Raw genomic sequence first — 56,264 nt, 5'->3', positions numbered from 1 at the left:
GCGTGAAGAGGTGGCGGGTGATGGAGTCGTGGAGCTGGCCCGCGTCTCCGTTCTGGAAGTCGGTGCGGCCGGTGCCTCGGATGAGCAGCGCGTCACCGGTGAAGAGCCGGCCCTCGCACAGGTAGCTGAGGCTGTCGTCGGTGTGGCCCGGCGTCTCCAATACGTGGAGCTCCAGGCCGCCCAGGCGCACGACGTCGCCATGGCCCACCTTCCGGCTCACGCATGGCGCGCCCCGCGCGGAAGCCACCACCGTGGCGCCCGTCCGCTCGCGCAGCACGCCCGCGCCGGTGACGTGGTCGGCGTGGACGTGCGTCTCCAGCACCCGCGTCAGCTTCAGGCCCAGCTCCTCCACGAGCCGCAGGTCGCGCTCCACCTGCTCCAGCACCGGGTCGATGAGCGCCGCCTCACGTGTGGCCTCGTCCGCGAGGAGATACGTATAGGTCGAGGTCTCGGCGTCGAAGAGCTGTCGGAACAGCATGGTCCACCTCATGCGAAGGGCGTTGCGTGCTCACGCACTGCCATCGCCGTGCCAGTCGTCGAGGCAGGCGCCGGTTTCGGTCGCGAGGGCCCCCTTCCATCCTGGGCCGCACACCCGCTCCGCCCAGAGGGAGGGGCGGCCGGCCGCGGACGCCGGGCCACGAGGACGGAAGGGCTGCTCCGGCGGGTTGCCTCCGTGCCGGGGCATGTCACGACGCGCAACAGGTGAAACGCCGGGGTGAAACAGTGAGGCCGTTCCGCGGCAACCGGTGTGGCCGGAGTTGCCCTGCGGCGGAGACACCTGTGGCGGAGGCTCCACAGGGGCCGTGGCCGCGGGAACATGCTCGCTGTGTTGCGAGCCCGCGAACCCGCACGCCCGCGTGCCCGGCCCGGAATGGCGGCGCGGCTCCACCCCTCCCGCCCTGGCTCACCGAGCGCCGTTCGGGTCCAGCTCACGCAGCCGGCGCCACAGCGTCACGCGGCTGATGCCGAGCAGGCGCGCGGCCTCGGAGCGATTGCCTCCCGTCCGGGCGAGCGCCGCGCGCACCCGCTCCGGGTCCAGCGAGGCGTCCGGACCGCCAGGCACGTCCGGGCTGCCACCGCCGCGCTTCTGCTCGGAGAACTCGGGCGGCAGGTCCGCCTCTCGCACCACCGGGCCCTCGCCGATGACGTAGGCGTACTCCATGACGTTGCGCAGCTCGCGCACGTTGCCCGGCCACGGGTGGCCCTCCAGCAGGCGGCGGGCTCCGGGGGAGAAGCGCTCCACGCGGCGCGAGCCCCGCTGGTGCAGCTCGTCCAGGAAGCGCCTCGCCAGCGGGAGGATGTCTCCCGGCCGCTCGCGCAGCGTGGGCAGGAAGAGGGGCACCACGCGCAGGCGGTACATCAGGTCCGCGCGGAAGCGGCCGGCCTCCACCTCCCGGCGCAGGGCGCGGTGCGTGGCGGCGATGATGCGCACGTCCACTGGCACGGGCTCGCGGCCTCCCACGGGGATGACGGTGCGCGTCTCCAGCACGCGCAGCATCTTCGCCTGGAGGTCCAGCGGCATCTCCGCCACCTCGTCCAGGAAGAGCGAGCCCCGGTCCGCCAGCCGGAAGTGCCCCGGGCTGTCGCGCACCGCGCCGGTGAAGGCGCCACGCACGTGGCCGAACAGCTCGCTCTCCAGCAGGTTGGGCGGCAGCGCCGCGCAGTTGATGGCCCGGAAGGGGCCCTTGCTGCGAGGCGACAGCGTGTGCAGCGCGCGGGCGATGAGCTCCTTGCCGGTGCCGGACTCGCCGCGCACCAGGACGCTCGACTCGGTGCGGGCCACCTTCTCGACGATGCGGAAGATGCGCTTGAGCTCGGCATCCTGTGTCCACACGCCGTGGAACAGCTCGGCCTGTCCGGCCGCGTCGCGCGCGGAGTCCACGCTCACGAGGAGGGCATGGCCGAGCACGCGCCCTCCCTCCGTCAGCGCCACCGCGCGCACCCGCACCGCGTGCCCCCGCCCTCCCACGTGCAGCCGGGCGGGCGACTCGCGGTCCCCGGTCAGCAGGGCGTCGAGGCGCTCGGCGCCGCCGTGGGGCACGAGCACCTCCGCCAGGGGTGTGCCCGCGCGCAGGGTGCCGCCGAGCTTCGCCTCCAGCGCGGGGGTGAGGGTGGCCACCTGCCCCGCGCCGTCGACGAGGAGCACGGGGCCCGCGAGGGCATCCAGGGCGGGCAGCACGAGTCGGGACGGGGCGGCAGGGCGGGAGTGGGGCATCGGCGGGGCCGGGGCGGGACACCTGCATAGCCCGGCCTCGCGGTGCGTGGCACGGCCTCTCAGGCCCGGCCGCGCATCATCAGCGACCAGTAGAGGTGGGGCAGGCCGTACTTCTTCATCAGCCACATGTCGCGCCGCTCCTGGAGCGTGTCGATGAGCGGGAAGCTGGGCGCGGGCTTGCCGTCGTAGTCGAACTCGGCGAGCAGCAGCTTCCCGTACCCCGTGGTGAGCGGGCAGGACGCGTAGCCGTCGTAGCGGGCGGAGGGCGCCCGGCCGGCCATGACGGACAGGAGGTTGTCCACCAGCACCGGCGCCTGCTTTCGCACGGCGGCCCCGGTGCGGCTGGTGGGCAGGTCCGACGCGTCACCCAGGGCGAAGACGTTGGGGAAGTCCGGGTGCTGGAGCGTGTGCTTGTCCGCCTTCACCCAGCCGGCGCATGCGCCCTCACGCCAGGCGAGCGCACTGCGCTTGATGAAGTCCGGCGCGCTCTGCGGCGGGGTGACGTGGAGCAAATCGTACGGGACGGTGACGCGCTCCTGCTTTCCGTCGCGAGGAACCTGGAAGGTGGCCTCGCGCTTCCCTCCATCCACGGCGACGAGGTCATGCTCGAAGCGCGCGTCGATGCCGTAGCGCTTCACCACGCCCTCCAGCACGGCGGCGAAGGGCTTCACGCCGAAGAGGGCCTTCGCGCCCGAGCCGAAGATGACCTTCGAGCGCTCGGCGACGCCGGTGCGGCGGAAGTGGTCCGCGGCGAGGTACATGATTTTCTGCGGCGCACCGGCGCACTTCACCGGAGTCGCCGGGTGGGTGAAGAGGGCCGTGCCGCCCTGGAACCGCTGGAGCAGCTGCCACGTCTTCGGCGCGAGCCGCACGTCGTAGTTGCTGCTGACGTGCTCCGTCTCCAGTGCGTCGCGCAGTCCCGCCACCTCGTCCCAGTCGAGCTGGATGCCCGGTGCGACGACGAGGAAGTCGTAGCCGACGCGCAGGCCGCCTCGCGTGCGCACCTCGCTCCGCGCGGGGTCCACCTCCTCGGCGGCATCCTGGAGCCACCTCACGCCGCGCGGGATGAGGCGGGCTTCGTCGCGCACGGTGTCCTCGACGCGGGCCTCGCCGGCGCCGACCAGCGTCCACAGCGGCTGGTAGTAGTGGTGCCGCGAGGGCTCCAGCACGGCGACGTCCTTCTGCCCCGCACGCGCCAGCCGGGCGGCCACGGAGATTCCCGCCGTCCCTCCGCCGATGATGAGGACGCGGTAGCGCTCATGGCCGGGCCGGGCCGAAGTCACCGGGGCTTCCCGGCGGCACTCCTCGCTCGTGTGCATCAGGCGCTCCCTCGGGAAACGTGAGTCCGTGAGAAAGCCATAGCAGGGCGCGTGCCACACCCGTCCCCGGGTGCAGGCGCGGAGGCGCTGGTGGACTGTATGTTTCTCGCGTGTTTCAGCGCGTTTCAGGTTGTTTCACGGTCCAGCTCAGTCGCACGCGGGTGCCACGGGGCTCCAGTACTTCGATGGACAGCGCCCACGCGAAGCGCCGGGCCAGCCGCTCCACCAGCGACAGGCCGATGCCCAGGCTCTCGCTCCCGGGCTCGGCGCGACCGAAGCCGACGCCGGTGTCGGAGATGCTCCAGGCCGTGGGCTCGATGGAGATGACGATGCGCCCCGCGTCCGTATAGGCGAGCGCGTTCTTGAGGAGGTTGCCCAGCATCACCCGGGCGACGGAGGCGGGAATGGGGGCGTGCACCTCGCTGCCGGCCTCGATGGCGAGCTCGAGGTCGGCACTGCGGCGCAGGTGCCCGTACAGGGCGAGCAGCTCTCGCGAGACGCGGTGCAGCTCACAGCGCTCCTCGGTGCGGTGCTCCCGCGCCAGCCAGAGCAGGCCCTCCGTCAGCAGGACCATCTCGCTCACGGCCCGGCGCAGCCGGTCGAACGTCTCCGTGTCCCGTGGCGGGTCGAGCTCCAGGATTTCCACCGCGCCCCGCGCCACGGCCAGCGGCGTGCGCAGCTCGTGGCTGGCGTCGCGGTTGAATTGCCGCTCACGCTCCAGCAGCTCCTGGATGCGCGCGTTGCGGGCGTGCAGCGCGTCCTGCAGCGCGCGGACCTCCGCCACTCCGCCGTCACCCTCGGGGGCCGGTGCGCCCTCCACCCGTATCCACTCCACCAGCCGCTCCAGCGGCCGGCCGAGCCTGCGGGCCACGAGCTGCGCGAGCACCGTGGCGGCCAGCAGCGCCAGCAGGGCACTGGTGAGCAGCAGGCCGGCGGTCCGCTTCAGGTGGCTCGTGGTGCTCGTCAGGAGCGTCACGTCGAACACGACGTACCGCCGCTCTCCGCCGACGCCAGGGCGGACCGCGACGTGGAAGTGCCCGTGGCCCTCGGTGGACACCTCGCGTGCGCCCGGGCGCTCGTCCGGGGCGAGCCGCGCTCCCAGCCAGGGCGGCAGCGCCGAGTGCCCGTCATACACGGTGATTCCGGGGGCGTGTCCCGGCCCGGGCCGGTCTGCCTCCGCGGCGACCATCCGGTTGAAGATGACGTCCTCGAGGTCGTAGCTGAAGAGCGTGAAGAACCCGCCCATCAGCACCAGCGCGAACGCGGCGGACAGCCCCATGGAGCGCCGGACGATGGAGCGCACCGACCTGGTCCTAGCGCGCATCCAGGCTGTACCCCTCGTTGCGCCGGGTGGTGATGGCTTCTTCGAGTCCCAGCCCGGCGAGCGCCTTGCGCAGGGCATAGACGTGCGTGCGCAGCGCGCTGGACTCGGGCGCATCGTCACCCCAGAGCCGCTGCGCAAGCGTCGCCGCGGAGACGGCCTCGGGGGCGGCCTCCATCAGCAGTCGCAGGATGAAGGCCTCGGTGCGGTTGAGGCGGACGCTGCGCCCGCCCCAGTGCGTCTGCCCGCTCTCCGGCTCCAGGGTGAGCCCGCCCAGCGTCAGCTTCCTTCCGCTCGGAGGCACCGGCCGGCGTGCCAGGGCCTCCAGGCGCCAGCGCAGCTCGCGCAGGGAGAAGGGCTTGACGAGGTAGTCGTCCGCGCCCGCCCCGAAGCCCTCCTGCTTGTCCTCGAGCGTGTCCCTGGCGGTCAGCATCAGGATGGGAACCAGCCGGGGCGCGAGCTGCCGGTAGCGCTCACAGACCTGGAGGCCGCTCATGCCGGGCAGCATCACGTCCAGCACGATGACGTCGTACGGATGGGCCAGCGCGAGCGCGAGGCCCTCGGGGCCGGTGCTCGCGAAGTCGAGCTGGAAGTCCGGCTCCAGGAACCGGGCGATGTTGGCCTGGAGGTCACGGTGGTCCTCGACGACGAGCACGCGCATGGGAGTGGCTCGGATGCTACCCGCAGTCACGTCAAACGAAGGTCAACCCGGGGGTGACGCCCGGCTGACTGTCGCTCCAGCAGGCTCCAGGGCTCTCTCAGTGAAGGAGGAGTCCCATGATGAACCGCTCGCTGTTGCTGGGCCTGATGCTCCTGGCCACCTCCGTGGCCCAGGCCGCGAACCCCGGCGTTCCCCTGGAGGTCCAGGCCGAGGATGGAACGCCCATTCCCGTGCTGGTGCTGGAGCCGGAAGGCGGCGCGGCGAACCCGCCCGTGGCCCTCCTGCTGCACGGCCTCACGCGCAACAAGGAGGACTGGCTGGCCGACAAGGAGCCCACCTTCGGAGGCGCCCTGACCGAGCACCTGCGCACCGCCGGCTACCGCATCTACCTCATGGACGCGAGGCGGCACGGCGCGCGGCTGACTCCCGACGAGAAGCCCGGCGCCATCCTGAAGCGCTCGCGTGCCGGGGACTCCGCTCCCTATCAGGCGATGATTGTCGACACCGTGCGCGATGCCCGGACGCTCCTCGCGAAGGTGCTCGCCACGAACAAGAAGCCGCCGAGGGTGCTCGTCGCCGGCTACAGCATGGGCGCCCAGGTCGCCCTCCTGATGGCCTCGCGCGAGCCCCGCGTCACGCATCTGGTGACGATGGTGCCACCGTACGTCGACCCCGTGCTGGGTGACGCCGCCCCTGTGACGCGGATGAGTGGGATTCAGCAGCGCTGGCTGCTGCTGACCGCGAACCAGGACCCGTTCTCCACCGAGGAGAACAACAAGCAGCTGTTCGAGGCCGCGCCCTCCAAGCACAAGACGCGAAAGACCTTCGACAGCGGTCACGCCCTGCCGCGCGACTACCTGGAAGAGGTCCGCCGCTGGCTGGGCGAGGCTCGGTAGCCCGGTAGGCACCGGGGACTGCGGCCGCCCGGGAGCGGACGCGAAGGTCCCTGTTCGGAAATGTCGGGGGTTTTGCGCCGCCAAATGTCCCGACATTTCCGAACAGCAAGCTCCCGGCACGCGCCGGAGCGGCCCCGTCCTTCGGGCACGCTCCGGCTCCGGTGGAAGCCCGCGCGCTACCTTCCGAAGATGCCGCGCAGCTTCTTCTTGGCCTCTTCCTCGGCGCGCCGCTTCGCCTCGGCCTCCAGGCGCGCCTTCTCCTCGGCGGCCTTGGCCTCCAGCTCCTTGCGCTTGGCCTCGGCCTCGGCGCGGGCCTTCTCCTCACCGCCCTCGATGACGGCCTGCACCTGCTTGCCGCGCTCGCCGCCAACCAGGTTGCCCACCAGCGCTGAGCCCGCCAGCTTGGCAATCGTCGTCGCGGCCGGCTTGACGTCGATGCCCGTCACCTCGGGCTTCCACGCCTTGCCGGTCAGCTTCATGCCCACGGGAATGGGCTCCGGCGGCGTCACCTTGCCGAGCGTCAGCGTCTTGATGGTGGCCGGCGTCAGCGTCACCCCGCCCGTCAAGTCCAGCGTGCCATCCAGCCGGATGCCACCGCTGAAGCTCATCGCCGCCTCGGGCCGCGTCCAGGACAGGGGGCGCTCGAGCTGCGCCACGCCGTTCTTGATTTCCACGCCGAAGGGCAGGTTCTCACCCAGCGACGTCACCTTGTCGCTCTTGAGGCTCTTGGCCGCGAAGGGCAGCGCCTTGGCGAGCGGCTCGGACACCGAGGCAACCAGGTCCGTGCTCAGCAGCGTGCCGCCCAGGATGTTGCCGTTGATGGCGCCCAGCAACGTCTGCTGGAGCTGGTCCGGCGTGTAGCCGACGCCCTTCACGTCCACGTTCCCATTGAACTTGCCCGTCATCACCTTCTGCGGCGTGGCCATGGCAATGGCCTGGGCCATCTCCACGTTCTCCACCTTCACCTTCGCCTCGAAGGGGCGCTTCTCCGGCAGCGGGCCCAGGCGCACCGTCGTCCCGTCCGCCGACACCCGGCCGCCGTAGATGCCGCTGGAGAACTTCTCCACCGTGATGAGGTCGTCCGTCATCTTCACCACGCCGGTGACGTTGCTCAGGTCCATCTTCGTGTAGCGCAGGGCGGCAATCGCGAAGCGGATGTCGCCGCGGTAGCCGTTGAAGCGCGTCGGGTCATCCGGCGGCGGAGGCACCGGGGCGCCACCCGTGCGGGCCGTGACCTCCTCCTCGCTCATCAGCAGCGCGTCCGCGTCCAGCTTCTGGCTCTTGAGGTCCATGGCGAACGTCGTCGTCTGCTTCTTGCCCGCTCCCGCCAGCGCGAAGGAGGCGCTGCCCGTCACCGTGTCCTCGAGCAGGTTCGCGGTGAGCTTGGGAATCTCCACCTTCATGCCGGAGCCGCTCTTGCTGGGCGCATACGTGCCCGCGGCGTTCACCTGCATCCGCTGGCCGGGGCCCTTGGCCACCAGCAGGCCGGGCCGCAGGTCCACGCCGTCCAGGTTGGCGTCGGCGGTGAAGCGCAGCGCGCCGCCGCTGGCCGCCGCGCCGGTGATGCGCGAGGAGAGCTTCATGGGCGCGCCCGCGTCCTTGGCGAGCTGGTCCGGCACGCGCAGCCGCACCGGCGTCAGGTCCACGTCCACGTCGATGGCCTGCGCGTCGGCCGAGCCGCTGCCGCGAATCGCCAGTCCGATGGGGCCGGCAATCATGCCCTTGAGCTGCTTGCGCAGCGGCGGGTAGTACTCGGCGATGGCGGCCGGGTCGAGGTTGCGGCCCACCAGCTCGAAGCCCTCCACGGACGGCTTCTCCGTGAGCAGGCCCTTCACCTTGCCCTGGCCGGTGAGGCTCGCCGGGCCCACGTCCAGCTTCAGCTTGTCGAGCGCCAGGTCCCCGACGGCCACGTCGCCCGTGACGTCGGTGTCCAGCACCACGTCGAGCGCCTTGCCACCCTCCGCGCCCGCGAAGCGCAGGCCGAGGGCCTTGATGACACCCGCCACGCGCGTGGGGCCGGTGCCGCCGGGCACCGCGCCGCCGAGGTCCGCCTGCCAGTCCGCGTCCACCGTGCCGGCCTGCAGTCCGACGTCAGGGGGGAGGAAAGGGCCCAGGGGGGCGAGGTCGATGCGCTCGGCCTTGAGCGTCACGCGCTCCGGCGTGGGCACCAGCGTGGCGGGCAGCGGCGCGGCGTTCAGCGCAATCTTGAGGTTCTGCTTGTCGGCGAGCACCGCGGCGGCGAGGTCTACGACGAGGGGCTTGCCCACGCGCAGGTCCTTCACCTCGATGTCCAGGTCCTTCACCGCCAGCTCACGGGCCTGCTGTCCGCCCGAGCGGTCCACGAAGCGGATGGTGCCGTCGGTGAGGGCGGCGCGCTCCACGTGGACGCCGGAGAGGTCGGTGGGCTGCTGCTGCTCCTCGGGCTGCTCCTCCTCCTTGGGCTGTTGCTCCTCCAGGCGCTTCATGAGGCGCTGCACGTTGGTGGTGCCGTCGGGGAAGCGGACCACGTTGACGGTGAGGCCGGAGACCTCGGCGTTCTTCACCTGGATGTCCTTGCCGCGCGAGGACAGCAGCGGGCCGGCGGCGACGCGCACGTCGATGGAGGCGAGCTGCGCGAGGGGCAGCTCCTCGCCCTCGGCGGGGCCGACGGTGACGTTCTCCACTTCCGCGCCGATGGTGGGGAAGAGCTTGGTGGAGATGTCGCCAATCTCGATGGGCCGGCCGAGCTTCTGCGAGTACGTGGCAGCCTGGTCCCTGGCCGTCTTCAGCAGGATGGCGTCGAGACGCCAGAGGACGACGGCCACGATGATGACGAGGAGGGCGAAGATTCCTCCCAGCACATAGGGCCAGCGGCGCTTCTTCTTCACGACGGTGTCGGACATCGCCTGGTACCTCCTCCAGCGAGCAGGCCACGCATTGGCTCGGTGCGGGCCCGGGGAGCGAGCAGACGCTTAGCTCAGCCCCGGGGTTCTCGCACGTCCCAGACGCAGGGTCCTGTCACGGGACAGCAGAGTCATTCTCACGGGGTGGGACGGCGCCGGCCCGGCGAAATGCACGGCGGCGTACATTTCGGAGGACGCACGGCTGCCCCGGAAGCGGGAAAAACGGGGGCGCCAGCCGGCCCTCATGGCGCCCCCTGCCACCCGACGGTCCGGATTTGTACACGGTGGGGCGGGAAGGGAAGGGGGGCGGTGGCTCTCCTGGCTGGTGTCCGTGGCCTGAGAGCACTGACAGGGCTTTCAGGGGGCAGCTCCGGCATCAACCTCTTGCGGAGGTCCGCTTGGGGCGTTTCCTGGAGCCGTCATTCCGGTCCGGCTTCCGCCATCTGTCGACCCGCTGAGCGGCTCCCCCGGGGGGGGCCATGCGTCCGGGATGACCTTGAGGACTCCGCTGTCCGGTGCGTCCAGGGATGTCAGGTCGGGAATGACGCCGGGCTCGGCGATGACAGTCACGCCTCCACCATCCGGTGTCTTCAGGCGCCAGACGCCGTCATCCTCGTCAATGCCATCCACCACACGCCGGAGGATGCGGCCATCTCCGCTGATGGCGTACTTCGCACCCGAGTCCATGGCCGGGAACCTGTGACCGCAGTACTCGAGGTCTTCGTCGATGTAGACGAAGATGATGCCTTCCTGTCGGATGACGCGGAACGTGTGTGCCTCCCGCAGGTTCCTGCACTCGGATGCGGAAGCCCCTGGGGGAAAGAGGTCATTGGCCGCAATCGTCAGGGCTCGCAGGAGCTCGCCATCCAGCTCGTAGGCCTGCCCGGGAGCGGCCACCTTGACGGCGTCGCGTGCGGCGGTCAGCGGGAAGGTGACGGACTTGTCGTTCACCACCGGAGACGCGAGCGGCTCCGGACGTCGCGCGCAACCGGAGAGGAGCAGGAAGAGCGTCAGCGCGGACGTTCTCAGCACCATGACGTGACCTCGGGACGGATTGCTGGGGCAGCGCGTCTAGGGGCTCTCAATCCGGTAGGTCCTCTCGTTGACCCAGGTGACGACGCCATGCATATCCCGGCGCCACTGCTCCTGCGACCTCGTCCACAGCATCATTTCGCGGGTGGCGGGAATGTACTGATAGAAGCCGTCACAGGTGGGGGCCTGCGGGTCCCTCGACTTCGAGAAGAACGCGATGATGGAGAGCCGGACGTTGCCGTTCCTCGTCATGACCTCCCACTCGTGAACGTTGGCCATCGCCTCGATGAAACGAAGGTCGGTCGCGGAGAGGCGTGTGCCGAATGGATGGTTGTGGAGAGCGAAGATGTGCTTGAGGCTGCCGGGGGGATACCGCGAGTCGTCCACGAACGCTGGGAGGACGCAGCTTCTCAAGCCGGTCACGAGGTCGTCGGGTCTCGACCGGTCCGCCAGCATGCTCATCTCGTACGTGTGCTCAGGCGTGTAATACAGCCAGGCGCAGTACTCCGTCGCGGTGCGCCGAGCGAGTTGGGGAGATGAGTCCTGAAGGTGGCTCACCGTTGCGTGAGGCTTGGAGAGGATGAGCGGGCAGGCGGCCTTCAGCGCGTCCGCGTAGGCGGTGTACGGCCCAAAGTTCTTCAGCGGCCCCGGGATGTGGTCGGGCGCCTCTCCAGGCCCTGGCCGCCAGACGCCTTCGACAGGCCTGGGAGATGAGCACCCGAGCGAGAGGAGCAGCGATGCCACTGGCAGCCAGGTGCGTCTCCGAACATCCATCGTGCCTTCGCTCCGGGCGTCACCGTCGTCCACCGTGTCACCGGGTGCTTCCGGGGCCGAGTGCGGGTAGCGCCCGCTGAAGCGAGCAGCAACGCCGGCAGCAAGGCGTGCGAGATGCGCATGCACTCGTCGAGGCAGTGTCGAGTCCGGACTTGTGCCTGTCAACGGAAGGTGAAGCGGCATCGACTCGATGTCGTTGCGCGTGGATGTGCCCTGCCCTCTCCCATGTGGTGCCCTTCGCGGACCTGGATGCCGGGAGCGCGGTGTCGGCCCCCCGCTACGGAGTCCCCGGCGCGGGCGCCGGAGCGGGTGCCTTCACCGCGGGCTCCCACCGCACCGGGCCGAGCGGCGCCATGCCTCCGCGAGCCCCGGGGATACCGCGCTCCGGGAACTGCCGCGCGTGCAGGACGCGGCCCCGGGAGTCGATGGCCAGCGGCTCACCCTCGACGGCGCCCAGCACACGGCCCCTGCGAAGGTCCACCAGCCAGCCCAGGTAGAGGACCTTGTCGCCAGCCCGCTCCTGGATGTAGTCGCCCGGCTCGCCCACCGAGACCTTCTCACCCGTCTCCGCGTTCCACAGCCATATCCGGCGCTGCCATCTGTCCTCGCCCTCGGGCCGGTACGACTCCTTCAGCAGGGCACGAGGGCCGTGGGCGGCCACCAGCTCCACCTCCGCGGAGGCCACGGGCAGCGGCTGCACGGTGCGCCGCGCCAGGTCGATGGCGACGGGCACATCCTTGGGTTGGTTGCTGGAGAAGGCCTTCACCGCCACCAGCCTCACGTTGCGTCCCCAGGGCCTCGAGCGCTCCCTCTCGGCGGGCACCCGCCAGCCGAGTGACTGATGGACTCCGGCACCGTGCAGCTCCAGGGGCCAGCTGGGCTCCAGCACCGCGCACGCCACCAGGAGCTGCTGGCGCTGCGCGTCCGCGTAGAGCACCTCTCCGTTGCAGTCCGCGGGAACCCACGACTCCCGCCGACCGTCCGCGTGCTCGAAGAGGATGGCCCTGTCCGGAGCGCGGCGCAGCAGGCCCCCGCCGAAAGGCTGGAGGATGTCATCGCCCTCGCGGAGCAGACCTCCTTCGACCCGGCGGAAGCGGCGCACGGGCATGTCGCCCTGCCAGCCGTAGTGTGAGCTGGAGCTGACAGGGCCCCGGCACAGCGCGGAGGCGAGCGTCGTGCGCTCCTGGGGCCAGGTCAGCTTCCCGTCCCCATCCGTGTCCTTCGCCACCACGTCGAACACCGCCCACTGTCCCGAGGAATCCAGCAGCGCCTGGCCGAGGAGCCCTCCTCCCGCGTCGAGCACGCGCTCGGTGCCCGCCGCCAGCTCGCGCACGACGGCTACGCGCTTCGCGCCCTCCGGACGGAGGAAGAGCAGCCGCGTGCCGTCTCCGGAGAAGGCCGCGCGCGCGGGAGGCTGGGGACTCTCCGTGTCGAGGGGGACGCCCGAGGCCAGCACCTGCTCCTCACGGGTGTTCGTGTCGAAGAGGCGGAGCGTGCCGTCTCGCACCAGGGCGAGGTAGCGCCCCGTCGGGTCCTCTGCGAGGACTTCATCGATGGGGATGCCCGGTCCAGGCTCCAGGAAGAGGTACGGGCGCAGCGCGTCGCCGATGAGGCTGCCGTGGTGGCCGAAGCCGACATCGATGCTCCCATCACCCGTGGTGTCCTCTCGCGCCTGGCACCCGATGAGCCAGCGCCCGTCTTCCGCCGCGCCCTGGAGCACGAATGGATGCTCGGTGCCGTAGTCGCCCGAGGGGGAGGCATCCAGCACGGGGGCTTCGGCGTCCTGCTCGGCCTCGGGCGGCTCCGGGAGCGTCACGGGGCCACGCGAGGCACACGCTGACAGCAGCACGGTGAACAGCAGTGAGCGGAGGTTCATAGCCCCCGAATTTCGGTCATGCACGGGCGGGACGCCAGGGAAGTGAAGGGTGCTGGCAGCGGCACCGGTCCACGGCGCGAGGCGAAGCGCCGTCCCGGCGGGGACCCCTCGTTGGACTCCGGGGAGTGACTGAATCGGACAGCGGCTGGCTTCGCGCTTTCCCAGCCGCGCCCGAGCGCCGACACTGGAGGCCCTCTCCTGCCCCGAGTCTTCGTGCGCTTCCGTTCCGCCCTCGTCCTGCTGGCCTGCGTCTCCGCCTGCGCTTCGCGCTCGCGGCCCGGGCCGGAGTCTTCCGCCGCCATGCCGACGGCCTCGTCCTCCGCGGCCGATGCCGCGTACACCCGCCTCGCCCGCGAGTACCTCGACTGGCACGCGGCGGTGAATCCCATCCGCGCCACCCGGCTCGGCTTCCACCAGCACGACACCCTGCTCCCGGACGTCTCCGCCGAGGCCCTGACTCGCAAGGCCTCCGCGCTGCGCGACTGGCTCGCGCGGCTGGAGCAGGTGGACCGCGAGGCCCTCACCGGTGACGCCGCCGTCGATGTCCGCGTCCTGGAGAACGCCATGCGCGCGGAGCTCGCCGAGCTGGAGGAGGAGCGCGTCTGGGAGCGAGACCCCGGCTTCTACGTGGGCCTCATCTCCGGCGGGCTGTCCAGCCTGTCCTCCCGCGAGTTCGCCCCCGTCGCCGAGCGGATGCGCTCCTTGCGCATCCGCATGGCGCGCATCCCCACCGTGCTCGCCGCCGCGAAGGCGAACCTCAAGGCCGTGCCGAAGCTGTGGGCCCAGCACGCCGCCCGCGACGCGCGCGGCACCGTGGCCTACCTCCGCGCGGACCTGCCCAAGGCCCTGGAGTCCCAGGGCTTCGCCCAGGTCGACGCCGCCGAGCGTGACGCCTTCACCTCCGCCCGCGAGGAGGCCGCCCGGCAGCTGGAGGGCTACGTGACGTGGCTGGAGCAGGACCTCACGCCGAGGGCCGACGGCGACTTCCGCCTGGGCCGCGAGCGCTTCGAGAAGAAGCTGGCCCTGGAGGAGCACGTCACGCTCACCGCGGACCAGCTCCGCGACATCAACGAGCGCGCCATCCGCGAGTACAAGGCCTGGGTCGCCAAAGAGGCCGCGAAGGTGGACCCGAAGCTGACGCCCGAGCAGGTGATGGCCGCCCTCGTGAAGGACCACCCCACGGCCGAGGAGCTGATTCCCGCCGCCCGCGCCCAGCTCGTGGAGCTGCAGCGCTTCGTGCGAGAGCGGAACATCCTCACGCTCCCTTCCGACAGGCTGCCCGTGGTGCGCGAGACGCCGCCCTATGCGCGGCTCGGCTTCGCGTCCATGGACACCCCCGGCCCCTTCGAGGCGAAGGCCACCGAGGCCTTCTACAACATCACCAACGTGGAGCCCGGCTGGTCGCCGGAGCAGCAGGCCCAGCACCTCACCTACTTCAACCGCGCCGGCCTGCTCGGCATCACCGTCCACGAGGCCATGCCCGGCCACTTCGTGCAGCTGCTCTACGAGTCGCGCATCCCCACCGACGTGCGCAAGGTCTTCAACCCCGCGTCCCTCGTCGAGGGCTGGGCCCACTACACCGAGCAGATGATGGTGGACGAGGGGCTCGGCAACGGCGACCCGCGCATCCGCCTGGGCCAGCTCCGCCGCGCCCTGCAGCGGCACGCGCGCTGGTACGCCGCCCTCGCGCTACACGTGTACGGCGAGCCCCTGGAGGCCGTGGCGAAGCGCTACGCGGAGATTGCGTACTTCGAGCCCTTCCCCGCCCTGCGCGAGGTGGAGCGCGGCACCTCCAACCCCACGTACCTGTACTACGCGGTGGGGCGCATGCAGATTCTCAAGCTGCGTGACGACTACCGCCGCCACCTGGAGGCGCGCGGCGAGAAGTTCGTGCTGAAGGACTTCCACGACCGCTTCCTCCAGCTCGGCCTGCCCGTGTCGCTGGCGCGCGGAGTCCTGATGCCCGGAGACACCGCGCCGTCGCTGGAGTGAGCCTCGCGGCTACAGCTCGATGACCTCGGGCTGTTCCTCGGCGGGCGGCGGCGCTCGCGAGGTGAGGCCTTCGATGGTGAAGCCCTGGGGCGCGTAGATGGCGTCCCCATGGTGCGGGTCGAGGTAGAGGCGCACCGGCGTGGCGAGCCCCTCGTACGTCACCTCGAAGACCTCCAGGCTGGGCGCGCGTGACGGAGAGGCGTCTGCCTCGCAGCAGGGCCCCACGCGCCGCCAGGCGATGCGCTGGCCCTGCGGACCTCGCAGCAGCTCGAGGAAGGCCAGCACGCCCTGGTTCCCCCAGCCCACCCGCACCGGGTCTCTCGGGTCGAAGCCGTAGGAGAGAAGCTCCCCTCCGGGCGCGGCTGCCGTCCGGGCGCGCGCCTCCCGTGCCGGGGACGCGGACTTGTTGGATGAGGCACACGCCGTCAGGAGCACCAGTCCGACGCAGGCAACACGAAGCGGGAACATTCGACCCTCCACCACCACCATCGACCTGGGCCCAAGCTGTTGCCGGGCGCCGGCTCGCGCACGCCACCCCACCTCCCACCGTTGTCCAGCGGACGCCCCGAGTGCCCGCTGGCGAGCAGACGCCGTGCCGGGCCTCGCAGGGGCGCTTCCGCCCAATCCCTCGCATCCCTGTCCTGCCCGCCCACCGCGGACGTCTGCCCTTCCAGGGCGAGTCGATGTCAGGGTTCATGACGCTTTGAGGGCCGGTTCCCTGCCATTTCGATGTCTCGATTTGACAGGGGAAGGGGCGCGCGGCCAGCGTGGACAGGTGTTGGCTGACTCCGTCCCGCAGTCGCTGGCGTCCATGCGCCCCCGCTCCTGGCGGCACCTCGCGGTGTGCGGGCTGGGACTGGCCCTCGCGTGCACCCCACGCAAGGCGCACGAGTGTGCCGCCGTGCAGATGCACGTCATGGAGGAGGTCCGCGTGATGGACGGCTTCCACGACCTGCCCCATGACGCGGAGGCGCTCGTCCGCCACACGCGGCGGCTGCGCACCGTGGGCGCCGAGCTGCGCGCCCTGGAGCTCCAGGACGCCTCGCTCCGGGGCGCCGTGGAGCGCTACCTCGAGAGCATCGACAACCTCGCGAGTGCCTGCTCCCGGGTCGCCGACTCCCGAGGGGCGGCCGCGGACGCGGGGAGCGGCTCGAAGGTGCTGGTGGACGGGCAGGTGACGCTCGGGGTGATGCTGTCCACCCACGCCTCCTCGGTGAATCACGCCCGCTCGGCCATCTCCGACGTCTGCGGCACCCGGTGAGCTACTGCTTCTTCGCGGGCGCGCCAGCGTCACCGCCGCGCGACATGGCGCGCATGAAGTCCTCGTCCACGCCGTGGATGCGCAGCGACACCAGCTCGTCCGGGGTGATGCGCGTGTAGCCCGCCGCCCGCATGCGCTTCACGAAGTCCGTCGTCACGCCGTGGATGCGGAAGGCCACGAGCTCGTCGTCGGTAATCTCGGGGAAGCCCAGGTCGCGCATCTCCTTCACGAAGGCCGGGGTGACGCCGTGGATGCGGAAGCCGATGAAGCCGTCCGCGTCCGCATCCTTGAAGCCCGCGTCTCGCAGCTCCTTCACGAAGGCCGGGGTGACGCCGTGGATGCGGAAGGCGACGATGTCGTCTCCGTCCAGGTCCTTGAAGCCCAGGGCGCGCACCTCGCGGACGAACTCCGGCGTGACGCCGTGGATGTTCATGGCCAGCTGGTCGTCCCAGGAGAGCTTCGTGAAGCCGGCGCTCGCCAGCTCGCCCACCCGCTTCGCGGTGACGCCGTGGATGCGGCCCGCCACCAGCTGCTCCAGCTTCAGCCCCGGGTAGCCGGCGCCGGCCAGCTCCTTCGCGTACACGGGCGTCACGTCGAAGATGCCCACCTGCATCAGCTCGTCCATGGACAGGTTCTTGTAGCCGGCCGCCGCCAGGTCCTTGATGCGCGTGGTGGTGACGTCCGTGGCCGCGAGCTTGAACTGGTCCTCCGCCGTGAGCTTCGGGTAGCCGAGCCCGGCCATCGCCTTGGCGTACGCCTCGCTGGGGGTGAAGCGGTAGTGGCCCGCGCCCTCACCGCCCTGGAAGCGGCCCTCGAAGCTGAGGGTGCCGGCCTCGCGGGGCAGGGTGAAGGAGGCGGTGCCGTCCGCGGTGGACAGGCCCTGGAAGGCGGACACGGGCTCGCTGAAGCCCATGTTGTTGTTCGGACCCTGGCGGAGCTGGAGGTGGAACTCCTTGCTGTCGCGCTGGGGGCCGGCGGTCCAGGTGCCGCGCACCTCGGCGGCGGCGTGGGCGGAGACGGCCGCGAGCAGCACGGCCATGAGAGGCAGGAGAGACGACGGGCGACGCATGGTGGTGGCTCCTTCGGGCAGACCCCGCCCGTCCGGCGCGCGCCTGGCTGGGCGCGTCCGTGAGGCGCGGGGAGAGTGAGAGACAGGTGCTACGGCGGGGCGCGGCTACTTCGAGCGCGAGTCCCGCAGCTTCCGGATGAAGTCGGCGTCCACGCCGCCGCTGCGCAGGCGGACGAGCTCGTCGACGGAGAGGTCCTTCAGGCCCGCGTCTCGCAGCTCGCGGAGGAAGGCGGGGTCGACGCCCAGGGCGCGCAGCTGCGTCAGCTCGTCCGCGTCCTTCGTCTGCACGCCCGCGCTGCGCATCTGGTCCAGCCACTCCGGCGTGACGCCCACCGCGCGCAGCTGCACCAGGTCGTCGGGCTTCACCTTCGACAGCCCGCGCTGGCCGAGCGCCTGGATGTACTCGGGGCTCACGCCCACCGCGCGAAGGTGGGCCAGGTCTTCCAGCGGCATGCCCGAGTAGCCGGCTGCCTTCAGGCCGCGGATGTACGCGTCGTCCACGCCCACCGCGCGGGCCTGCACCAGGTCGTCCGGGTCGTTGGTGGCGAAGCCGGCGGCCTTGAGCGACTCGATGTACGCGGGGGTGACGCCCAGGTGCTTCAGCTGGACGAGGTCGTCCGCGTCCAGCTTGCGGCCGAACCGCGCGTTCATGTCCCGGGTGTACTCCGGGGTGACGCCGGCGTGGCCCATCTGCACGAGGTTCGCCACGGTGGGAGCGTAGCCCATGGACTCCAGCTCCTGGACGCGGGCCGGGGTGACGCCCGCCACCTTCAGCGCGACGAGCTGGTCCACGGAGAGCGGCTGCCCCGTGCCCACGCGCGTGCGCTCGTCCGCGTCGTCATCGTCCCTGTTCCCCGTGCTCGGCGTGGGCGTCGGAGCGGGCGTTGGCGTGGGCCGCGCGCCCAGGGCTCCGGGCACCGGCGCGATGACGGTGGGAGAGGGCAGGGGCTGCTTCATGGCCGCGCTCGCGACGCCAGCCCGGGCCGGAGCCGGTGGGGCGGGCGGGGCCGCGGGCGCGGAGACCGCGTCAGGCGGGGGCGGCACGGAGGCGGCATCGCGCGGGGACGCCGGAGCAGGCGTGGAGACCGCATCCGGCAGAGAGGGCACGCGGGCAGGAGCAGGAGCGGCGGCCAACGCGGGCGCGGTCGGCAGAGAGGGCATGCGTGCAGGAGCAGGAGCAGCGGTCGATGCGGGCGCGGAGACGGCATCCTCCAGAGAGGGCTCCGAAGCGGCGACGGAGTCCGGCGCGTCAGCGCCCTCAGCCGAGCTCTTCTCCGCCGTGCGGCTCAGCACGAGCGACGTGAGGGGCGCGGCCACCGCGAGGCTGCTGACCAGGGTGAGCACCGACGCTCCCGCCACCCAGCGCGAGGAGCAGCGCGTCGCCGGCGCGGAGACGAGCCGGCGCACGCGCTCCGGCAGCGAGCCTCCCAGCGCGGACATCGCGGTGCTCGGCGTCTCGGGCAGCACGCGCAGCGCCTCCAGCGCGGTGAGCGCACGGGCGTAGGAGACGGCCCCTCCGCTCGCGCCCACGGCGATGTCGTCACAGCAGTGCTCGCGCTCCACGCGGATGACGTGGGACACCCAGCGCACCGCCGGGTGGAAGAAGAGCAGCGTCTCCACCAGCACCTGCGCCAGGTTCACCGCGAAGTCATGGCGCCGGATGTGCGCCAGCTCGTGCGCCAGCACCATCTCCAGCTGGCGCGTCGACAGCCCGGAGAGCGCGGACACCGGCAGCAGTACCACCGGCGCCAGCCAGCCCACCGCCGCCGGCACGTCCACCGACGACGACTGGAGCAGCCGCACCGCGCGCCCCAGCCCCAGCTTCTGCGCCAGCGCGTCCAGCCGCGCCTGCCACTCCACCGGCGCCGGCAGCGCCTCGCGCGAGAGCTGGCGCAGCTTCACCCACTCCGCCGCCAGCCGCCCCGAGCACACCGCCACGCCCGCCACCCACGCCAGCACCAGCCACGCCAGATGCTCCGCCACCGCCGAGCGCACCCGCTCCAGCAGCGGCTCCCCCGCGGGCGTCACCGCGCGCGAGCCCGCATCATTATATGTACGCGCAGGCACCTCCCTCCCCGTCACCCAGGGCGCCGCCACGGCCACCGTCAGCCCGGGCGCCCCCTCCACCTCCACGTCCTCCACGGACATGGACACGGGCGCCTGTGCCGCTGAGTAGTGCCGCCACCCGGCCACCACCGGCAGCACCAGCGCCAGCACCAGCGCGCCGCACGCCAGCGCATAGCGGGCATGCGCGGCCCGGCGGCCCACCACGGCGAGCGCCACCGCCAGCAGCACGGCCACCAGGGTGACCTGCCAGAGCGAGTGCAGCAGGGCCCAACCCAGGGATTCCATCAGGAGGTTGCTCATTCTTCCGCTCCTTCCAGCGTGTCGAGCAGCCGGCGCAGCTCCGCCAGCTCCCCGGGGCTCGTCTTCGTCGCCGACAGCGCCTGCATGGCCAGCTTCGCCGGGGAGCCGCCGAACGCGCGCTCCACCAGGTCCGTCACCAGTTGACGCTGCGTCCGCTGCTCTGTCGCACGCGCCCGGTACACGTGGGCCCGCTGGGACTCGTCGCGCTCCACGAGCCCCTTGTCCGTCATGATCTGCATCAGCTTCAGCACCGTGGTGTACCCGGTGCCCGCCGGCTCGTTCCGGGTGAGCGCCTCGTGCACCTCGCGCACCGTGCTGTCTCCGCGCTCCCACAGCACCCGCAGGATGGCCAGCTCCCCATCCGTCGGGCGCGGCAGCTTCGTCTCAGTCATGACGCTCCCTTCGACACCCCTATATTACGAACGCATTCGTAGATGTCAACGAAGGTCTTCGTAGATAAGCCTGGAAGAAAGCCCCCTGTCCCGGTGGGGAGCAGGGGGCTCGGTCCGGCGCCCGGGTGGGCCGCGGGTCAGCGGTCCGTGCCGGTGGCCGGGGTGGGCTCTTCCACCACCGCCTGGACGGACTCGGGATTCTGGCCCTCCCAGAAGCGGCGGGGGTGGTCGTCGCCGCGGGTGCCACCGGAGAGGCGGTCCACCCACGGGTAGCGCTGGGCCTCCTCGGCCGTGTAGCCCAGGTTGAAGACGGTGGGGCTCTTGGGCACGTCACTGGCCTTGGCGTAGTAGGTGCCGCAGAGCCGGTCCCACAGGTAGTTGGTGATGCCGTAGTTGCCCTGCTCGTTGTGGTAGTGGTGAGACAGGTGCAGCCGCTTGATTTCCTTCAGGAACCCGTTCTTCGGCATGTAGTTCAGGTGCTGGATGCAGTGGCAGAACTCGTAGAAGCACTGCATCACCATGGCCCAGCCGAAGGCCGAGACAGCGCCGGCCCGGCCGCCGATGAGCCAGCCCAGGGGAATCAACACGATGGCCAGCAGGGGCAGCACGTTGCCCAGCGCGCCGAAGAGGACGCGCAAGTCATTGGGGTCCTGGTGGTGGTCGAAGTGGACGCGCTTCCACATCGCCGAGGTGAGGGGCGACTTGTAGAGGAAGCGCGCGTGCAGCACGTAGCGATGCGCCACGAACCAACCCGCCGGGTACGCCAACGTCGTGACGAGCACGGCCAGCCCCATGCGCACCGGGTTGTCGTACCACTTCACGGCCAGCACCAGGCACAGGAGGCCCAGGGCGATGTAGACCACGACGGCGTAGTAGGTGAAGAACGAGTAGACCAGATCGCCCAGCGTCATCCGGTCGAGGTTGTGCTTCCGGTTCTTCCAGAACGAAGTGGGTGCGCTGACTGCCACGGTATCCCTCGCAGGTGGCCGCTGCCCTTCAAGGCAGGAGGAGCACGAATGAGCCCGCGCCGTCCCCCGCCGGCCTCGGGGACTACGGCGTCGCTGTCAGTAGCAGGGGCTCTTGAAAAAGCTCCGTTACAGTTACGGCCCTATAGCGTCTTTCTTGGGCAATTGAGAAGTGCCGCTGCTGGGGTGTCGGACGTTTGTCCCCCTGCCTGCACAGGGTGCGACCAGGGGACGGGCTTCCAAGGTGCCCGATCGCAACCCACCTTCCGGGAAGCCGAAACGACTTTCCAGGAGGGCTCCATGGCGAAGGCACAGCAAGGGACGCGGGGAGGCAAGGCCCGTTCGCGGCGCACGGCACCGAAGATGGGCCGGGCGAGGAGCGCGGGCGGGGAGGACCGGGGCAGCATCGCCCTGCGCCGGACGACGTCGGAGTACCGCGCCGCCGCCGAGGAGCAGGCCGCGCGGGTGCGCGAGGAAATCGAGGCCGCGCTCGTCGTGGCCCGGAGCACGCGCGAGGCGATTGAGCAGCGCATCGCCGACCAGCTCCACGCGCCGCCCGTCAGCCGCAAGGCGCGCACCCCGCGCAAGCGCGCGGCGCGGAAGTAGCCGTCAGGGCGTGACGCGGGTGCCCGGGTGCGGGGCCACGGGCGAGGCCTCCTCGGCGGGCGGTGCCGAGGTGTCCTCCCCCAGGCTCTTCAGCCTGCGCGCGAGCTGGGCGGCCTGGGCGCCCTTGGCACCCATCTCACTGCCCTGCACGCCGACGAAGGACACGCGGGCCCGCTCCAGCAGCGCCACCTGCGCATGCAGCTGGGCCAGCAGCCGCTCGCGCCGGCGCGACAGCGCGTCCAGGTGGTTCAGCTCCTCGCCCAGCGACGATGCGGCCAGCTCCAGCTGGCGCCGGGCCACGGCGTCCTGGGTGGCGGCCGCGCGCGCCCGCAGCTCCTGCACCTGCGCGTCCACGTCGTTGGCCACCACGGAGCCCAGCTGCGCCTCCAGCCCCGCGTGCGCCTCCGCGAGCGAGAAGCTGTCTCCGGCCATCTTCTCCAGCACGCCCAGCAGCTCCAGGCGCCCGGGGCTGGCCGGCATGCGCGTCACCACCGCCTTGCACTGGCGGTACAGCCCCAGCGCGCGCACGGCCAGCTCGCGGGCCTCGCCCTTCAGCGAGTCCTCCAGCAGCCGGCCGCGCGCCTCCACCGCGTCCAGCTCCACGACGACATTGGCCGGCAGCGTGCCGATGCTCCAGAAGAGCGCCAGGGTGAGGAAGCCCACCAGCACGGGGAGCAGTCCCCTGTCTCCGAGGAAGCGCGCCTCCAGCACCTGCTGCGTGTACAGGCCCAGCGGGACGAGCACGCCCGCGGCGGCGGCGCTCAGGGCCACGGACAGGGGCCGGCCCGTCTCCTCGCGCCCGTTGCCCAGCCACGCCACCAGGGCCGCGGCGATTCCGCCCGCCAGGCTCTGGGGGAGGGGCTCCGGCGCGTCGAAGAAGAAGGGCAGCGCGGGCAGCACGGCCAGCGCGGCGCGCAGGCCCATGGCATGGCGCGGGGGCGCCTTCGCGCCCGCCAGCGCGGCGGCCACCACCGCGAAGTAGCCCGCTTCCAGGGGGAAGTGCAGCTTCTGGGCAATGGCCGCGAGGATGCCCACGGAGGCGGCGCCTCCCAGCGCGCGGAGCGTGCGTGACTCGAACTCCTCGCGGTGGAGGAACTGCAGGGAGAGCGCCATGGGTACACCGGCTCCTGGCTAGTACGCGTTGTTCTGGCCGAAGTTCGTCATCGTCTTCTTGTAGAGCTTCCTGGACTCACGACGGACTTCTTCCTCGTCGGACGCGCTCCCATAGGCTGCCTCCGTCTGGTCCAGGTCCGCAAGCTCACCCGACAGCGCGGAGGCGGAGCTGCCGAAAATCTTCCGCGCGTTGTCCAGCAGCCCACGGGCCGCCTGCCGGTTGCCCGTCTTCATCGCCTCCGCGGCGGCGACCATCTGCTGGGTGCCCAACGCCCGTGTCGCATGGACGCGCACGTCCTTGTCCAGGTTCGCCCGCACGCGCTCGGCGTCGGTCGTCACCTCGGCGGCGAGGCGCAGCGCCGTCTGGGCGGGCGCGTCCCGGCCCACGTCCACGTAGCGCACGGTGGCGTCCAGCAGCGGCAGCACCCCGCTGGACGCACCCGTCGCCAGCGTCAGCTTGGCCACCACGCGCACGGACTGCTCCCCCGCCAGGTCGTACAGCGGCACCTTCACCACCTGCCCCTCGCGGGTGGAGGGCACGCCCAGCACCTCCACGTGGCGCACGTCGGCCGGCAGCCGCAGCTCCAGCTCCACGCGCCGGGCCACGGTGCTGGTGGCCTGGTCCAGCTCGCGGGAGAACACCTCCGCCAGCCGCGCCGAGTCGTCGATGAAGCCGGAGAAGCCGCCGCCCTGCTCGGCCATGCCGCGCATCAGCGTCTCCTGGAAGTCCTCGCCCACGCCCAGCGCGCTCACCGTGATTCCCTCGTCGCGCATGGAGCGCACCAGTCGGTACAGCTCCGGCTCCTGGACCATTCCCGTGGTGGGCTGGCCGTCGCTCAGGAGGATGGCGCGGCTGACGCGGTACTCGCGCAGGTGGGGCCGCAGGGTGCGGGCCGCCTCGGTGAGGCCGCCGCTGATGTTGGTGGAGCCGTTGTCCTGCAGCTCGGAGATGGTCGTCAGCAGCTCGGCGCGCACCGCCTCCGTCACCAGGCGGCTGGGCAGGGCCCTCACGTCGGTGCCGTAGTCGATGAAGGCGAGCCGGTCCTCGGACGTGAGGCGCTGCACCAGCTCCCCGGCGGCGCGCTTCGCGTCGGCCAGCTTCTGCCCGCTCATGGAGCCGGAGCGGTCAATCACCAGCGCCAGGTTGACGGGGACGCGGCGGCCGGACTCCGCCGGGCGGGCCTTCAGCTCCATCCACGCGAACACCTCGCTGGGGCCCGTCTGCACGTACGCGCCCGACAGCTTGCCCGTCAGGCCGAGCGCTCCGTCCGAAGGCGTGGAGGCGACGAGCGGCAGCGTCACCGTGGCGGGCGCGTCGTCCGGCCGGGCCACGGTGTGGCTGGTGTCGGTGGCGGGCGGGGGCGTGGGCTTGCCCACGATGAGCGCCGCCATGGCGAGCAGGCCGGCGGCGGACACCAGCAGGAGGGTGCGGTTCATTCAAGACCTCGGGGCGTGGGGCGACGTGAGGATGACACGTTCCCCCGCCTGCCCGCCCGGCCGCATCCGTCAGCGGGAGGAGGGTCCGCCCGATGACCGATGCCTCGGGCGACCCACCTCAGGCTTCGGAAACCGGCTGCCGCTTGCGCACCAGCTCCTCCACCACGTGCCGCACCCGGCTCTCGTCGAAGGGCTTCTCCAGGAGGAGGTTGGGGATGCTGCCCAGGAACTCGCGGGCCCCGGTGGTGAAGGCGCCGCCGGACACGAAGACGAAGCGCCCCTCCAGCCCCGAGTGCTCGCGTCGCACCGCCTCGTACACATCCCGACCCGTCAGGTCCGGCATCATGACGTCGCACAGCACGGCGTCCGGCTCCGGGCCGCGCCCCAGCAGCTCCAGGGCCTGGCGCCCGCTGTTGGCCACCTCCACCTGGTGCTCGCGGAGGATGCGCTGCAGCACGCGCCCCACCGCCGGCTCGTCGTCCACCACCAGCACCCGGCCCTTGCGCGAGCCCTTCGCGGCGCGGGCCTCGGCGGGCGCGGGGGCCGCGCGCGGCTCCGGCTCCGTGGTGGGCAGCATCACCCGGAAGGTGGTGCCCTTGCCGGGCTCGCTCTCCACGGTGATGTCGCCGCCCAGCCCGCTGATGATGCTGTGGCAGATGGACAGGCCCAGCCCCGTGCCCACGCCCACCGGCTTGGTGGTGAAGAACGGGTCGAAGATGCGGTCCATGACGTCGCGGGGGATGCCCACGCCGGTGTCCTGCACCTCCACCACCACGCGCCCGGCGCCGTCGCGCCGCGTGGCCAGCCGGATTTCGTGCCGGTGCGCGGCGCCCTCGGGAATCGCCTGCGCCGCGTTCACCACCAGGTTGAGGAACACCTGGGAGAGCTTCCCCTCGTTGGCCATGACGGGCGGGATGTCGCCGTACTCGCGCCGCAGCTGCGCGCGGTGGCGGATTTCGTTCGCCGCCATCATCGACACCGACTCCAGCACCGAGTGCATGTCCAGCGGCTGCACCCGCTCCTCGTCCGGCCGGGAGAACGTCTTCAGCTGGCGGACAATCTGCCGCACGCGCTCGGCGCCCTCGCAGGCCTCGTGCAGCACCTCCTTCCACTCGCCCAGGTCCGGCTCGCCCTTCAGCCGCGCCTGGAGCGCCGCCGCGCCGTCGCCCGGGGGCAGGCTGTGGCGGAACTCCTCGGCGAGGAAGCCCAGGTTGGAGAGCACGAAGGCCAGCGGGTTGTTGATTTCGTGGGCGATGCCCGCCGCCAGCGTGCCCACCGAGGCCAGCCGGTCCGCCAGCGTCAGCCGCGCCTGCAGCTGGCGCTGCTCCGTCACGTCGCGGGCGATGGACACGACGGCGGGCTGCCCGTCGAAGCGCAGGGGCAGCGACACCACCTCCGCCACCCGCGTGCGCCCGTCGCGCCGCACCAGCCGACGCTCCCCGGTGAGCGCCCCCGCGCGCGTGCCACCCGGGCCGCGCATGTCCCGGGCGAACTCCGTGAAGCCGCGCCCCACCAGCTGCTCCGCGTTCTCGAAGCCCAGCGTGGAGACGAGCGCCGCGTTGGCGTAGACGATGCGGCCGTCGCGCTCGATGGCCGCCGCGTCCGGCACGCCCTCCAGCAGCGCGCGGAAGCTGGCCTCGGACAGCCGGAGGGCCTCTTCCGCCTCGCGGCGCTCGGTGATGTCGCGCGCCAGCCCCTCCACCGCCACCACGCGGCCAGAGGCATCCGCCACCGGCGCCACCACGTGCTCCAGCCACAGCGTGCGTCCGTCCGGGTGGAGGAAGCGCAGCATCACCGGGGCGCCCTGGGTGGGCGTCGGCGTCTCCAGCAGCTGCTCCAGCAGCGCCCGGTCCTCCGGGTGCACGCGCTGGTACCAGAGGTCCGGCTGGGCGTAGTGCGCCTCCGCGTCGTACCCCAGCTTGGCGTGGGCCACCCGGCTCACGTAGGTGAAGCCCCGCGGGGCCTCGCGCCGGTAGAGGTACAGCACGTCCGACGCGTTCTCCGCCAGCTGCCGGAAGCGCCGCTCGCGCTCGCGCAGCGCGCGCTCCGACTCGCGCCGCTCCAGCGTCACGGAGATGGCGCCCGCCGCCGCGGACAGCAGGTCCACCTCCAGCCGGTCCCACGCCCGCGCCTCCGCGGTGTTGTCGAACCCGATGAACCCCACCAGCACGCCCTGCACGCGCATGGGCAGCGCCAGCAGGGACAGGATGCCCTGCGGGTCCAGCAGCGCGCGCTCCCCCTCCGGGAAGTCCGCCACCAGCCCGGAGATGACCTCCCCGCGCGACAGCACTTCCAGCCAGCGCGGCAGCATCGGCTCCATCGGCAGGTTCTGCAGGTCGGGGTTGTCGATTTCGGCCTTCACCCCCGGCGCGCACCACTCCGCGCGCTGGCTGCACAGCAGCTCGCCTGCCGGCCCCGGATGCATCTCGAACACGTACACGCGGCTGGCGCCCGACGACTGGCCCAGCGGGGCCAGCGCCGGACCGTACAGGTCTCCACCGTCCGGCGTGGCCAGCAGCCGCTGCTGCATCTCCACCAGCGCGGTGAGGTAGCGCTCGCGCCGCGCCAGCGCGGTGTCCGCGGCCTTGCGCTCGGTGACGTCGTTGAGCGTCCCCGCCGTGCCGAGGACGTGGCCGGCCTCGTCCACCATCAGCCGGGCGAAGACCTCCACCCAGCGAAAGCCCCCCGTGCGCGTGTGGTAGCGCACCTCCGTGCGCACGTCCTCCGACGTCTGCCTCACCAGCGTGCCCAGCAGCGTCTCCTGGGGCAGCCGGTCGTCCGGGTGGATGAAGTCCATGAAGGGCCGGCCCAGGCACTCCTCCACCGTGAAGCCCGTCAGCTCCGTCCACGCGGGGTTGAGGAACGTCCACGTGCCCTGCGTGTCCGTCTGGAACACCACCTCCTTGAGCTTGTCGATGATGAGCCGGTAGCGACTCTCACTGGAGGTCCAGTCAGGCCTGGAGTGCGGCGTCTGCATGATGAGACTCGAGGAAGAGAACCGCGCCGCCCGGACGGGGGGCGTCCGTGCGTCTCATAATTTCGTAACGATTCTGGATTTTCTGCCCTGCAAGCAAGGGGGCCAGGATGACCCTGGCACCCTCGGGACTTTCAGCGTGCCCCTTCCGCTGTTGTGCCACAACATGGGGGTTGTCTTCCCTGTTGATGAGCGGGGATGACACCATGACGCGTGCGGGGATGTCCCTCATGGCTTCTGGAAGCGCCCGGCTCTCGATGTTCGACCAGGACTCCGAGGAAGGGGTCGACGCCCTGCTGAACGATGCGGTCCTCGGGTTGCTGCTCGAGCAGGCGACCGACGCGCTCGTCCTGGTCGACGCCGCGGGACGCGTCCTTGCCTTCAACACAGAAGCCACGCGGCAGTTCCGCATCGTCCGGCCCGAGTGCGTGGAGCATGGCCGGCTGCCCGGGTGTGTCTGGGTCCGCGCGGACGGCCTGGCGCCCCTGGAGGTGTCACCGCTGACGCAGGGACTGGCGGGCGAGTGGGTGAAGGAGGCGCGCTGGGGCCTGCGCCGGCCGGACGGGACGGTGGTGGTGCTGCGAGGCTCGGTGGTGCCACTGGGCGTGCGGGACGGCAGCGCCGCCGGTGTGCTGCTGCGCGCGCGGGAGGAGGTGGCGACCGGGCTGGACGCGGCGAGCGCGGCGCGGCTGCTGGCGGAGGCGGGCGCGCTGCTGGGCGCCGCGCTGGACGCCGAGGAGCGGATGGAGCCCCTGCTGCGCCTGCTCGTGCCCACGCTGGCGGACGCCGGGGTGCTGTACCTGGGGCCGCCGGGAGAGCCGGCGCGCGCGGTGGCCGCGGTGCACGCGGAGCCCGCGCGGCACGTGGTGCTGGTGGACCTGCTGCGCCGCTACCCGCCGGACCCGGGGCTGCCGGGGAGCCTGCCGCCGCTGTTCGACACCGGCCGCACGGAGCGCGTGCGACTGACGGACGCGCACCTGGCCGCCGCCGCGCGGGACCTGGAGCAGGCGCGGCTGTTGCGCTCGCTGGAGCTGCGCTGCTACCTGGGCGTGCCGCTGGTGGCGCGCGGGCGCGTCATCGGCGCGCTGGCCCTGTTCCGCACCGACGTGGCGCGGGACTTCAGCGTGGAGGAGGAGCGGCTGGCGGAGGAGCTGTCGCGCCGCACCGCCCTCTCGCTGGACAACGCGCGGCTCTTGCGCGAGGCGCGCGAGGCGGTGCGCCTGCGCGACGAGTTCCTGGGCATCGCCAGCCACGAGCTGAAGACGCCGCTGACGCCGCTGCACCTCAAGGTCCAGCTGCTGCACAAGCAGGTGGAGCTGGCCGCGGCGCGGGGCCAGCCGGTGTCCGCGGAGCGCGTGTCGGAGACGCTGGAAGTCGTGCAGCGCCAGGTGCGCCGGCTGACGAGCCTGGTGGACAACCTGCTGGACGTGTCGCGCATCACCGCGGGCCGGCTGAAGCTGGAGCTGGAGGAGATGGACCTGGCGAGCGTGGCGGCGGAAATCCTCTACCGCTTCGCCCCGTCCGCCTCGCAGCTCAACTGCGCGCTGGAGCTGCACGCGCCCATGGCGGTGGTGGGCCGGTGGGACCGGCTGCGGCTGGAGCAGGTGGTGACGAACCTCCTGTCCAACGCGCTGAAGTACGGCGCCGGCCAGCCGGTGTCCGTGCACGTGGAGGCGCAAGGGCGCCTGGCCCGGCTCACCGTGCGCGACGGCGGCATCGGCATCTCCGCGGAGGACCTGCCGCGCATCTTCGAGCGCTTCGAGCGCGCGGTGAGCGACAGGCACTACGGCGGGCTGGGCCTGGGGCTCTACATCACCCGGCAGATTGTGGAGGCCTTCGGCGGCACGGTGCGCGCCACCAGCGCCCTGGGCCAGGGCTCCACCTTCGTCCTGGAGCTGCCGCGCGGAGACATCCCCGAGGAGTGGCTGTCCATTCCAGGGCTCTCCAAGCCTTCCGAGCCCGGCGCGGCCGGCGGCGCCTCCGCCTGACGCCTCACGCCGCGTGCGCGGAAGACGGGTCTGACGCCGGTGCCGGCTCGGGCGAGGGCGCGGGCTGGGCCACGTGCCGGGGCAGCCGCACGTAGAAGGCGCTGCCGCGCTGGGGGCCCGGGCTCTCCGCCCAGATGGTGCCGCCGTGGCGCTCCACGATTTCGCGGCAGATGAAGAGGCCCAGGCCCAGCCCGCCGTAGTGGCGCGCCTGGGCGTTGGACGCGCGGGCGAAGGGGCGGAACAGCTTGCCCAGGCTCTCCGGCGGAATGCCGATGCCCTCGTCCTTCACGTGCACCACGATGTGCTCAGGCTCCTCCTCCAGCGACAGGCGCACGGTGCCGCCCTGGGGCGAGTAGCGCACGGCGTTGCTCACCAGGTTGGTGAGCACCTGGTCCAACCGGGGCGCGTCCCAGTCGCCCTCCACCGCGTGGGCGGGGGCGCGCAGCTCGAAGGTGATGCCCGTCTCGCCGCGCAGCTCGAAGCGCTCCAGCACCTCGGCCAGCAGCGGCACCAGGTCCACGCGCTCGCGCTCCAAATCGAAGCGGCCGCCCTGGATTCGCGCGGTGTCCAGCAGGTCGTCCACCAGCCGCGCCAGCCGCTCCGTCTGCCGGGCCATGGAGCGCAGCGCCTTGAGCATCCGCTCGCGCTCCGGGAAGTCCACGCTCTGCTCCAGCCGCTGCAGCGTGAGGGCGGCGAAGCCCTTGAGGGGCGTGAGCGGCGTGCGCAGCTCGTGGCTGGCCACGCTGAGGAACTCCTCGCGCGTGCGCACGGCCTCCTTGAGCTCCGCCTGCGCGTCGCCGGTGCGGGCCGCCATCTCGTTGAAGCTGCGCGCCAGCTCGCCCAGCTCGTCGTCCTCCTCCACCTCCACGCGCCGCTCCAGGTCCCCCGCTGCCAGCGCGGAGGTGGCCTCGCGCAGGGCATCCAGGCGGCGGATGACGTCGCGGGCGACGAGCTGCGACAGGACCAGGGCCAGCAGCACGCCCAGCACCACCAGGCCCACCACCGCGGCGCTCATGCGCGTAATGGCGGCGTAGGCCACCCCCAGCTCCTGCGTCACCAGGACGCTCCAGGCGGTGTCCTCCACGGGCGCCTCGGCGGCGAGGATGCGGCGGTCGGCCGCGTCGAAGGCCTCCATGATGCCGCTGCCGGGCCGGGCCAGCTCCGCGCCCAGCTCCTTCGGCAGGTGCGCCTCGCCCAGCAGCACGGCGCCGGGCGCCGTGTCGCGCAGCACCTTGAGGCCGCGCCTGTCCAGCACCTGCACGCGGAAGCGCAGCGACGCGGGCGTGGTGTCGCCGCTCAGCCGCTCCAGCGACAGCAGGCCCACCAGCATGCCGCGCAGCTCCCCCTCGTGCTCGAAGGGCTGCGTCATCGCCACCAGGGGGCGGCCCGGCGGGCGGAGGAAGGGCGGGGACACCCCGGCGCCGCCGCGCGCGAGCGCCTCGGCGATGACTTCATGCGCCGCCAGCTCCCAGTCCTCCGCGCCCGGCGAGGTGGCCAGCACGCGGCCCGTCGCATCCACCGCGAGCGCGGCGTCGAAGGCGCGCGCCTGGGCGGCCAGGTTGCTCAGGTATGGCTCCAGCCGGGCCCGCTCGCCGGTGGCGAAGGCGGCGCGGAAGCCGGGGGACTCCAGCAGCAGGTCCAGCGACTGGCGGGAGTCCTTCAGGTAGCGCCGCAGGAAGTCCGCCTCGCCCGCCGCCGCGCGCTGCGTGTCGTCGCGCACCTGCTGCTCAATCGCCCGCTGCGCGAGGAACGCCGCCAGCCCGCCCAGCGCCAGCAGCGGCACCAGCCCGGCGAAGGCCAGCCCGCGCAACAGCTTCCACCCCACGGTGCGCGGGGCGCGCGGGCGCCAGTCCAGCGCCTGCGCCACGCACGCCAGGGTGAGCACCGCGTACACGCTGGCGCCCAGCCACGCCGAGTTGAGGCCCAGCGCGTACGCCAGCAGGGCGAAGGGCACCGCCAGCACGCCCATGAGGACATGCGGCAGCCGCGGGTGCAGCCGTCCCGAGGGCAGCAGCAGCCCCACGCCGGCCAGGGTGAAGAGCGCGCCCACCAGCGGACGCAGCGGCCGCAGGTGCGCGTACACGGAGAACAGGAAGCGCTCCGGCGCCGCGAGCAGGGCCACGCCGAACGACGCGCCGACGAGGGCCGCGAAGGCGCGCAGCACGGGGCGCTGGCGCATGGCGGGCCACGCCTCCACGACCAGGCCGCCGAAGAGCAGCGGGTAGAGGACGATGCCGGTGACGCTGCCGGGCAGGACATTCAGCACCCACCAGTACAGCGCCATGGCGGCGACGAGCGTCGCGCGGCCCGTCCAGTCCAGCCAGCGCGGCGCGCGCGGGTACAGCAGCGCGGCGATGAGGAGGATGCTGCCCGCCAGGTACACGAGGCCCAGCGTGCGCACATACGGGTACAGGGGCCGGAACGCGGCCATCCGGAACTCGTACGGCACATACGACAGCATCACCCCGAACATCAGGCCCACGAAGGCCGCGGGCCACGTCAGTGGCATCGGCGGGGCGGGTGTCTCGGTTTTCAGGGAAGGTAGCGAAGACATCTTCCCGGATTCACGCGCGAGGGTGCCCACGGGTTCTACTGCCCCCCGGGCTTACGTCCGGGGCAGGACATCCCATGAGCATGGCGAGGGACACCTCGCGTCATGCCACCTCGAGCACCGTCCATTCGCGCACCTCACCCGCCAGCGTCACCTCCACCACGTCGCCGGCCCTGCGGCCCATGAGGGCTCGGCCCACGGGCGAGGCGGGGGTGATGACGGACAGGAAGCCGTCGCCGCCGGGGCCCGTCAGCTCGGTGCCCGCGCCCGCCGGCAGCACGAAGAAGGTGCGCTCGGCGAAGCCCTCGTCGTCCTCGGTGCTCATGTCGACGATGGCGCCCAGCGCCACGGGCCCCTGACGCGGGAAGCGCGGCAGCTCTCCCTGGCCGAAGGCCGTCAGCGCCTGGAGCTCCTCCTGGACGCGGCGCGCGCGAGCGGCCTGACCGGTGGCGAGGCTGCCGAACTCCAGCGCGGCGCGGCCGTCTTCCTTCTTCTCCGACTCCGTGGCCAGGCTGCGGGCCGCCTCGCGAGCCTCGGCCTCGGCCCGGTGGGCCAGCCTGTCGCTCTGCTGGAGGCGGTCCGCCAGCTGGTTCAGGAGTGCATGCTTGTCGAGTCGCATGGGTGGTACAGGACTGTAGCGCCACCCACCGACACCTCCAGTTTTCCGCCGGCCGCGGGCCCGCTCAGGGGTTGCCGGTGCCGTGGCCCCTGCGCTCCACATTCTTTCCCTTCTCGTAGCGCGTGGCGCCCATGGGGTAGCCGTCGTCCTCCCACACCCGGCTCCAGCCCTGGAGGACACCCGAGGTGTACTCGGCCTGGCGGATGACGGTGCCGTTGGGCGCGTAGCCGGTGTGCAGGCCGTGCTCGCGGTGCTGCTTCGGCTTCGCGTCGTCGTACCGGCCCTCCGTGTCACGCCCGCCGGTGTGGTGGTACGCGATGGCCCAGCGCAACAGCCCGTTCTCGTAGAAGCGCTGGCCCTTCAGCTTCCCGGTGGACTTGTAGAACCAGAGCGCCAGCCCGTGGGGCATGGGAATGGAGCCTCTCGGGCCCGGGATTCGGCAGTCCAGCGCGTGCGCGTCCGCGAACACCTTCGCGCCGGCCGGGCACTTCAGCATGTCCTCCTTGGCCTGGGCGCGCGTGAGGGTGTCGGGAATCCAGACCGGCAGCTTCTCGGGCGCCACCGGCGTGAAGAAGGACTTCTGCTCCTCGGTGAGCGCGGGCCGGTGGGCCTTGGTCTGCGCGTTCGCGTCGTCGACCATCTGCTGCAGCTTCTTCGAGTTCTCCAGCGCGGTGACTTGCCGCGCGACGCCGTCCTTCATGTTCGCCGGGGCCTCGGCCTGGCTCGCCTTGAGCTCGACGATGGCGGCGTCCAGCTCCTGCATGCGCGTGGGGCCTCCGGTGGAAGCCGCCTGCGCGAGCGCGGCGGGGCTCCATGAGGAGACGAAGAGGGCGGTCAGCATCCAGTGGTGGGCGGTGGGTTTCATGTGGGCGTGGGAGACAGGTGAGGGTGAAGGGTGAGGCGTGGAGGAATGAGGTGTCAGCGCCGGCCGGACGTCGGAGGCGTCGTCGTCACCGGGGGCCGGCCGGGCTTGCCCTGCGTCTCGGTGGCGTATGGGGCCGTCGGCACGGGGCCCTTCACGCCCTTGTCGGTGGCCGCGGCGCGTCCCTGCTCCGGCGGCGGCTTCGGCGGCTCGAGCGGCGGCTTTCCCCCGGTGACCGCCGTGTGCGCGGCGGGCTCGAAGCAGTCCAGGGCCGGCCGGGACTGCCGCGGCGGAGGCTGCACCGGTCCCGGCTGCGGGCGGTGCGGGCTGGAAGGGATGGCGGGGCTGGGGCGGAACGGCTTCGGACCAATCGGCGTCATGGGCTCCTCCGGGTGCTGCGGTTGTTGTTGGAGGAGCTTCATTTCAATGACCGTGCCGCCCCCGCGGCTCAGGCACATCAATGGGTTGCGCGAGTGCCGCGAAGCGAAGGTGCCTTGAAGGGAAGTCTGCCGGGTTCCTTCGAGGGAAGTCGAGCCCCCCTGCCGGGCACGTCAGCGCGGAGGGGCGCCGCGCCGCGGCCGGGGGATGCCATGTGCGTCCATCCAGACGCCGAGCGTCTTGCGCGACACCCCCAGCTCCCGCGCGGCCTCCGTCTGGTTGCCGCCGTGGCGCTCCAGGGCGTCGGCGATTCGCTGCCGCTGCCCGCTGCTCGCGTCGGTGGCGGGTGGGGGCGCGGCGGTGGGCGGCAGCCGGGGCGCGAGGAGCTTCTCCAGCGGCAGGTGCTCGGGCCGCACCACGTCCACGGCACCGAGCACCACGGCGCGCTCCATGACGTTGCGCAGCTCGCGCAGGTTGCCGGGCCAGGCGTAGCGCAGCAGCGCCTCGCGCGCTTCCGGTGACAGCGTGGGCGCGGTGGTGCGGCCCATGGCGCGCGCGGCCAGCCGCAGGAAGGCGTGCGCCAGGTGGACCAGCTCCGCGCGGCGCTCGCGCAGCGGGGGGATGGTGAGGCTGAGGCCATCCAGCCGGAAGGAGAGGTCCTGCCGGAAGGCGCCGCGCGCCACCTCCGCCGCGAGGTCCTTGTGGGTGGCGGCCACGAAGCGCACGTCGAGCGGGCGGGGGCGCAGCTCGCCCAGGCGCAGCACCTCGCGCTGCTCCAGCACGCGCAGCAGCTTGGCCTGGACGCCCGCGGGCAGCTCGGCGACCTCGTCCAGGAAGAGGGTGCCGCCGTTGGCCGCTTCGAGCAGGCCGGGCTTGGCCTTCACGGCGCCGGTGAAGGCGCCCTTGTCGTGGCCGAACAGCTCGCTCTCCAGCAGCGACTCGGAGAAGGCAGCGCAGTTGAGCCGCACGAAGGGCCCCTGGGCCCTCGGCGAGTGACGGTGCACGGCCTCGGCGAAGACCTCCTTGCCCACGCCCGTCTCGCCGAGCAGCAGTACGGTGAAGGGGCTGGAGGCCACCTGCCGCACCAGCGAGTGCAGGCGCTGCATCGCGGGGTCGACGACGACGATGTCGCCCTCACGGGCGTCCGGAGTCTCCCCGCGCGCACCCTCGCCCGCGCGAGCCAGCAGTGCCTCGGGCGTGCGGCCTTCTTGAGGGAAGCGCGCGTGGCCCAGGGCGAAGGACAGCCCGCGCCGGTTCAGCTCGTCGGCGATGTCGGCCTCCACCTCGTCTCCGCGCCCGGGCTGCTCCTCCCAGACGAGGGCATGCCACTCCTGGGGGGCGTACCCGGCCAGGACATCCAGCGGGTCCAGGGCGGTGGCGACTGCTTCGCAGACCTGGGCGGCGTGCGCCGCGTGGAGGCCGCGAATGCGCACGAGGCGGAAGGCGGAGCCGCCGGCCTCCGCGCGCAGGCAGGCCTCTTCCAGCCGGGCCTCCAGCGCCGCATGGCTCCACACGGAGCGAGGCCGCGAGGCGGAGGTCGCGGCCACGGCGGGCGCGTGCTGGAGGAGCAGCGTCAGGTCGCCGAGCTCCAGCGCGCTGCCGGGCGTGAGCTCACAGACTTCCTCAGGCTCCAGCCGGCGTCCGCCGACGCGCGTGCCGTTGGAGCTGCCGAGGTCCTTCACGGTGGGGCGTGGACCGAGCGTCAGCTCCGCGTGCCTGCGGGAGAGCGCGGCCGAGTCGATGCGCACGTCCGCCTCGGCGCCGCGACCGATGACGACGCTCCCCGACTCGGGAAGGGGAAACGTGAGGGCCAGCGTCGGGCTGAAGACGAGCAGCCGGACCGGTCCCTTGCGTGCGCCCTGCTCGCCGCCCTCGGGTGCGAGGGGAATCGTGTCCAGGTCCGAGCTCACTGGCTCACCGTTGTAGCAGACCGGCCCGCCCCGGCGCATGGCGCTGGCCGGTGGAGCCCTTCAGGGCCGGCGCGCCTCGGCGGCATGGGTGGCCAGCCAGTCCCGCACCTCTTCCAGCGAGCGGGTGTTCGCGGGCCCCTTCGTCTCGAAGACCGCGCGCGCGGACGCGACCAGCTCGCGGGCCCGTGCCCGCTCCTTCCCCGAGTGCCACAGCGCGCGTCCCAGCGCGAAGCGCGTCCGCGCCACGTCCTCGGGCCGGCTGCGAGCCGACGTCAGCGTGAGCGCGCGCTCCAGCGACTCCACGGCGCGCTGGGGCTGTCCCAGCGCCAGGCGGGCCTCGCCGAGGCTGGTGAGGAAGTGGGTGAGCGTCTCGCTCTCGCGTCCCTCCTTGGCCTCGAACCGTGCGAGCGCCAGCTCCAGCACGGGCAGCGCCTCGCGAGCGCGTCCCTGGGCCAGCCAGATGTCCGCGACGGTGCGCTGGACCTTGGCGGCCTCGGGATGCTCCGCGCCCAGCTTCTTCTCGAAGAGCATCCGTGAGCGCTCCGCGGCCTCCAGCGCGGCGTCGAGGTTGCCCCGCCACGATTCCAGCACGCCCAGGTTGTGCAGCGCCGCCGCCACCTGGAGGCTCTCCTTGCCGTAGGCCGGCTCGAAGAGGGCGAGCGCCTTGTGCTGCGCCTCCACGGCCTCGTCGAGCCGTCCCTGGAACGAGAGGACGTTTCCCAGGATGACGTACCCGGGCCCGAGCTCCGGATGCTTGGAGCCTTGCGACGCCTCGCGCAGTGCCAGGGAGCGGAGCACGGACTGCTCGGCCTCCGCGAGCCGGCCGAGGCCGATGAGCGGATTGGCGCGAAACATCAGCACCTGGATGAGGGGCAGCTTGCTCGGCAGGCGCTCGAAGTGGGCCTGCGCGCGGTCCAGCGCCTCCAGCGACTCGGCGTGCCGCTCGCGGTCCTCCGCGTTCATCCCCGCCACGAAGTAGTAGCGGGCCTCGATGCGCTCGGGCCACTGCAGCCGCTCCAGCACCACCCGCGCGTCACGGAGCCGCAGCTCCGCGGCTTCATGGCGGCGCAGCAGGCCGCTCTCCACCTGGGCCAGGTCAATCAGCGCGCGAGCGAGCAGCGGCTCATCGCGGACGGCGCTCGCGGCGTGGGACGCCTCCGTCATCCGCTCCGCCGCCTGGTCATAGCGTCCCGCGCGCCAGTGCAGCCGTCCCTCGATGAGGAGGGCCTCGGCCTCCACGTCCAGCGCGGACAGGGCCCGGGCCTCGCCACGAGCCTTCTCCAGCGCCGCCGTCGACGCCTTCAGCCGCGCCGCATTCAGGAGCGTGCGTCCCTCGTCGACGAGGCCACGCGCCGCCTCCAGCCGCGCGCGCACGGCCGGGTCCGAGGGAGGACGCGGGGCCGCGCGCAGCGAGGCCAGGTCGGCGCAGTCCTCCAGCTCCGGCAGGGACTCCACGGCCTGCACCGCGTGCTGCGTCACCCGGGCGTCCGCCGACAGCAGCACGCCCGCCAGTGCCTCCACGGCCCGCCGCCGCCGGGCGAGGCAGGTCATGCGCAGGTCCAGCATCTCCTCGCCCTGCTCGCCGCGAAGGCGGGTGGCCTGGCACGCCTCCGTGTGCTGTGCCACCCACTGCCGCCCGTAGTCCTCCACGCGGCGGGCCACCTCGGTGGCGGCGTCGTTCGCGTACGGAACGCCGGTGCTCCGCAGCGCCTTGCCGACAGCCTCCGCGCGCACCGCGCTCCAGGACGCGGCCCACTGCGCTTCAGCGCCCTGGCAGGGCACGGGAGCCTCCGCCCGCCACAGGAAGAGCCCCGTCGCGGTGGCCACCGTGAGCGCTCCGGCCAGCAGTGCGCGCCGCCGACGCTGGGGCGCCGAGGCCTCACGGGCGAGCGCCCCGAGCAGCGCCGCCATCGAGGGGAAGCGGGCCTCGGGCAGCGAGGCCATGCCGCGCAGGAGCACGGGAGCAAGCCCGCGAGGAACGCCGGGCCTGGACGGAGGCGGGAGTGGAGCGCCGCCCGGAGGCACACCGTGGAGGGGATGGCGCCCGTAGAGGGCTTCGTAGAGCGCGACACTGAAGGCGTACTGGTCGGCGCGCGCGTCCACGGTGCGGCCCGCGCGCTGCTCCGGAGCCATGTACGCCGGAGTGCCGAGGACGATGCCCGCATGGGTCACCACCGAGAGGGGTGCGAGGCCCTCCGTGGGAGCGGCGGCGGTGGCGTCATCGGCGCCACGCGCGAGCCCGAAGTCCGCCACCTTCACGCGCCCGTCGCGAGCCACCAGGACGTTCTGCGGCTTGAAGTCCCGGTGGACGAGTCCGGCCGCATGCGCGGCGGCCAGCCCCCAGCCCGCTTCGAGGAAGCGCTCCAGCACCTGCCGCCAGGGCTGCGGCCCTGCCTCCAGCCACTCGCGCAGCGTCTGTCCTTCGACGTACTCCATGGCGAGGAAGACCTGGTCGCCATGCGCCCCCGCGTCGTGCACGGTGACGACGCGCGAGTCCGCGAGCCGCGCCAGCGCCTGGGCTTCGCGAAGCATGCGGGCGCGGTTCTCGTCGGCGCCGGGCCCCGCGAGCAGCTCGGGGCGCAGCAGCTTCACGGCGACGCGGCGGTCGAGCTCGGGGTCATACGCCTTGAACACCTCGCCCATGCCGCCGGCCCCGAGCCGCGCCAGCAGCAGGTAGCGTCCGAGCTGCTTCGGGCTCGGAGCGCTGGCGGCCCCCGGCGAGCCAGCGAGGTCCAGCGTGCTCGTGGCCTGCTGCGCATCGGCGCCACTCCCTGCGCCCACTGCTGGGCCCGGTGCTCGCGGGGCGAGTTCCACCGTGGGAGCATCGAAGCGCCGGCAGGCGCCACAGGTCTCCAGGTGCAGCCGGACGCGCGCTGCTTCATCCGGAAGCAGCGTTCCTCTTTGAAACGCGAGCAGCGTGGGCTTGTCGGGACACGTCACGGTGCGGCCTCAGGCGGCCGGAGGGCGCGAGGCGACCTCGCCCTCCACCGGTGTGTCCTCGATGCCCAGGCGGCGCTCCAACTGCTGCTCCAGGAAGAGCACCTGCTGTACTTCCTCGAGCCCGGCGAGCAGTGTCACCTCACGGCCTTTGTCATCCCTCGCAATCAGGTCATAGGTGAGGGTGTCACCCACGTTGCCCTTATGGACGCATTCCCTTCCGTAGAGCTGGGTCAGCTGGCTGCCCTTCAGCTCCAGGTCGCGACGGCCGGGAATGGGACCATGACGGATGGAGAGCTGGTGGCGGCTCACCTCGAGCGTCGTGTGGTTCAGCAGGAGCATCATCACGCGGTAGGTGAGCAGCACCGCCAGCACGGCGAAGGGAGACAAGCAGAGGAGCTCTCCGAGCTTCGTGTCGCCAGAGATGTATGTGACGACAGTGAGGGCAACCATGGCGTCCAGGATCGCGGCGAAGATGAACTCCGAGAAGACGTGGACACTGACCCATCGCCAGCGGAGGCGGAGGGTCCCGTCGACCTCCTCGACCTGGAAGCGCGAGGGCAGGGGCACCGGGGCCCGGGGCTGACTGGGCAGCGCCGGGGCCGGCGCGGCGAGCGGCTCCGCCTTGTGTCCGGACACGTCGTAGACCGCGCGGCACTCAGGGCACCTGGCCATTGCCAGGTCCCACTGGATGTCTTCAGGGCTCATCGGCGCCTGGCACAGCTTGCAGGACTCCATGGCCGGGTGGCTCCAGTCGTGAGGCCTTGGAGTCTACCCGGAGCGCGGAGCCTCGTCAGAACGCCTCACCCACGTTCAGGTAGAAGCTCAGCTCCGAGCCATACGCCACATCCAGCCGGAGGTTCACCGGCACGTCGGCGAGCGGCGCGAACCGCAGGCCCAGTCCCGCTGCCGGCTTGATGGCATCGGCCTCCACGTCCTCCAGGCTCCGAGCCACCGTCGCCGCCGAAGCGAACGCCACACCCCCGAGCCGCCAGAACAGGGGAGCGCGGTACTCCACCTGCGCGCCCAGGTGCTGTCGCTCACGGAACCGCCCTTCCAGATGCCCGCGGCTCAGCTCCATGCCTCCGAGCCGGCCGGTGTCATAGAAGGGAGGCTCGCCCCGCCGCAGCTCCACCAGCCCCTGCAGCGCGAGCACATGCCGCTGGGCCCAGGGCAGCGTGAAGTACCGCCGCGCATCCAGCCGCAGCACGTCGAACGCGTAGTCGGAGCCCCAGTCCTCGCGAGCACTGCGCAGATTCAGCCGCGCCAGGAGCCCGGTCAGCGGATTCAGCGTGTTGTCGCGCGAGTCATACAGCGCGGTGAGCCCGAGCTGCAGCGTCGTCCCGCCTGCCGCTCCCGTCACCGAGCGGAGCGCACCCTCCTCGGCCATCTCCGAGATGCGCGCGTGCTGGCCCCGCAGCGTGGGCCCGACATACAGCCGGGGTGCCACGCGCCACTTCGGGCTCAGCTCCACCTCGAAGTACACGGGCGTGTACGTCTCCTCGTCCTCCATGCGCGTGGACGCGCCCGTCCCGAAGAACCGGTCCGGGAACTTCGCCGCGCTGGCCGTGGCCGTCAGGTTCAGCCGGTCGTCGAGGAAGTACACGTCCGGCTGGAGCAGCACGGTGAACTGCCCCTTGATGCTCGCGGCGCCGGCCAGCAGCACCTGGGACTCGCGGCGGCCACTGTCCTTCGGTGGCTGGTACACGAGGGACGCCGCGCCACCGAGCAGGAAGCTCGTCTCCGGCTGATACGCGGGCAGCGCGAAGGGCACCAGGCTGAACTGCCCGTCCGCCTCCTCCTGGGCCCGGGCCGGGCTGACGAGGAGCACCCCGAGTACGGCGGCGAGCGCACGGAACGACGCCCTGGCGAGCGCGCCTCGCCGCGAAAACCGTCCTGCGCTACTGTCGCCACCGGTGTTGGTCATCGGATTGAATCTCCAGGCTTAATCCGGAGGTTCAATCAATTGATTAAGTCCTGGGCGGCGTCAAGGGCGCGCCAGCTTCGCATGTCCTTTCAAGGGTTTATCCAGATGGGGAACGACGAGCAGGGCGCGAGGGAGCGCATCATCCGGGCGACCCTGGTGTGCATCGAGCGGGACGGGCTGGACGCCACGGGCATCCGGGAGATTGCCCGCGAGGCGCAGGTGAACAGCGCGGCCATCAGCTACTACTTCCGGAGCAAGGACAAGCTGATTGCCCTGGCCATCGAGCAGACGCTGGACCAGGCCTTCGGCCACGTCCTGGCGGACTTCGACAAGCTGCGCGCGGAAGGCATCGGCGTGCGCGAGGCCTTCGAGACGGTGTTCGAGGACGTGGTGGGCAACATCGGCCGCTACCCGCGCATCGCGCACGCGCACCTGCGCGAGGTGCTGGTGAGCCAGCGCTACGAGGGCCTGGCCCTCGAGCGCCTCAACGCCTTCCTCGGCGAGCTCGTGCCGAAGCTCGCTCCGGCGGCGCCGCACCTTGCGCAGGACAAGCTGCGGCTGGCGCTGGCGCAGCTGTGGTCCTCGGTGCTCCTGCTGTCGATGATGCCCCGGGTGTTCGACCAGTTCATCCTGCTCGACTTCCGGACGCTGGAGACGCGACGCGCGTGGGTGAAGCAGGCCTCGCGGCTCCTCTTCAATCCGTGAGCCTCACTGCGTCCTTCGCCCAACGGGGCGCGCCCGCGAGCGACGTCGTGCGAGACGGGACGGGGTCTGTTGTGCGAGGACCCTCGTCGGACTCGAAGGAGGAGGGTGGAAGAGCCATGACGCCTCAGGAACTGTCCCAGAAGGCCCGGCAGCTCGTCGCGGAAGGCGCGGTGCTGCTGGACGTGCGCACCCCGCAGGAATTCCAGCAGGGTCACCCCGAGGCCGCGCGCAACATCCCCGTGCAGGAGCTGCCCCGGCGCCTGTCCGAGGTGGGCCCGCCCGGCACGCGCGTGGTGGTGTACTGCGCCGCGGGCGGCCGCAGCGCCCAGGCCGTGCAGCTGCTGCGCGCCGGTGGCTACACGGACGTCTTCGACCTCAAGTCCGTGAACTACTGGTAGCGGCCATGGGGCCCGCCGGTGGCGGGCCTCGGGGCACGTGACACGGGCGCCCGCTTGAAGCAGGTTCCCGCGCGTCCACCATGACTCGCACCACCGGCTTCCTCGTCGTTGCCCTCTCCGGAGCGTGCTTCGGCGCGCTCGGCGTATTCGCGGGCCTGGCCTACGCGGCGGGCGCTGACGCGGCCTCGCTGCTCTTCCTGCGCTTCACGCTGGCGGGACTGATTCTGGCCGGCGCCATGGGGGTGCGGCGCCAGCGGCTGCCGTCCCGGAAGATGTTGCTGAGCCTGATAGGGCTGGGCGCGGTGTTCTACGTGAGCGAGGCGGGCGCGTACTTCGTGGCCCTCCAGCACGCGCCCGCGGGGCTGGTGGCCCTCCTGCTGTACTCGTTCCCCGCGCTGGTGGCGCTGCTCCAGCGCTTCTTCTTCCACGAGCGCCTGGGCCGCGTGAAGTGGCTGGCCGTGGCGATGGCGCTGGGCGGCACGGTGCTGACGGCGGACCTGTCCCAGGGAGGAGCGAAGCCGCTGGGCGTCATGCTGGGCCTGCTGTCGGCGCTCCTGTATGCCGTCTACGTCGTCCTCAGCGCGAAGGTGGCGGGCCAGGCGGGGCCCCTGGCCTCCAGCACCATCATCCTCTGCTCCGCGGGGGCCTCGCTGGGCCTGCTGGTGCTGGCACGGGGCCCGGCCTTCCCCACCACGGCCACGGGCTGGGGGGCCGTGGTAGCGCTGGCGCTGGTGTCCACCGTGGCGGCGGTGCTCCTCTTCTTCGTGGGCATGGCGCGCATCGGCCCGGTGAACACGTCGCTGGTGTCCACCATGGAGCCGCTGACGGCGGTGGTGCTCAGCGCCATCTTCCTCGGCGAGCGGCTGAGCACCCGGCAGATGCTGGGCGGCCTGCTCATCCTCACCGCCGCGGTGATGCTGGCCCGCGCCGACGCGTCCCAGCCCGAGGCGGCGGGCCCAACGAAGGGCGGCCCGTCACCCGGGACGGCGGGGCCCGGGTAGGGCTTTCCGGGTGGGAAGCCCCGTGCCGGGCCCTCCGGTGTCGCTAGTACGCCACGGACACGAGGAAGCGCGTCACGTCATACACGAAGCGGTAGCGCAGCTCCGCGTGGGGCGCGTGGCCCGTGTTGGGGTAGAGGACGAAGGTGGCGTTGGGGAGGGCATCCACGAGCGCCTGCTGCTGCGCGACGGGGAAGAAGCCGTCCTGGTCACCGCCCACGACGAGCACGGGCACCTGAATCTCGCCCAGCCGCGCCGAGTGGTCCTCCGCGATGAGCCCGTCCAGCGTGGCCTGCCACACGCTCGCGGGGACCTTGAGGCTCTCGGACACCAGGGTGTCGATGTACGAGGGCGGCACGGGCCGCACGAAGGTGCTGGTCTGGAACTCGCGCACGAAGACCGGGTCCACGGTGCCCACCTGGGTGTCGACGATGGACTTGAGGAACAGCGCCACCTCGTTGCCGGCCACGGTGGGGGCCGAGCCCACGAGCACCAGGGCCTTCACGCGGCTCGGGGAGTCGAGCGCCACCTGCTGGGCGATGAAGCTGCCCATGGAGTGGCCGACGAGGATGGCGCGCGGCTCGCCCACGGCATCGAGGAAGGCGACTACGTCCGCGGCGAAGTCCTGCTGCGTGTAACAGCACGCGGGCTTGGACGAGTCCCCGTGGCCGCGCTGGTCCAGCGCATACACGTGGAAGTTGCGCGGGAAGATGGGCAGGTCCAGGTCCCAGGTGCGGTGCGAGTCCGTATAGCCGTGGAGGAACACGACGGCGGGGCCGTGCTTGAAGCCCTGCTCCACGTAGCGCAGCGTCACGCCGGTGCTCAGGGTGACAGAGCGCTCGCGGGGCGCGATGAACTCCTCCGCGGGAGCCGCATCCATGCCCTGCGGCTGCGACTGCTCGACGGGCGGGTCCACCGGAGTGGGCTCCGGCGCGGGGCCACAGGCGACGAGCATGGGAAGGGCGAGCAGGGCGACGAGAAGCTTTCTCATGGGTGGATGTCTCGGACATGCGCGGCGGGAGAATCCGCCGTCGTGCGAAACATCATATCCCTACCTCTGACATTGCCTCGCACGTAGTAACTCGCGGGGTTGTCAGGAATTCAGGATTCGACTGTGTGAGGGACCTCGGCGGGATGAGGTCGATATGACCCGCATGGGCCGCGCAGCTGTGCTGGAAGGTTCTCGCGGCGCTGGTGCGGGTGTGACGCGCGTGTCGCTGCGGAGGTGTGCGAGCGCGACCTGCCGGGAGGTTCAGCGCTCGTCGTCGTCGCTGGAGGCGGGGCCGGGGGCGTCCTCGCCAGGGGCGGGCGCCGCGTCATGGCCGGGCTCATTCGAGGCGGGTGGGGCGGCGTTGCGCAGGATGACGGAGACCCATCAAGGTCCCCGCAGTCGCTATCTTTACGCGGTAAAGCGGCATCCTTACGCAGCGAAGAGTTCCTCTTATGGCAGCACAAGCGGCGTCCCGGCCCTCCAGGTGCGGCTCCACTGCATCCAGGGCGCTGCGCCCGGCGGTCCCCTCAGGAGCCCGCTCAGAGAGAGTCCGAGGAGGCAGCCCGGGCACGACCTACCCAGGGATTCTCATGGGTTGGACGTGCGGCGAGATGTCCTCCTGATTACACGGGCACTGGGCTTTACGAGGTCTCATCCCCATTGTTCGCGGGGTGAGGAGATGTCGGATCGACGAGGGTTCTCGACGCTGGTCAGCGGGGATGCGTAGACTCCCCGCCTTTTTGGAGGGTTGGACCATGAGCACCGCCCAGGACGCTCCGAACGCCACGAATCTCCCGGTGCTGCCGCCGGAGGAGATCCTGCGTCTCGTGCGCGAGGGCGAGGAACTCCGCCGCGAGCTGGAGAAGCGGGTGGCTCCGATGAAGCAGGTCTCCGCGGGGGACTTGAAGCTCCGCCTGCGCTGATGCCGGCGACGAAGGTCTCGCTGCGGTTCCTGCGGTTCTCCGAGCAGGGCTTCATCCGGGAGGCCCTGCTTGCCTCCAAGGTAGACCCAAAGTCCCAGGGCTTGGCGTGCGACCAGGTTCGTTACCTGGCCTCGTTTCTTTCCCATCCGGACTGTGGAGCCCAATCACTCGTCATTGAGTCTCCCTACGTCGACCGGCACTACCTGGAGGAGTACCTCGGCTATTACGCGACCCAGCTGAGGCCACCCGACTCGCAGACCACTCGCATCCATGTCTTCGGCTGTGACCTGGAGGAGACGTCGTTCGAGACCTTCCAGCGTCGGGCCGCCTCGGGTGAGTACAAGGTCGTCCAGCAGGAGCTTGGCGACAGCTATCGTGGCTTCGTCGTCATCCGTCCCCTGCCTGCCTCGCCTGTTGGACGGACCATCTTCCGGCCCTACCAGTCCGCAGGCACTGACCGTGTTTATGGTCCGCCTTCGGCGCCCCATCGTGTCCACCTGGGCGGACTGGAGCTCACCATCGAGGGAATCCCGTTCCAGCAACAGGACCAGGGAGTCGGAGCCTGTGCGACCACCGCGCTCTGGTCTTCGCTGGCCCGAGTGGTGCGGACGGATGGGGGACGCGCCCCGACTCCGCTGGCCATCACCCTGGCGGCAACGCAGCACAATCACGAAGGCCGTGTCCTTCCTGCGGAAGCAGGGCTCGAACTGGACCAGATGTGCGCCGCCATCCGGGACTTCGGCTACTCACCCTTCGTCCTCAAGCCCGCGGAAGAGCCCGAGCTCTTCCTCATGGCCATCCAGTGCTACGTCCGGTCGGGGATTCCGCCCATCCTGCACGTCTCGGATGGAACCGGTGCAGGAGGCCATGCGATTGCCGTTGTCGGGTTTCGGGGCCATCACCCGGAAGAGCAGGTTGACGACATCATTCGCAAGGTGACTCCCAGTCACGCGCTCATCTCCCGAGGGATGAGTCGGCTGTACGTTCACGATGACCGGTTTGGTCCCTACGCGAGGATGCGGTGGGTCACTCCTCCAAGAGCAGTGCCTGCGCAGGCTGAGGCGGAGCGGGAACTCGAGGGAGAATTCGAGGGAGCACTCCTCACGGAGGCAGGGAAAGACTCATCGAGCGTCAAGGGAACCCTTCGGGGAATTCTGAAGCCTCTACCGCCTGTGGGCGTTGAGGTTGCGACAAAAGACACGAACCGGGAGCCTCCTCGACTCGTATTCCATCCAGGAGCCGAGGGCTTCGAGCACCTCTGTGAGCCGCTCAAGATATGGGCGGCCCTCATCCCGCTGTATCCGAAGCTGCGCCTCTCCGCGACGGACCTCATCGAATTCAGTGGCACCTTCATTCCGATGATGAAGCAACTGGTTCCCCAGGAGCGGCGTGACAAGCTGCGCGTGCAGTTCCGGTTCGCGCAGGGCGGGACGTACCTCCGGGAATTGTTCCAACAGCAGCGTCTCGTGAGTGAACGCGCGGCCGCGTTCGCGCGTCAGGCGCTCCTGCCCCGCTATGTAGGCGTGATGGAGTTCTGGCTGGAGTCTGATTGGGTCGCCGATGTCCTGCTCGACTCGACGGACATCCGAAGGAAGGCGCCTGCACCGCCGCCCATTCTTGGCGTGATTCCGCGCGAGCCGGACAGTGGCGTCATCAGGGCCTATCTCGACTACATCGCCGCAGCGGCCGCCCTGGTCGCGTAGTGCGCCTCGTCATGATTCGTCGTCATGGCCCTCCGCCCGGGCCCGCATCTGCGCCTTCACCTCGGGTGGGAAGTCATTCCAGTGCGTGTTCGTGAGCGCGCCGTGCAGGGCATACAGGGCCACGGCGCTCACCTGCCTCGGGAACGCGGCCTTGAGCCGGCGGTACGCCTCGGTGGCGCCCACGGCGCGCAGCGTGGCCTCGTCCGCGATGCCCACGGTGCGCAGCCGCTCGGAGGTGCGCGTGCCCAGGTTCAACAGCGAGGCCGTGGTGCCCGCGCCGGAGGCACGGGCCTTCGGGAAAGCCCGTGAGCGGGTCGAGCCGGAGGGTCGGGACGAACGCATGGTCTGGAACCACCGTTCTACTCCGGTCCCCGCCCGCCCGCTCCGGCCCTCTTTTCACCCCCGTGTAACCTTTCGCCCCCCTCTTTCGTGGAGCCGTCGGACGCCCGGAATTTCCCCGGGCCTCCAGCGTGGAGGACGGACATGCAGGCGACCCGGATAGCGGTGGTGGGCGGAGGCGTGGGAGGGCTCGCGGCGGCGGCGCTGCTGGCGCGCGAGGGCCACACGGTGACGCTGTACGAGCGTGCGAAGCACTTCGGCGGCCGGGCGCAGACGTCGGAGGTGGAGGGCTTCCGCTTCAACCTCGGCCCGCACGCGCTGTACCTCGGAGGCGCGGCGGCGCGGGTGCTCGGCCGGCTGGGCGTGAAGCCCCAGGGCGGCCTTCCCGGCGCGGGCAGCTTCGCGCTCGAGGCGGGCCGGCTGCACACGCTGCCACGCGGGCCCGTGTCGCTGATGACGACGGACCTGCTCGGCCTGGCCGGGAAGCTGGAGTTCGCGCGCCTGCTGGCGGGCGTGGGCCGCATCGACACGCGCACGCTGTCCGGCATGTCGATGCGCGAGTGGATGAACACCCGCCTGTCCCGTGACGACGCCCGGGCGCTCGTCGGTGCGGTGACGCGGGTGAGCTCCTACTGCGCGGACCATGACGCCCTGAGCGCGGACGCGGCGCTCTCGCAAATCCAGCTCGCCCTCGCCTCGGGCGTGCGCTACCTGGACGGCGGCTGGAGCACGCTGGTGGACGCGCTGGCCTCCGCCGCGCGCGACGCGGGAGCGCGGCTGGAGACCTCCGCGAAGGTGGAAGCCCTCGTCCGCCAGGGCCCGGGCGCGGGAGCCCCCGTGCGCGGGGTGCGCCTCGCGGACGGCACGGTGCACGACGTGGACGCGGTGGTGGTGGCGGGCGGCCCGGCGGACGTGGCGGCGCTGGTGCCCGGGGACGCCGTGCTCGCGAAGGAGGCAGTGGAGTCGGTCTCGGTCCGCGCCGCGACGCTGGAGCTGGGCCTGTCGCGACTGCCGAAGCCGGAGGCCCTGTTCGCGCTCGGAATCGACGGCCCGTGGTACGTCTCGGTGCACTCCGCGGCGGCCTCGGGGCTGGCGCCGGAGGGAGGCGCGATGGTGCACGTGATGAAGTACCTGACCGGCGCGGACGACACGGCGAGCGAGGCGGACCTGGAGGCGGTGATGGACGTGCTGCAGCCGGGCTGGCGGATGCACGTGGTGGCGCGGCGCTTCCGGCCCGACCTGCGGGTGAGCCACCGGCTGCCCACGGTGGCGACGGGCGGGCTGGCCGGCAGGCCCCCGGCGCAGGTGCCGCACGTGAGCGGACTGTACAGGGTAGGGGACTGGGTGGGCCCGGAGGGGATGCTCGCGGACGCGTCCTTCGCCAGCGCCGAGTCCGTGGCGGCCTCGCTCACCCGGAGTCAGCGCGAACAGCCGCGCCGCGCGGCGGGGGCATAGCGCATGGAGCGCCAGGGCGGACAGGGGCAGGGGGCGGTCGCGGAGGCGGCGCGAGCGCACGAGCGCTTCCTCTGGGGGCTCTGCTACCGGATGACGGGCGTGGCGGCGGACGCGGACGACCTGGTGCAGGAGACCTTCACCCGGGCGCTGGCGTCACCCCCGGCCCGCACGGAGGAGCTGCGCCCCTGGCTGACGCGGGTGGCGGTGAACCTGGCCCGGGACCACCTGCGCCGCCGCCGGCGCGAGGGCTACGTGGGCACCTGGCTGCCCTCCCCGCTGGAGACGGCGGACGCCCAGGCGCCCTCGGACCTGGACACCCCTCCGGGCGTGGAGGCGAGGCTGCCGGGAGGCGGCTCGACGGAGGGACGCTACGAGCTGCTGGAGAGCGTCTCCTTCGCGTTCCTCCTCGCGCTGGAGGCCCTGGTGCCCAAGCAGCGCGCGGTGCTGCTGCTGCGCGACGTGTTCGACTACTCGGTGCGCGAGGTGGCCGAGGCCCTCGAGATGACCGAGGCCAACGTGAAGGTGGTGCACCACCGGGCTCGCGCGGCCATGGCCGAGTACGACCGCGCGCGCCGCATCCCCACCCGGGCGCTCCAGGAGCGCACCCGCGTCGCCCTGGAGACCTTCATGGGCGCCCTGCTGTCGGGCGACGTGGCGACGGCCGAGGCCCTGCTGTCCAGCGACGTGCGCGCGCTGACGGACGGGGGCGGCGAGGTCCGCGCGGCGCTCCATCCCGTCCTCGGCGCGCAGCGTGTCCTCAACTTCCTGTTCCGGCTGGCGGAGCTGCGCGGCCCTCCGACGGCCTTCGAGGTCCAGATGCTCAACGGGCTGCCGGCGCTGGTGGCGGACTTCGCGGCCGCGAAGGACCCGAAGCTCGCCACGCGCGCGGTGGTCCGCGTGGACCTGGGCGCGGACGGGCGCATCGCCGAGCTCTACTCGGTGCTCACGCCCCGGAAGCTCTCCGGCCTGCGCCCGCCTGCGGCCGTCGGGCCATGATGAGCTCGCTCATGCCCTGCAGCCGCTGGACGCGCCGCACCACCTCGAACCCGGCCTGCTGGACGAGGAAGAACGTGTCCCGGTTGAGGCGGCACCCGCCCGTCACCCGCTGCCACGCGGGCGTGAGCAGGTCCTGCGCGGCGGCCAGCCCGGAGGACGGCGCGCGCACGTGCTCCAGCATGCGCAGCTCGCCCCCGGGGCGCAGCACGCGGAACACCTCGGCCAGCGCCGTCGCCGGAGCATCCACGCTGCAGAAGACGAGGCTGGACACCACGGCGTCGAACGACGCGGCGGGAAACGGCAGTTGCTCCACGCTGGCGTGCAGCAGCTCGACGTCGGGACGCCGCCTCCGGGCCCGCTCGAGCGCCTCCGCGTCCACGTCGATGGCGGTGACGGACGTCACGGTGTCCGGGTAGCCCGGCAGCGCCAGGCCCGTGCCGGTGCCCACCTCCAGCACACGGCCGGCCAGCCCGCGCACCAGCTTCCTCCGGGCGGCGGTGAGCCCCAGCCACCCGAGCGGCGTCATCACCGCGTCATATGCCAGCGCCTTCATGCCGAAGCCTCCCACGGGAAGAACTCCCCCCGGACACGACTCGGCCCGGGGCCCCGGCGTTTCCGTCCGCCAGGCCACCGGGCCGATGTTACCGCCGTCTCGAGCGCCCTACCGCGCCGCGCGCATTGTCCCCGAGGGTGACGGCGGCGCCGCGGCCCCGCCGGGCGAGCGCCGCAGCAGGCCCCACACGCCATAGGCAATCAGCGCGATGCAGCCGTACTGCGCGGGCGTGAGCCCGAAGTAGCGCGCGTCGACGTAGGCCCGGTCCGTGGCGCGCAGGAAGTCGAAGAGGAAGCGGGACACCGCGTACAGCACGGCCGTCAGCGGCAGCAGCTTGCCCTTCAGCGCGCCCGCGTTGCGCAGGGCATACAGCAGGCCGGTGAACAGGAAGAGGACCGCGGCGTCGTACAGGCCCAGGTCGTGCCGCGGACCATCCGGGAACGCGACGGCGAGGAAGAAGTCGGTGCGCACGCCCGGGTGGTCATGCACCGCGAAGCAGCCCAGGCGGGCCACCGCCCAGCCCGGCACGACGCCCAGCGCGAACACGTCCGCGTAGTCGTTGAAGCGCAGCTTGCGCGCCCGGAAGAAGAACACCGCGGCGATGATGCCGCCCAGCAGTCCGCCGAAGGACGACAGCCCATCCCAGACCTTGAGTATCTGGAACGGGCTCTTGGACAGCTCCTCCGGGTGGTAGAAGAACAGGTGCACCCAGTGGCCCACGAGGATGCCGATGCCCACGCCCCACGGCGCGTAGTCGGCGAGCGGCGTCGGGTCCAACCCCTGCTTCTCTGCATTCCGGACGAGCAGGCGAGCGGCCAGGATGATGCCCAGCGCGACGAAGACGCCGAAGGGCTCGATGGTGAGGGGCCCCAGCTTGAGCGAGGGGGCTTGCCAGTAGGGAATCACGTCTGAGGGCTCCTGGGCGGCGCGAACGTCCCTCCCTTTAGCCGGGCGGAGGGACGGAGGCGAACATTTGTAGGAACACGGACTTTCCCTCCCCCACCGCCCCCGGGGTCCGCTGGCAGACACCGTGCCTGTATGCCTGCTGGCACTCTCCTCGTACCCAGGAGGGAATCACTCCCACTTCCAGACGTTCGAGGAAGACCCGCTAGGACCGAATCAGGGGGTCTCGCGCGTCTACTACGGGAAATCCTTGGTTTTTTGTCAGGCCCGTCCTGTCCAATGACACTGTGGGCCGGGGACTTTCCAGGGAGCGGGTGAGGGGCATGCCGGAGCAGGGGAGACAGCCACCACACGTCGAGCGCGCCGCCACGCGCGAGGTCGACGTGTGTGTCTCCGCCCGGCACCTGTGGAGGCCGGATTCACCCATTTCGGTGGACGCCACGCGATGGAAGTGCGCGCGCGCCACCCCTGTCGAGGGCACGACGCCACGTGCGCGCCCTCATCATCCCCGCCGCACGCGAGAGGCTCCACACGCGGCGGGAGCGAACCTGGTGCCGGGCGTCCTCGCCTCACGCGACCGGCGGTGCAAGGGAGTCCAAGGAGTAGACAACCCATGAAGTCCTACCTGTTGGTTCCAAAGGAGTCCATCGAGTCGCAGGCGCGCGTGGGGCCTCGCGGCACGGAGCAGGGAGAGCGCGTGCTGCCGCGCACGACGGCGCTGCGCTTCTCCACGGCGAACAATGCGCCGGACGCGCTGACCGCGCTCGGCCTGCGCTCGGCCACGCTGCCCGGCGTGCGTCCCGCGGTGAGCGTAGAGGAGCCGCGCAAGCGCCGCCGCAAGGGCGCGAAGGCCAGGGCCGGCACGCGCGGCGCGGACTCGTCCACGATGCCCATGCCGGGCGCCACCGTCTCCGAGCAGACCGGCGCCGAGCCGGGCAGCTACCGCTTCATGCCCCTCATCGGCGCCACCATGGCCCACTTCTACGAGGAGGCCACGGAGAAGGAGGCCCGCAGCCGGCTGGAGAGCGAGTTCGAGTTCATCCCCGACGTGGTGCCCCTGTCCTTCCCCGGCCCGGTGTCCGCCGGAAATACGGGGCCGCGCAACCGCGGCATGTCCTCCCTCGCGCAGCGCGAGTGGCCGGACGAGTGCGGCGTCCCCCTGGCCCACGCCCAGGGCATCCGCGGCGCCGGCGTCATGCTCGGCATCCTCGACACCGGTGTGGACGCCGACCACCCGGAGCATGCTGCGCGTGTCATCCAGTTCCGTTACGTGTCGCTGTTCCCCAACTCGCCGCACAACCCCGCTCGTGACATCCGCGGCTTCGACCCGGACGGCCACGGCACGCACGTGTGCGGCATCGCCGCGGGCGTTCACCACGGCGTCGCCCCGGAGGTGGACCTCTACGTCGCCTCCGTCATCGAATCGGAGACCATCCGCACCAGCCTCGGCCGCGTGGCCGCCGGCATGGAGTGGCTGCTGCATCAATTCAGCCGCCCTGAAAACTCCATGCGCCCGGCGGTCGTGAATCTGTCGCTCGGCTTCCCGCTGGCGCCGCCGCCCGGCATCTCCGAGGCCGACTACCGCCTCAACCTGCGCGCGCTGCAGACCATGATTCGTCGCCTGCTCGACAGCAACGTCCTGCCTGTTGTCGCGGCAGGCAACAATGGACCCGATGCGGTTGGTTATCCAGCCGCCTTTCCGGAGTCCCTGGCCGTTGGCGCGGTCGACTTCGAGCGCAATGTGGCCACATTCTCCGCCAGCGGTGTGGTGGAGAAGCGCGTCGTCCCTGATGTCATGGGTTACGGAGTGAACGTGTATTCGTCCACGGAGCGGCGCTGCAACAACCAGGCGTTCTACGAGCGAATGAGTGGCACCAGCATGGCGGCGCCTTATGTAGCGGGTATTGCAGCACTGTACCGCTGCCGTGCCCCTGACTTGACGGCGACGGAGGTGAGGGATTTGATCCTCGCCAATGCCGTCAAGCTCCCTCGCTCGGGGACACACCGGACGGGTAAGGGCCTGGCAGTGTTCAGGTGAGGGCGGTGGGTTGATACCGGGGTCGGCGCCAGTTGAGCGCCGGACCCGGTGGAGGAGAAGGCCATGAGCAGGAAGAATGGCGAGCCGGGCGACGTGTATGCCGAGGCTCTGTCCAGGTTTGGCTCGGGCGTGCGCCCCATGCCGGGCGCTGCCGCCCGCGCGGACGTGCGCCCATTGCCGGGCTCGGCGGGCGCGGACGTACAACCCGACTGGATTGACGTGACGGTGATGCCGCGCGAGGAGCCCCAGGCTCCGCCCGCGTATGCACCCGCACTTCCGCCGCTCCGCTCACGGGCGGAGGTGCACCAGTCCGGCCTGGCCGAGAGCGCGCGCTTCTACCAGAGCTTCATGCGCTGGATTGAAGCGCACCAGCTCCAGGGCGCCGTGCGTTCGGTGAGTGAGCCGGGCTCCCTGCCCATGCTCCACCTGCGCTGCGCGCCGCGCGTGCTGGACCAGCTGCGTCGCACGCCGGAGTTCGAGGCGGGCGCGATGATGCCCATCAAACTCGTCTAGCAGTGGGTGCCCCTCGCCTCGCACCCCTGGTCTGGGACTCCCTCCGAGCGTGAGGAGGGCTGCCCTGGTGGCCTCCCGGCCACCCCTGCGGCGGCGCGCGGTGCGCGCCGTCCTCGGAGAAGCAGCCCGGCCCCGTCGTTCCTGCCACGGAGAACCGACGTCAGGGCGGCTTCTTCCTGATTAACTTAGAAACTCGGGATTGTCCTGCCAACTGGCCAGAGGTCTGCCAGTCGCAGGTCATCGTCCAGCGGTCGACGCACCGTGCCGAACGGTCGGAAAGTCGTTCTGGCGCGGGCACTTGCACCGTCCTGCAGGCCCTGTGGGCCCGGGTGCGCGGACGCGCCAGGGGCGGCTGTTGTGGCCCGGGACACGGGCAGTACGCCCCGGGGGCTCACGGCACGTACGCGATGCAGTCGATTTCCACGCGCAGGCCCTCGTTTGGGAGGGCGGAGACCTGCACGGTGGTGCGCGCGGGCCGGTGGCCGCCGAAGACGCGCTCGTAGACGGCGTTCATCCGCGGGAACTCCGCCATGTCCGTGAGGAAGACGCCGCAGCGCAGCACGTGCTGCAGGCTGGAGCCGCCGGCCACGAGGATGCGCTCCAGGTTGCGCAGCACCTGCTCCGTCTGCGCCTCGATTCCCTCCGCCTGCTTCCCCGTGGCCGGGTCCGTGGCGGCCTGGCCGGAGATGAAGAGCAGCCTGTCCAGCTGCATGCCGGGCGAGTACGGCCCCGCGGGCTTGGGCAGGGTGGGGGAGACGATGGGCTGGTGCTTCGTCGACGTCATGTGCGTCCTCCAGAGAGTCCCGCGGGCCGCGAAATGACGCGGGCCCGGGATGGGTGCCGCCTCAGCCGCGAGCCTGCTGTGCGCGGGGCGCTGCCTGCGCGAGCGCGGACTCGAACAGCCCCACCACGCGCTCGCGGTAGGCCTGGGGCGCGGCCGTCAGCGCGCGCGTGTGCTTGGCCTCCGGAATCACCCACATCGAGCACTGCTCGCGGGGCAGCGGGCACGCGGCCAGCAGGCGCTCGCCCATGGAGGACGGGGTGACGGAGTCCTGTCCGCCATAGATGAAGAGCACGGCCTTCACGTCCGCCACGTCGCGCACGCGCGCCACCGGGCGCAGCTTCGCGAGCAGCCTGGGCATGAGCACGTTGCTCGCCTTCAGCACCGCGAAGGCCACCTTGTAGCGGACCCAGTACTCGTCCAGCGTGGTGAAGGGGCACTCCATCACCGCTGCCGTCATGCCGTGGCCCTGCTGTCCCAGCGCGCACACCAGCCACGCCGCGCCGAAGGAAGCGCCCAGCCCCATGACGGGCAGCCCCGGTGCCAGCGCCGCCGCGCCCTTCGCGGCCGCGAGCACGTCCGCCGGATAGAGCAGGTCCGCGTCCGGGCTCTCGCCGAAGCCATTGAAGTCGAACAGCAGCACGTTGAAGCCGCTCTCGCGCAGCATCCGCGCGTGGCCGTGCTTCAGGTAGAAGCCCTTGGCCTCCACGCCCATCGGGTGCGCGCACACCACCGTGGCCCGCGCGGGACCGGAGGAGGACTCACCGAAGAGGCCCACCAGCGTCCCGCCCCGGCCGTTGTCCAGGTCCACGCGCCGCCAGCTTCCCCGCTCCGCTTCCGCCTCCGCGGGCCAGCTCCACGGCTTCTGGTAGCGGCTGAAGAAGGGCTTCTTGAGCAGGGTGTAGAGGTTCATCCGGCGAGGCTCCAGGCAGGAGGTGGGGGGACGGTACCAGAACGCCCGCCGCGTCCGTCCTTCCCCGGGGTGGACGAAAAAATCCAGGTGGGTGGGGAAGAAAAACCCCCACCTCCGTTCAGACAGGTGAGTGGCCCCTCCGGTGCGGAAGGGCTCTCCCGTCTCCATCCCAGAGGTCTCCATGAGTGCGCTCGCGGCGAGCGGTGTGCCGGCTATTGCCCAGACTCTTCCTCCCTCCCTGATGACTCCCACGGCGGAGCGGCTTCGCGCCGCCTGGCTGAGCTCGAGGCCGCTGCCCGGCGGGACGACGGACGTCACGCTGCCGGACGGCACGCGCCTGCTGGTGGACGTCGTCACGCCCGACTCCGCGCGCGAGTACCTGACTCGCATGGGCGAGGACGCGCTCGTGGTGGCCTTCCTCGACGAGGCCGCGGACGGGCAGGTCCCCGCGCCGCTGCGGCTGCTGCGGGACGACCCTCGCTTCGAGCGCGTGCGCATCTTCCTGCTCGGCAAGGACACGCGCTTCCTGGCGGCGGGCGGGCTGGGAGACCTGGACGTCGAGGCCGTGCTGGACGCGGGCGAGCTGTCGGCCCCGGGCTTCACGCGGGCGCTGGAGCAGGGGCTGCGCGCGCACCGGGCGCTGGGCGCCAACCCGCTGATTCCGCGCTTCTACCTGGATGCGACGTTCAACAAGGTCTTCGACTGGTTCGAGAACACGCGCTGGACGTGGGCGGACCTGGGCGACTTCTCGAAGGTGGACCGCTCGCTGCTGACGGACGAGGAAATCGACCTCCTGAAGGAGTCGGCCATCATCGAGTTCGGCACGCTGCCGGGCGCGCACAACTTCCTGCGCGAGTGGGGGGACGAGTACAGCTTCTCCTCGTGGGCGCTGTCGTGGGGGGCGGAGGAGTCGCGGCACTCGCTGGTGCAGTGCCGCTACCTGGAGGCGCTGGGCATCTCCGTGCCGGCCAAGCACGCCATGTACAAGCGTGAGCCGTACCCCATGGGCCAGGACAAGGCCGGCACGCTGATGATGAACATCATCTCCGAGGCGCGCGCGGCCGAGTACTACAAGACGCTGGCCGCCCAGACGCGCGAGCCGGTGCTGCGCAACATCTGGACGGTGCTGGGCCGGGACGAGGGCCGCCACGCGCGCGCCTTCCTCGTCTTCTGCAAGGAGCTGTGCGCGCTCAACCGCGAGCACCTGCAGGCCGCGCTGAAGATGGCCTACGTCTGGCTGGCGGACCGCAGCGATGGTGTGAAGCACCCGGCGGGGCACTTCTATCCGCACTCCACGTCGGCCACGGGCCTGAAGCAGGTGGAGAAGCAGAACGAGGGCGTGACGGACCGCGCGGACGCACGCGTCTTCGCCATGCTGCGCGGCCTCACCAACGACGAGGGCCTGCGCACGGTCCGGGACTTGAAGCGCACGCTGCGGGAGATGGCCTGACACCATGGACTCCGGACCTGCTCGTGCGCCGCCGCCGGACCCCGCGCCCTATGGCAACTGCTTCGGCTGCGCGCCTGGGAACATGAAGGGCCTGCGCCTGACGTTCCGCCATGACGAGGCGGGGCGCATCCACACCGACGTGTGCCTGGGGCGGGACTTCGAGTCCTTCCCCGGCATCATCCACGGCGGAATCGTGGCCACGGTGCTGGACGAGGTGCTGGCCCGTGCCTCGCTGCACGTGCACCGCGTGCCGGCGATGACGGTGGGGCTGCGGCTTCGCT

General features: G+C 71.6%; 47 protein-coding genes (2 of these 47 running past the window's edge). 16 read left to right on the top strand and 31 right to left on the bottom strand.

The features are described 5' to 3' along the window. The 5 genes from LXT23_RS05855 to LXT23_RS05835 form a co-directional block, all read right to left on the bottom strand. Nucleotides 1-478 carry the 5' portion of an MBL fold metallo-hydrolase gene (locus LXT23_RS05855; RefSeq protein ID WP_253979069.1) on the bottom strand. 221 nt of this gene lie to the left of the window's left edge, so 478 of the gene's 699 nt are visible here — the first part of the coding sequence; the start codon lies at nucleotides 476-478; its stop codon lies off the left edge, out of view. Nucleotides 479-904: 426 nt separating this feature from the next. Then, nucleotides 905-2,215, bottom strand: coding sequence for a sigma-54 interaction domain-containing protein (locus tag LXT23_RS05850; RefSeq protein WP_253979068.1), 1,311 nt, complete (start codon nucleotides 2,213-2,215; stop codon nucleotides 905-907). Between the two features lie 59 nt (nucleotides 2,216-2,274). After that, complete coding sequence (locus LXT23_RS05845; RefSeq protein ID WP_253979067.1) at nucleotides 2,275-3,534, bottom strand: NAD(P)/FAD-dependent oxidoreductase; 1,260 nt, start codon at nucleotides 3,532-3,534, stop codon at nucleotides 2,275-2,277. Nucleotides 3,535-3,649: 115 nt separating this feature from the next. After that, the gene (locus tag LXT23_RS05840) at nucleotides 3,650-4,858 is read right to left on the bottom strand and encodes a sensor histidine kinase (protein WP_253979066.1); all 1,209 of its coding nucleotides are present in this window, start codon (nucleotides 4,856-4,858) and stop codon (nucleotides 3,650-3,652) included. Beyond that, on the bottom strand, nucleotides 4,848-5,516 hold the full coding sequence (locus LXT23_RS05835; protein ID WP_253979065.1) for a response regulator transcription factor: 669 nt from the start codon (nucleotides 5,514-5,516) through the stop codon (nucleotides 4,848-4,850). Before LXT23_RS05835 ends, LXT23_RS05840 begins: the two co-directional genes overlap by 11 nt. Before the next feature lie 116 nt (nucleotides 5,517-5,632). Between LXT23_RS05835 and LXT23_RS05830 the strand changes: the two genes are divergently transcribed. Then, nucleotides 5,633-6,412, top strand: coding sequence for an alpha/beta hydrolase (locus tag LXT23_RS05830; RefSeq protein ID WP_253979064.1), 780 nt, complete (start codon nucleotides 5,633-5,635; stop codon nucleotides 6,410-6,412). A gap of 176 nt (nucleotides 6,413-6,588) precedes the next feature. Here the strand turns inward: LXT23_RS05830 and LXT23_RS05825 are convergent, their stop codons facing one another. The 4 genes from LXT23_RS05825 to LXT23_RS05810 form a co-directional block, all read right to left on the bottom strand. Beyond that, a complete protein-coding gene (locus tag LXT23_RS05825) occupies nucleotides 6,589-9,294 on the bottom strand; it encodes a DUF748 domain-containing protein (RefSeq protein WP_253979063.1) in 2,706 nt (901 codons plus the stop codon). A gap of 357 nt (nucleotides 9,295-9,651) precedes the next feature. Then, the gene (locus LXT23_RS05820; RefSeq protein ID WP_253979062.1) at nucleotides 9,652-10,329 is read right to left on the bottom strand and encodes a hypothetical protein; all 678 of its coding nucleotides are present in this window, start codon (nucleotides 10,327-10,329) and stop codon (nucleotides 9,652-9,654) included. Nucleotides 10,330-10,365: 36 nt separating this feature from the next. Next, nucleotides 10,366-11,133 carry a hypothetical protein gene (locus LXT23_RS05815; protein WP_253979061.1) on the bottom strand — a complete coding sequence of 256 codons (768 nt, stop codon included), beginning with the start codon at nucleotides 11,131-11,133 and terminating at the stop codon, nucleotides 10,366-10,368. Between the two features lie 244 nt (nucleotides 11,134-11,377). Further along, on the bottom strand, nucleotides 11,378-12,976 hold the full coding sequence (locus LXT23_RS05810; RefSeq protein ID WP_253979060.1) for a hypothetical protein: 1,599 nt from the start codon (nucleotides 12,974-12,976) through the stop codon (nucleotides 11,378-11,380). A 300-nt stretch (nucleotides 12,977-13,276) separates the two neighbouring features. Between LXT23_RS05810 and LXT23_RS05805 the strand changes: the two genes are divergently transcribed. Continuing rightward, nucleotides 13,277-14,968 (top strand): DUF885 domain-containing protein, encoded by a 1,692-nt coding sequence (locus LXT23_RS05805; RefSeq protein WP_253979059.1) that lies wholly within the window; start codon nucleotides 13,277-13,279, stop codon nucleotides 14,966-14,968. Nucleotides 14,969-14,977: 9 nt separating this feature from the next. Here the strand turns inward: LXT23_RS05805 and LXT23_RS05800 are convergent, their stop codons facing one another. Continuing rightward, the gene (locus tag LXT23_RS05800; protein WP_253979058.1) at nucleotides 14,978-15,436 is read right to left on the bottom strand and encodes a fibril protein; all 459 of its coding nucleotides are present in this window, start codon (nucleotides 15,434-15,436) and stop codon (nucleotides 14,978-14,980) included. Between the two features lie 310 nt (nucleotides 15,437-15,746). Here LXT23_RS05800 and LXT23_RS05795 point away from each other — a divergent pair, with 310 nt between their 5' ends. Continuing rightward, the gene (locus LXT23_RS05795) at nucleotides 15,747-16,229 is read left to right on the top strand and encodes a hypothetical protein (RefSeq protein ID WP_253979057.1); all 483 of its coding nucleotides are present in this window, start codon (nucleotides 15,747-15,749) and stop codon (nucleotides 16,227-16,229) included. 1 nt (nucleotide 16,230) lies between these two features. Here LXT23_RS05795 and LXT23_RS05790 read toward each other — a convergent pair whose 3' ends face one another. From LXT23_RS05790 to LXT23_RS05775, 4 genes are all read right to left on the bottom strand, one after another. Next, entirely contained in the window at nucleotides 16,231-17,298 is a 1,068-nt protein-coding gene (locus LXT23_RS05790) for a 4-hydroxy-3-methylbut-2-enyl diphosphate reductase (RefSeq protein ID WP_253979056.1), read from the bottom strand. Nucleotides 17,299-17,403: 105 nt separating this feature from the next. Further along, entirely contained in the window at nucleotides 17,404-19,665 is a 2,262-nt protein-coding gene (locus LXT23_RS05785; protein WP_253979055.1) for a M56 family metallopeptidase, read from the bottom strand. Continuing rightward, the gene (locus LXT23_RS05780; protein ID WP_253979054.1) at nucleotides 19,662-20,057 is read right to left on the bottom strand and encodes a BlaI/MecI/CopY family transcriptional regulator; all 396 of its coding nucleotides are present in this window, start codon (nucleotides 20,055-20,057) and stop codon (nucleotides 19,662-19,664) included. The genes LXT23_RS05785 and LXT23_RS05780 overlap by 4 nt, the downstream gene beginning before the upstream one ends. A gap of 137 nt (nucleotides 20,058-20,194) precedes the next feature. Beyond that, nucleotides 20,195-21,025 carry a sterol desaturase family protein gene (locus LXT23_RS05775; RefSeq protein ID WP_253979053.1) on the bottom strand — a complete coding sequence of 277 codons (831 nt, stop codon included), beginning with the start codon at nucleotides 21,023-21,025 and terminating at the stop codon, nucleotides 20,195-20,197. Between the two features lie 297 nt (nucleotides 21,026-21,322). On the opposite strand from LXT23_RS05775, the gene LXT23_RS05770 reads away from it, so the two are divergent. Then, nucleotides 21,323-21,628, top strand: a complete 306-nt coding sequence (locus LXT23_RS05770) for a hypothetical protein (RefSeq protein ID WP_253979052.1) — start codon at nucleotides 21,323-21,325, stop codon at nucleotides 21,626-21,628. A gap of 3 nt (nucleotides 21,629-21,631) precedes the next feature. Here LXT23_RS05770 and LXT23_RS05765 read toward each other — a convergent pair whose 3' ends face one another. The 3 genes from LXT23_RS05765 to LXT23_RS05755 all read right to left on the bottom strand — a co-directional run bounded on the left by LXT23_RS05765 (nucleotide 21,632) and on the right by LXT23_RS05755 (nucleotide 27,155). After that, on the bottom strand, nucleotides 21,632-22,741 hold the full coding sequence (locus LXT23_RS05765) for a hypothetical protein (RefSeq protein ID WP_253979051.1): 1,110 nt from the start codon (nucleotides 22,739-22,741) through the stop codon (nucleotides 21,632-21,634). A gap of 18 nt (nucleotides 22,742-22,759) precedes the next feature. Next, entirely contained in the window at nucleotides 22,760-24,178 is a 1,419-nt protein-coding gene (locus tag LXT23_RS05760) for a vWA domain-containing protein (protein WP_253979050.1), read from the bottom strand. 118 nt (nucleotides 24,179-24,296) lie between these two features. After that, entirely contained in the window at nucleotides 24,297-27,155 is a 2,859-nt protein-coding gene (locus tag LXT23_RS05755; protein ID WP_253979049.1) for a PAS domain S-box protein, read from the bottom strand. A gap of 227 nt (nucleotides 27,156-27,382) precedes the next feature. On the opposite strand from LXT23_RS05755, the gene LXT23_RS05745 reads away from it, so the two are divergent. Next, the gene (locus tag LXT23_RS05745; protein ID WP_267146673.1) at nucleotides 27,383-29,140 is read left to right on the top strand and encodes a sensor histidine kinase; all 1,758 of its coding nucleotides are present in this window, start codon (nucleotides 27,383-27,385) and stop codon (nucleotides 29,138-29,140) included. 4 nt (nucleotides 29,141-29,144) lie between these two features. On the opposite strand, the gene LXT23_RS05740 is transcribed toward LXT23_RS05745, so the two are convergent. The 8 genes from LXT23_RS05740 to LXT23_RS05705 form a co-directional block, all read right to left on the bottom strand. Continuing rightward, nucleotides 29,145-31,694: an ATP-binding protein gene (locus tag LXT23_RS05740; protein WP_253979048.1), complete on the bottom strand. Its 2,550-nt coding sequence runs from the start codon at nucleotides 31,692-31,694 to the stop codon at nucleotides 29,145-29,147. A 100-nt stretch (nucleotides 31,695-31,794) separates the two neighbouring features. After that, nucleotides 31,795-32,310, bottom strand: coding sequence for a GreA/GreB family elongation factor (locus tag LXT23_RS05735; protein WP_253979047.1), 516 nt, complete (start codon nucleotides 32,308-32,310; stop codon nucleotides 31,795-31,797). Nucleotides 32,311-32,374: 64 nt separating this feature from the next. Further along, nucleotides 32,375-33,175 (bottom strand): toxin-antitoxin system YwqK family antitoxin, encoded by an 801-nt coding sequence (locus LXT23_RS05730; protein ID WP_253979046.1) that lies wholly within the window; start codon nucleotides 33,173-33,175, stop codon nucleotides 32,375-32,377. A gap of 53 nt (nucleotides 33,176-33,228) precedes the next feature. Beyond that, a complete protein-coding gene (locus LXT23_RS05725) occupies nucleotides 33,229-33,552 on the bottom strand; it encodes a hypothetical protein (protein WP_253979045.1) in 324 nt (107 codons plus the stop codon). A gap of 171 nt (nucleotides 33,553-33,723) precedes the next feature. Beyond that, nucleotides 33,724-35,460, bottom strand: a complete 1,737-nt coding sequence (locus tag LXT23_RS05720; protein ID WP_253979044.1) for a sigma 54-interacting transcriptional regulator — start codon at nucleotides 35,458-35,460, stop codon at nucleotides 33,724-33,726. Between the two features lie 60 nt (nucleotides 35,461-35,520). Further along, nucleotides 35,521-38,400: a protein kinase domain-containing protein gene (locus LXT23_RS05715; protein ID WP_253979043.1), complete on the bottom strand. Its 2,880-nt coding sequence runs from the start codon at nucleotides 38,398-38,400 to the stop codon at nucleotides 35,521-35,523. A gap of 9 nt (nucleotides 38,401-38,409) precedes the next feature. Then, on the bottom strand, nucleotides 38,410-39,135 hold the full coding sequence (locus LXT23_RS05710) for a hypothetical protein (protein WP_253979042.1): 726 nt from the start codon (nucleotides 39,133-39,135) through the stop codon (nucleotides 38,410-38,412). 55 nt (nucleotides 39,136-39,190) lie between these two features. Further along, nucleotides 39,191-40,324, bottom strand: coding sequence for a BamA/TamA family outer membrane protein (locus LXT23_RS05705; protein WP_253979041.1), 1,134 nt, complete (start codon nucleotides 40,322-40,324; stop codon nucleotides 39,191-39,193). Between the two features lie 105 nt (nucleotides 40,325-40,429). Between LXT23_RS05705 and LXT23_RS05700 the strand changes: the two genes are divergently transcribed. The 3 genes from LXT23_RS05700 to LXT23_RS05690 all read left to right on the top strand — a co-directional run bounded on the left by LXT23_RS05700 (nucleotide 40,430) and on the right by LXT23_RS05690 (nucleotide 42,428). Next, entirely contained in the window at nucleotides 40,430-41,029 is a 600-nt protein-coding gene (locus tag LXT23_RS05700; RefSeq protein ID WP_253979040.1) for a TetR/AcrR family transcriptional regulator, read from the top strand. 116 nt (nucleotides 41,030-41,145) lie between these two features. Then, entirely contained in the window at nucleotides 41,146-41,427 is a 282-nt protein-coding gene (locus LXT23_RS05695; RefSeq protein WP_253979039.1) for a rhodanese-like domain-containing protein, read from the top strand. Between the two features lie 80 nt (nucleotides 41,428-41,507). Beyond that, nucleotides 41,508-42,428: a DMT family transporter gene (locus LXT23_RS05690; protein WP_253979038.1), complete on the top strand. Its 921-nt coding sequence runs from the start codon at nucleotides 41,508-41,510 to the stop codon at nucleotides 42,426-42,428. A 43-nt stretch (nucleotides 42,429-42,471) separates the two neighbouring features. Here LXT23_RS05690 and LXT23_RS05685 read toward each other — a convergent pair whose 3' ends face one another. Next, a complete protein-coding gene (locus LXT23_RS05685; protein ID WP_253979037.1) occupies nucleotides 42,472-43,416 on the bottom strand; it encodes an alpha/beta fold hydrolase in 945 nt (314 codons plus the stop codon). A 755-nt stretch (nucleotides 43,417-44,171) separates the two neighbouring features. Between LXT23_RS05685 and LXT23_RS05680 the strand changes: the two genes are divergently transcribed. Both LXT23_RS05680 and LXT23_RS05675 read left to right on the top strand, forming a co-directional pair. Then, a complete protein-coding gene (locus LXT23_RS05680) occupies nucleotides 44,172-44,339 on the top strand; it encodes a hypothetical protein (protein WP_253979036.1) in 168 nt (55 codons plus the stop codon). Further along, entirely contained in the window at nucleotides 44,339-46,042 is a 1,704-nt protein-coding gene (locus LXT23_RS05675) for a hypothetical protein (protein WP_253979035.1), read from the top strand. Before LXT23_RS05680 ends, LXT23_RS05675 begins: the two co-directional genes overlap by 1 nt. Nucleotides 46,043-46,051: 9 nt before the next feature. Here the strand turns inward: LXT23_RS05675 and LXT23_RS05670 are convergent, their stop codons facing one another. Then, nucleotides 46,052-46,384, bottom strand: a complete 333-nt coding sequence (locus LXT23_RS05670; protein ID WP_253979034.1) for a TfoX/Sxy family DNA transformation protein — start codon at nucleotides 46,382-46,384, stop codon at nucleotides 46,052-46,054. A gap of 141 nt (nucleotides 46,385-46,525) precedes the next feature. On the opposite strand from LXT23_RS05670, the gene LXT23_RS05665 reads away from it, so the two are divergent. Both LXT23_RS05665 and LXT23_RS05660 read left to right on the top strand, forming a co-directional pair. Further along, nucleotides 46,526-47,836 (top strand): phytoene desaturase family protein, encoded by a 1,311-nt coding sequence (locus LXT23_RS05665; RefSeq protein ID WP_253979033.1) that lies wholly within the window; start codon nucleotides 46,526-46,528, stop codon nucleotides 47,834-47,836. A 3-nt stretch (nucleotides 47,837-47,839) separates the two neighbouring features. After that, a complete protein-coding gene (locus LXT23_RS05660; protein WP_253979032.1) occupies nucleotides 47,840-48,832 on the top strand; it encodes a sigma-70 family RNA polymerase sigma factor in 993 nt (330 codons plus the stop codon). Here LXT23_RS05660 and LXT23_RS05655 read toward each other — a convergent pair. Both LXT23_RS05655 and LXT23_RS05650 read right to left on the bottom strand, forming a co-directional pair. Beyond that, nucleotides 48,780-49,385: a class I SAM-dependent methyltransferase gene (locus LXT23_RS05655; RefSeq protein ID WP_253979031.1), complete on the bottom strand. Its 606-nt coding sequence runs from the start codon at nucleotides 49,383-49,385 to the stop codon at nucleotides 48,780-48,782. The genes LXT23_RS05660 and LXT23_RS05655 overlap by 53 nt on opposite strands. A 108-nt stretch (nucleotides 49,386-49,493) precedes the next feature. Beyond that, on the bottom strand, nucleotides 49,494-50,291 hold the full coding sequence (locus LXT23_RS05650; RefSeq protein WP_253979030.1) for a prolipoprotein diacylglyceryl transferase: 798 nt from the start codon (nucleotides 50,289-50,291) through the stop codon (nucleotides 49,494-49,496). Nucleotides 50,292-50,901: 610 nt separating this feature from the next. On the opposite strand from LXT23_RS05650, the gene popC reads away from it, so the two are divergent. Together popC and LXT23_RS05640 are read left to right on the top strand one after the other, a co-directional pair. Continuing rightward, nucleotides 50,902-52,326, top strand: a complete 1,425-nt coding sequence (gene popC, locus LXT23_RS05645; protein ID WP_253979029.1) for a subtilisin-like protease PopC — start codon at nucleotides 50,902-50,904, stop codon at nucleotides 52,324-52,326. 63 nt (nucleotides 52,327-52,389) lie between these two features. After that, nucleotides 52,390-52,839, top strand: coding sequence for a hypothetical protein (locus LXT23_RS05640; RefSeq protein ID WP_253979028.1), 450 nt, complete (start codon nucleotides 52,390-52,392; stop codon nucleotides 52,837-52,839). Nucleotides 52,840-53,230: 391 nt separating this feature from the next. On the opposite strand, the gene LXT23_RS05635 is transcribed toward LXT23_RS05640, so the two are convergent. Both LXT23_RS05635 and LXT23_RS05630 read right to left on the bottom strand, forming a co-directional pair. After that, on the bottom strand, nucleotides 53,231-53,623 hold the full coding sequence (locus tag LXT23_RS05635; protein WP_253979027.1) for a RidA family protein: 393 nt from the start codon (nucleotides 53,621-53,623) through the stop codon (nucleotides 53,231-53,233). A gap of 61 nt (nucleotides 53,624-53,684) precedes the next feature. Continuing rightward, a complete protein-coding gene (locus LXT23_RS05630) occupies nucleotides 53,685-54,533 on the bottom strand; it encodes an alpha/beta hydrolase (RefSeq protein ID WP_253979026.1) in 849 nt (282 codons plus the stop codon). A 181-nt stretch (nucleotides 54,534-54,714) separates the two neighbouring features. Between LXT23_RS05630 and LXT23_RS05625 the strand changes: the two genes are divergently transcribed. Both LXT23_RS05625 and LXT23_RS05620 read left to right on the top strand, forming a co-directional pair. Next, on the top strand, nucleotides 54,715-55,983 hold the full coding sequence (locus LXT23_RS05625) for a ferritin-like domain-containing protein (protein WP_253979025.1): 1,269 nt from the start codon (nucleotides 54,715-54,717) through the stop codon (nucleotides 55,981-55,983). Between the two features lie 4 nt (nucleotides 55,984-55,987). Next, nucleotides 55,988-56,264, top strand: partial view of a PaaI family thioesterase gene (locus LXT23_RS05620; protein ID WP_253979024.1) — the 5' portion only. It continues 233 nt past the right edge of the window; the window shows 277 of its 510 coding nt (coding positions 1-277); it begins with the start codon at nucleotides 55,988-55,990; its stop codon lies beyond the right edge, outside the window.

It is taken from the genome of Pyxidicoccus xibeiensis, assembly GCF_024198175.1.
Classification (GTDB): Bacteria; Myxococcota; Myxococcia; order Myxococcales; family Myxococcaceae; genus Myxococcus; species Myxococcus xibeiensis.
Note: the sequence above shows the minus strand (reverse complement) of the source record. Positions and strands in the feature narration are given on the sequence as shown.

Coding starts and splice junctions, on each gene's coding strand:
- LXT23_RS05850 (WP_253979068.1), bottom strand. CDS start 2,215: ATGCCCCACTCCCGCCCTGCCGCCCCGTCCCGACTCGTGCTGCCCGCC.
- LXT23_RS05635 (WP_253979027.1), bottom strand. CDS start 53,623: ATGACGTCGACGAAGCACCAGCCCATCGTCTCCCCCACCCTGCCCAAG.
- LXT23_RS05790 (WP_253979056.1), bottom strand. CDS start 17,298: ATGCGTCGCCCGTCGTCTCTCCTGCCTCTCATGGCCGTGCTGCTCGCG.
- LXT23_RS05710 (WP_253979042.1), bottom strand. CDS start 39,135: ATGGAGTCCTGCAAGCTGTGCCAGGCGCCGATGAGCCCTGAAGACATC.
- LXT23_RS05735 (WP_253979047.1), bottom strand. CDS start 32,310: ATGCGACTCGACAAGCATGCACTCCTGAACCAGCTGGCGGACCGCCTC.
- LXT23_RS05670 (WP_253979034.1), bottom strand. CDS start 46,384: ATGCGTTCGTCCCGACCCTCCGGCTCGACCCGCTCACGGGCTTTCCCG.
- LXT23_RS05835 (WP_253979065.1), bottom strand. CDS start 5,516: ATGCGCGTGCTCGTCGTCGAGGACCACCGTGACCTCCAGGCCAACATC.
- LXT23_RS05695 (WP_253979039.1), top strand. CDS start 41,146: ATGACGCCTCAGGAACTGTCCCAGAAGGCCCGGCAGCTCGTCGCGGAA.
- LXT23_RS05630 (WP_253979026.1), bottom strand. CDS start 54,533: ATGAACCTCTACACCCTGCTCAAGAAGCCCTTCTTCAGCCGCTACCAG.
- LXT23_RS05680 (WP_253979036.1), top strand. CDS start 44,172: ATGAGCACCGCCCAGGACGCTCCGAACGCCACGAATCTCCCGGTGCTG.
- LXT23_RS05705 (WP_253979041.1), bottom strand. CDS start 40,324: ATGACCAACACCGGTGGCGACAGTAGCGCAGGACGGTTTTCGCGGCGA.
- LXT23_RS05760 (WP_253979050.1), bottom strand. CDS start 24,178: ATGAACCGCACCCTCCTGCTGGTGTCCGCCGCCGGCCTGCTCGCCATG.
- LXT23_RS05840 (WP_253979066.1), bottom strand. CDS start 4,858: ATGCGCGCTAGGACCAGGTCGGTGCGCTCCATCGTCCGGCGCTCCATG.
- LXT23_RS05780 (WP_253979054.1), bottom strand. CDS start 20,057: ATGACTGAGACGAAGCTGCCGCGCCCGACGGATGGGGAGCTGGCCATC.
- LXT23_RS05740 (WP_253979048.1), bottom strand. CDS start 31,694: ATGTCTTCGCTACCTTCCCTGAAAACCGAGACACCCGCCCCGCCGATG.
- LXT23_RS05665 (WP_253979033.1), top strand. CDS start 46,526: ATGCAGGCGACCCGGATAGCGGTGGTGGGCGGAGGCGTGGGAGGGCTC.
- LXT23_RS05655 (WP_253979031.1), bottom strand. CDS start 49,385: ATGAAGGCGCTGGCATATGACGCGGTGATGACGCCGCTCGGGTGGCTG.
- LXT23_RS05675 (WP_253979035.1), top strand. CDS start 44,339: ATGCCGGCGACGAAGGTCTCGCTGCGGTTCCTGCGGTTCTCCGAGCAG.
- LXT23_RS05685 (WP_253979037.1), bottom strand. CDS start 43,416: ATGAGAAAGCTTCTCGTCGCCCTGCTCGCCCTTCCCATGCTCGTCGCC.
- LXT23_RS05725 (WP_253979045.1), bottom strand. CDS start 33,552: ATGACGCCGATTGGTCCGAAGCCGTTCCGCCCCAGCCCCGCCATCCCT.
- LXT23_RS05800 (WP_253979058.1), bottom strand. CDS start 15,436: ATGTTCCCGCTTCGTGTTGCCTGCGTCGGACTGGTGCTCCTGACGGCG.
- LXT23_RS05640 (WP_253979028.1), top strand. CDS start 52,390: ATGAGCAGGAAGAATGGCGAGCCGGGCGACGTGTATGCCGAGGCTCTG.
- LXT23_RS05730 (WP_253979046.1), bottom strand. CDS start 33,175: ATGAAACCCACCGCCCACCACTGGATGCTGACCGCCCTCTTCGTCTCC.
- LXT23_RS05845 (WP_253979067.1), bottom strand. CDS start 3,534: ATGCACACGAGCGAGGAGTGCCGCCGGGAAGCCCCGGTGACTTCGGCC.
- LXT23_RS05765 (WP_253979051.1), bottom strand. CDS start 22,741: ATGGCGCTCTCCCTGCAGTTCCTCCACCGCGAGGAGTTCGAGTCACGC.
- LXT23_RS05830 (WP_253979064.1), top strand. CDS start 5,633: ATGATGAACCGCTCGCTGTTGCTGGGCCTGATGCTCCTGGCCACCTCC.
- LXT23_RS05825 (WP_253979063.1), bottom strand. CDS start 9,294: ATGTCCGACACCGTCGTGAAGAAGAAGCGCCGCTGGCCCTATGTGCTG.
- LXT23_RS05745 (WP_267146673.1), top strand. CDS start 27,383: ATGGCTTCTGGAAGCGCCCGGCTCTCGATGTTCGACCAGGACTCCGAG.
- LXT23_RS05690 (WP_253979038.1), top strand. CDS start 41,508: ATGACTCGCACCACCGGCTTCCTCGTCGTTGCCCTCTCCGGAGCGTGC.
- popC (WP_253979029.1), top strand. CDS start 50,902: ATGAAGTCCTACCTGTTGGTTCCAAAGGAGTCCATCGAGTCGCAGGCG.
- LXT23_RS05810 (WP_253979060.1), bottom strand. CDS start 12,976: ATGAACCTCCGCTCACTGCTGTTCACCGTGCTGCTGTCAGCGTGTGCC.
- LXT23_RS05625 (WP_253979025.1), top strand. CDS start 54,715: ATGAGTGCGCTCGCGGCGAGCGGTGTGCCGGCTATTGCCCAGACTCTT.
- LXT23_RS05770 (WP_253979052.1), top strand. CDS start 21,323: ATGGCGAAGGCACAGCAAGGGACGCGGGGAGGCAAGGCCCGTTCGCGG.
- LXT23_RS05820 (WP_253979062.1), bottom strand. CDS start 10,329: ATGGTGCTGAGAACGTCCGCGCTGACGCTCTTCCTGCTCCTCTCCGGT.
- LXT23_RS05700 (WP_253979040.1), top strand. CDS start 40,430: ATGGGGAACGACGAGCAGGGCGCGAGGGAGCGCATCATCCGGGCGACC.
- LXT23_RS05755 (WP_253979049.1), bottom strand. CDS start 27,155: ATGCAGACGCCGCACTCCAGGCCTGACTGGACCTCCAGTGAGAGTCGC.
- LXT23_RS05805 (WP_253979059.1), top strand. CDS start 13,277: ATGCCGACGGCCTCGTCCTCCGCGGCCGATGCCGCGTACACCCGCCTC.
- LXT23_RS05785 (WP_253979055.1), bottom strand. CDS start 19,665: ATGAGCAACCTCCTGATGGAATCCCTGGGTTGGGCCCTGCTGCACTCG.
- LXT23_RS05660 (WP_253979032.1), top strand. CDS start 47,840: ATGGAGCGCCAGGGCGGACAGGGGCAGGGGGCGGTCGCGGAGGCGGCG.